Here is a 55088-nt window from a genome sequence, read left to right as displayed (position 1 = left end):
CGGTGGACGGCCACGACATTACCAAAGACTATCGCGCCGCGCGCGGCCTGATCGGGCTGGTGCCGCAGGAACTGACCATCGATGCCTTCGAGAGCGTCTGGGCGACGGTCAACTACAGCCGCGGCCTGTTCGGCAAGCCGGCGAACCATGCCTTTGTCGAGAAGGTGCTGCGGGATCTCTCGCTGTGGGACAAGAAGGACGCCAAGGCGATCACGCTTTCGGGCGGCATGAAGCGGCGGCTGATGATCGCCAAGGCGCTATCGCACGAACCGCGCGTGCTGTTCCTCGACGAGCCGACGGCGGGCGTCGACGTCGAACTGCGCCAGGACATGTGGGCGATGGTGCGGCGGCTGCGCGAGGACGGCGTCACCATCATCCTCACCACTCACTATATCGAGGAAGCCGAGGCGATGGCCGACCGCGTCGGCGTCATCAACCGCGGCGAGATCATCCTGGTCGAGGGCAAGGCCGAACTGATGCGCAAGCTCGGCCGCAAGCGCCTGGTGATGGAACTGCGCAGCCCGCTCGGCGCCATTCCGGATGCCGTCTCGCACTACGCCCTGGACCTGTCGCCGGATGGCGGGCAGATCACCTACACCTATGACAACCAGAGCGACCGGCCGGGCGTGGCATCGCTGATCCGTGATCTCGAGGCCGCCGGCATCCAGTTCCGCGACCTCGACACGCAGAACAGCTCGCTGGAGGAGATCTTCGTCAATCTTCTGAGGCAAGAGCCATGAACCTGCGCGCGGTATGGGCGATCTACCGGGTGGAGATGGCGCGCGCGCTGCGCACCGTTTTGCAGAGCATCGTCTCGCCCGTGCTGTCGACGTCGCTCTATTTCGTCGTTTTCGGCTCGGCCATCGGTTCGCGCATCACCGAGATCGACGGCATCAGCTACGGCGCCTTCATCGTGCCCGGGCTGATCATGCTGTCGCTTTTGACGCAGTCGATCTCCAACGCCTCCTTCGCCATCTACTTCCCGAAATTCGTCGGCTCGATCTACGAGCTGTTGTCGGCCCCGGTCTCCTATCTCGAGATCGTCCTCGCCTATGTCGGGGGCGCCGCCACCAAGTCGATCATCCTCGGCCTGATCATCCTGGCGACGGCCTCGCTGTTCGTGCCGCTCTCCATCCAGCATCCGTTCTGGATGCTGGCCTTCCTGGTGCTTACGGCGGTGACCTTCAGCCTGTTCGGCTTCATCATCGGCATCTGGGCCAGGAGCTTCGAGCAGTTGCAACTGGTGCCGCTGCTGATCATCACGCCGCTGACCTTCCTCGGCGGCAGCTTCTATTCCATCAACATGCTGCCGGGCGCCTGGCGCACGGTGACGCTGTTCAATCCGGTCGTCTACCTGATCAGCGGCTTCCGCTGGAGCTTTTTCGGAACATCGGACGTTTCGGTCGGCATCAGCCTCGGCATGACCGTGGTTTTTCTGCTGATCTGCGTGGCGATCGTCGCCTGGATCTTCAAGACCGGCTATCGGCTAAGGAACTGACGGCGAAGACATGCCGAGCAAAGCGCGTAGCGCTTTCCCTTGGGAATTGCGTCAAAACAAAGAGTTAGAGCGGTTCTCCGTTTCCGCGAACGGTGAACTGCCCTAGATCGCCTTGACCAGCCGCAGCAGGCCCAGCATCTCCATGTAGGTCCCCTTGCGGAAGGCGATATAGACCGGCTCCTCGATGCCGTGGAACCGGCGCTTGAACGCCGCCTGCCCCTGCAGATTGAACCTGCGGCGGTTGACCCAGGGCGAATCATAGGCGCGCTGGAAGGCGTTGCGCCAGAAGTCGCTTTCGGCAAATCCGCTGGGGCCGACGTCGACCAGCGGCGACAGCCCGAGCGTGACGACCGAAATGCCTTCCTCGCGAAAGCGGTCGACGGCGAATTTGGTCAGGCCGACCTCCGCATGCGGCGAGGCGTCGATGTGCTTGCGCTTGAAGGCCGTGGTGTAGCCGATGACCTTGCCGCCGCGAAACAGCGGATCGAAGTCGAGCAGGGCGACCAGTTCGCCATCGGGGCCGTGCAGCACGAAGCGGCGCATGTCGACGCCCACATGCTCGGCGAAGTGGCGGTTGAGGAAGCCCATTTCCCAACGCTTGACGATGCGGTCGCCGCGCCAGTTCGCCGAAAGCCGGGAGATCTCGTCGAGAAAGATCGTCCGCTTGTCCTCGGCGAACGAAAAGCCCTTCTTCAACAGCCAGCGTTCGGAGTAACGCACGGTTTCGTTGCGCTTGCCGGAAAAATCGTGTTCGGGCAGCGGCAGACGGGTGTCGATGCCCAGTCGGTTGACCTTGTAGCCGAGCCCGGCCAGCACCCGCGCCGACTGTTCGCCGATCTGCACGAACCAGGGGCTGCCGGCGGTCTCGACGAAGCGCCTGATGTAGTCGGCCCGATGGGCCGGATCGGCGACCGGGTCGCCGAGCGCGAAATGATGCTTCATCTTGGTGCCGAAGGCGATGTAACCGTCGGCGTCGCCGAAATAGGAGAGCCTGCCTTGCACGGCGGAGGAGTAGGCGAGCGAGAAGTCGCCATGGCGGCGCACCAGCGCCAGCCGTTCGGCATGGGTGAACGCCTGGCGCTCGACCTTGGGCGAGGCACGCTCGAGGATTTTGTCGAGATAGATCCGCAAGGAGGGCATGGGTCGAGATTCCGCGTGCATCTGCGGCGCGCACCCGGGTACGCTATACGCCGTGGCGCCTTGATTTTGCACAGGAAGCCGAAAAAAGTATTTCGAGGACTTCGGATTCCTGTACCGGTAACAGAGATCCGCCAGCCCCCGGATCTCGAATCAATCACATTGCCGCGGCCTGATTATCGCCGATCTCGCGTATATGCCATATAGGACGCAACCGCGGTGCGGCGCATGGCCTCGAAATCCGGGGCCGATCTGCTGTATGGATCATGCGCGGGAGGGCGTCCTGCCGGTGTCGGCGGAAGCGCCACAAGGGTGGAATGGGGTTCGTGATCGAATGGCAGATACGACAATCAGACCGGCAGCGCACCAGACGGTAACCATCGAACCGGCGATCGTCATCGGGGCCGGCGCCGCCGGTCTTGCGGCAGCGCAGGCGCTGATCAAGGCCGGCGTGGCGACGGTGGTCCTGGAAAAGGAGAGCCGGTTGGCCGAGCCATGGCATCGGCGTCACCAGCAGCTGCGCCTCAACACGCACCGCGATCTTTCGGCACTTCCCGGCCTTGCCTATCCGAAGGGCACGCTCGCCTTCCCCCACAGAACCGCCGTCATCCGCTATCTCAACGATTTCAGCGAGGCGAACCGGCTGCCGGTGGAGCTCGGCGTCGCCGTCGAGACGGTCCTGTTCAGGGGCGACCACTGGGCGATCAAGACCAGCGCCGGGATGCGCCTGGCGCGCCACGTCGTGATCGCCACCGGCCGCGACAGACAGCCCTTCATCCCCGAATGGAAAGGAATGCGGGACTTCGCCGGCCGCATCATCCATTCGGCGGATTTCGGCGACGCGAAGGACTATGCCGGCAAGAAGGTGCTGGTCGTCGGCGCCGGCAACTCGGGTATAGACGCGCTCAATCACCTGGCGCAGGCAAGCACCGCCTCGCTGTGGCTGTCGGCCCGCAACGGTCCGTCGGTCCTGCCCAAGCGCATCGGCAAGATTGCCGTGCACCGGCTGTCGCCGCTGATGGCGCGGTTGCCTTTGCGGGTCGCCGATGCGGTGATCGCCTTGACGCAGCGCCTGGTTTTCGGCGACCTGACGAAATTCGGCGTGCCGCCGGCACCGGTGGGCGGCGCCAGCCGCCTGACCACCGACTACACAGCGATCGCCGCCGACGAGGGCGCGATCGACGCCATCCGCTCGGGCAGGATCACCGTCGTGCCGGGGGTGCGGGAATTCACCCGCGACGGCGTCATCCTGGCCAATGGCAGCCTGATCGATCCCGACATCGTCATTGCCGCGACGGGCTACCGCACCGGGCTTGAGCAGATGGTCGGCGATCTCGGCGTGCTCGACGGCAAGGGCGTTCCGCTCTTCAACGGCGGCGATGCCGATCCGAAACTGCCTGGCCTCTGGTTCACCGGCATGCGGCCGAGCATCCGCGGCTGCTTCGCCAATGCCGCCATCCAGGCCAAGGCGATCGCCGGGCGGATTGCCCGGCGGATCGCCAATTCCGGCCCCTGAACCGGGCTGGAGGTTCGTTTTACGCGTCGGACGGAACCCCACTTTCCTGGAATTGCCCTCTAAATCGCGATCTTGCCGCCGCCTTGCCTGGTAATGGCGACGACCGCCGGCCGCACCGGCATGTCCGGTTTGAAATCGGGCCAGCGCGTCGACGGATCCTCATAATAGGACGGGCGGCCGAACGCCTCCCAATCCTCGCCACCGTCGCCGGGATGCTGGACGGCGACGAAGGCGGTCTGATCGTCCGGCGCAAACAGCGGCCCGCACATTTCAGCGCCGATCGGCACGCGGAAAAACAGTTTTGACGTCGCGCGCGCCGGCCCTTCGGTGTCGACCGCCCACAGGCCGTCGGTGCGGCCGGTGGCCTTCGGGCCCTGGCCGTCGGTGGCGACCCACAGGCGCCCGGCCGAATCGACCGCGCAATTGTCGGGCATGCCGAACCAGCCGTTGGCCGTAGTGGCGGTGGAGAAGGTGGCGCCGACATCGGCAACCGCCGGATCGCCGCATTTCAGGAGCACTTCCCATTTGCCCCTGGTGCCGGCGAAATCGCCGCCATCCTCCGATATCTCGATGATGTGGCCGAAGGCGTTGTCGGCGCGCGGGTTGGCGGCGTCGACCTGGTCGGCCTTGCGTTTGGAATTGTTGGTCAGCATGACATAGACCTTGCCGTTGACAGCATTGGGCTGGATGTCCTCGGGACGGTCCATCTTGGTGGCGCCGAGCAGGTCGGCGGCACGCCGCGTCTCGATCAGCACGTCGGCCTGGCCGGCAAAGCCGTTCTCGGCCGTCAGCGGGCCGTTGCCGAAGACGATCGGCAGCCATTCCACCGTACCGTCGGCGGCGAACTTGGCGACATGCAGCGTGCCGTCGTCGAGCAGGTTCATGTTGGCGGCGCGGTCGTCCGGATCGAAACGGCCTGATGTGACGAATTTATAGACATAGTCGAAGCGCTCGTCGTCGCCGAGATAGAAGACGACGCGCCCATCCTTGGCGACGATCGATTCGGCGCCTTCATGCTTGAAGCGGCCCATTGCGGTGCGCTTCCTCGGCGTGGACGTCGGATCGTTGACGTCGACCTCGACGATCCAGCCGAAACGGTTGGGCTCGTTCGGCTCCTTGGCGAGGTCGAAGCGGTCGTAATGCGCGCCCCATTCATAGGCCCCTTCTGGAATGCCGAGGCGCTTGTAGTTGGCGGCTTCCTTATGGCCTTCCGGCAGTTCACCGGAGAAATAGCCGTGGATGTTCTCCTCGGCCATGACATAGGTGCCCCAGGGCGTGACGCCGCCGGCGCAGTTGTTGAATGTGCCGATGACCTTGGTGCCGGATGGGTCGGCATTGGTCTTGACGCGGTCATGACCGGCGACCGGGCCCGACAGCGCCATTTCGGTGTTGGAGGTGATGCGGCGGTTCAACTTGCCGTCGCGCACCACCTGCCACTTGCCGCCTTCCTTGCGGATCTCGACGATGGTGCCGCCATGTGCCGCCATCTCGACGTCTACCTGCTCCTTCGAGAGCGGTGCGAGTTCGGCCGCTTTCTTGCCGTCCTTCTCGACGATCTTGACGATGCCCGGGAACATCAGATGCGGATTGGTGTATTCGTGGTTGACGACCAGCAGGCCGTGCTCGGCGGAGCCATCGATCCCGATATAGCCGACATAGTCATTGTTGTAGCCGAATTGTCTTGCCTGGGCCTCAGCCGACTGCCTGGCCGGGTCGAACTCCGGCGAATCGGCAAACAGCGGATCGCCCCAGCGCAACAGCACGTCGGCGTCGTAGCCCGGCGCGACATGGTGCTTGTCGTCGATACCGGCTTCGAGTTCGTCGAACGAGAAAGCCGAACCCTCGGCGGCACGCGCATCGTCGGCGGCCACGAGCGCCAGCGGGCTGACGGTGGCGGCGATGGCCGAGACGGCCAGCGAACCCTTGAGGAAGGCGCGGCGGGAGAACCGCTCGGCGATGATTTCGCCCATGGTGCTGTTGTCGGTGGGGTTGGTCGCCGGACCGTCGTTTTCCTCAAGCAGGCTGGTGCGGAATCTGGCGTCGGGCGAGCGATGGTCGGTCATGGGTCTGCCTCTGGCTTCCTGGATGGCTGGAGCGTGTCACGCGTTTCGACCCCTTATAGACGATCGGTCACACTTTCGTGACATTCGTGCACCCGCCAGCTTGACCGCAAACCTCGCGCCATATCCGGTTTGAAACTCGGACTAAGGTCCTAAACCGATCGGGTCGAAGGTCTGGATTGCCGCGGCATCGGTCGTGGGCCACTTACACGAACACGCCATGTCGCCGATGGTCGCGTACCTGCACGAGATGGCCTCTGAATTTGCCGGTCCAATCAAGTGAGGGACTGATGCGCAGATCGATCATGGCTCATTGTTGCTGGCTGGCCCTGAGAGCAGTGCCGGCACTGGCGCTGACCATAGCCCCCTATCACCTCGATTTTCACGGTTCCGCCGCAGGCATTGTCGTGTCCAGCGCCCAGGCCAAGAACGGCAATGGCGGCAATGGCGGCGGCAATGGTGGAGGCGGGAATAGTGGCGGCGGCAACAATGGCAACGCCGGAGGCAACAATGGCAACGCTGGCGGCAACGGGAACAATGGCGGCGGCAACAGTGGCAAGGGGAAGGGCGCCAGCAGCTCCGGCAAGCATGTGAACGCAACAACCGGCGATCGTGTCGAAATAGACGACAACAAGATCGTGGTGCAGCACCCTAACGGTTTCGGCGAAGAGATCGAGAAGGGTCGCTTCAAAATGACCGACGCTCTGGGCCGCACGATCGTCGAGCGCCCTGCGACGGCGGCGGATATAAGCCGCCTCAAGGGGTTGTAGAGCGGGCAATAGGCATCGCCCGCTCTACGTGTCACCTCCGCCGCCCCCCGGCGGAGGTGACCTTCTCGCTCCGGCCCCGTGTAGGGGCCGTCTTTTTTTGCCCTGGAGCGTTCCGCTGCACCGCGCTTTCCCAAACTGTGGATCCCTTGCGGGCGACCAGGATTAGCTGCCGGCCCGATCCCGCGCTTCGCGCATCAGCAGCGCCGCCTCGGTGCGATTGCGGACGTTGAGCTTGGACAGCACACCGGTCATGTGATGCTTGACCGTTTTTTCCTGCAGTGCCAGCCGCAGCGCCACTTCCTTGTTGCTCAGCCCTTCCGCCACCAGCTGCAGGATCTCGGCCTCGCGTCCGGTGAGCTGACGCAGGCGGTCCGTCCTGCCGTTGCCCGGCTGCAGCGATTGCAGGTCCGAAAGCAGGCGGGCCGACAGGGTCGGCGACACATAGGTCTCGCCGGCCGCGACACCATGCAGGATTTCGGCCAGCATGCGCGAGCCGACCCCCTTCAGCACATAGCCGCGCACACCGGCGTTCAGCGCCCGCGCCACGTCAGCATTGGCCTCCGAGACCGTCAGCATGACGATCTTCTGTCCGGGATTGGCACCCAGTATGCCGGCCACCGACGCAAGACCGTCACCCGGCATGCTGATGTCGAGCAGCAGTATGTCGGGCTGCAAAGTCGAGGCGATGCGTTCGGCATCCTGCGCCGTGGCGCCCTGGGCCACCATGTCGAAGCCGCCGATCTCCGACAGGCTGCGGGTAACGCCTTCGCGAAACAGCGGATGGTCGTCGACAATGGCGACACGGATGGTACCGATCATGGTTGATCCTCGACAGCTAGCGTAATCATCAATCGTGTTCCCTGCGGCCCGGTCGTGGTCTCGAACTGGCCACCAATGCTTTCGATACGCTCCCTGATGCCGGCGAGCCCCAGGCCTTCTGCCCGCCTCGGGTCGAATCCGGGCCCGCCATCCGATACTTCAACGAAGAACTTGCCGCCTGTCATCCCGGCCTTCACCTCCTGATCCTTGCCCTGCCCATGACGGTAGGCGTTGTTCAGCCCCTCCTGGACGAAGCGATAGATGCTGATCTTCTCCGAAGCGCCCAGTTCGGGCAACTGCCTGGATAAGGTCAGCGCCACGGAACTGCGGGTCCTGCGTTGATGCTCGTCGACGGCAAGACGCAGAATGTCGCCGGCCGCGGCCGTTTCTATCTGCGGCAGGACGAGGCCGTTGCAGATGCCGCGGATTTCACGCATCGCGTCGTCCAGCGCCATGCGGATCATGGCAATCTCGGCGTTGCGGCTGTCGCTGGAGGCACCCTCGCCGGAAATGGCGGGGCTATCCACACGCAGCGCCGCCAGCGCGACGAGCTGAGCCGGCCCGTCATGAAGGTCGGCACCGATACGACGCAAGTATCGTTCGTTGAGCGCCGTGGCACGGCGCGACGCCTGCTGGACGCGCAGGCGCAGCGCCCGGTTTTGCGAGACCAGCGCCTGCAGCTCGGACACCTGGCCCTGCAGAACGCCGCGCTGCTTGTCGATGGTGCGGCTGCCACGTATGACGATCCCCGACAACAGCAGCAGCGCCGCCAGCGTGGCGCCGGCCACGATCAGCCAGCTTGACAGCAAGGCGGAAGCCAGAGCCGCCTGGAAATCGTCGGCGATCTCGTAGAATTCGGTGACGGCGACCACCTCGCCCGACCAGGGTTCGCGGACTGGATTGTAGATTTCCAGCAGCGGCACGCCCGCGGCCCTCTCCTCCTTGTCGTCCTCGTCGCCTAGCTCGTTGAACTCGGCGACGACATTCCCGGCGAAGGCGGCACGCAGATTGGCGCTCGGGCCGAACTGCCGGCCGATCAAGGCCGTGTCCTTCGAATACAGCACCGTGCCGTCCCGACGCCACAACTTGAAGGAAAACAGCCGTTTGCCGAGCGCACCTTGGCCGAGGGTCTCGTCAAGCGCCCGTTTGACGGTGTCATCGAGCTGATGGTTCGTGCGCAGATCGGGGAGCAGCGGAGCGATCACGCTGTCGACATAAAGGGCAGTCGTGGCCGCCGAATTGTGGAGCACGCTTTCGCGGATTTGCGCGGTGACCCAGAAGCCGACCACCAACATCACAGCAAGCAGCCCGAAGCCGCCGGCAATGATGAACTGCAGCGCCAGCGTAAGCCCGTTCCAGCGCCGCGACAAGGTTTCGAGAAATCGCACGACACGCTCCTCGCTCCCACCCGCAGGGGCAGGGTAGTGGCCGCGACTTTGGCGCTTCGGTCCTGCCGACACAAGAGCCTGGTCCCACGGCAGTTGCTTGACGTCCCGACGCGCTTGCGAAACAAGGCATGGACGACCGGCATCAATATCGAGGGGCAGGGTGAGTTTTTCGGGGTTACTTCAGCTCGGTCTTTCGACCGTGATCTTTCTGCTGGCGGCGGCGGCCGCCAAGCAATGGGGGATGGCGCCCAGCCTGGGCAAGATCGTGCTGACGCTTGCGCTCTATTCGCTGGGCAACCTGATCATGCTGCGGCTGATTCGCGAATTCGGCATGTCGGTGTCGTTCAGCCTGTCGGCCGTCATCCAGCTGGTATCGGTCAATCTGGTGGCGCTGATATTCTTCGGCGAGCGCATCAATACGCTGCAGGCGGCCGGCATCGTGCTGGCGATCGCCGCCGTGGCGCTGATCACGCTCGGGCCCTATGTGCAAGGGCGATGACCGGCACACCATGGTTGCGAAACGAGGTCCGATGAAGACTGCGGCAAAGGCTCTGCTGAGCCGGGTCGAATTCCCGGTGCTGCTGGCCGGCCTTGTGGTCGCCGCCGGCCTGTGGGGTTTCGTGGAGTTGATGGAGGTGGCACGGGCCACCACGCCGCACGCCTTCGACACTGAAATCATGCTTGCCTTCCGCCAGGCGGGCCAACCCGGTATCCCGATCGGCCCGCTATGGATGGAAGGGGCGATGCGCGACATCACCAGCCTCGGCAGCACCAGCGTGCTGGTGCTGATCACGGCGGCGACGATCATCTATCTGCTGTTGATCCACCGGCCCGGGACCGCGCTTCTCATCTTCGTCGCCGTGGCGGGCGGCCAGACGCTGTCGAGCCTGCTGAAGCTCGGCGTCGACCGGCCGCGGCCCGAGCTCGTCTCGCATCTGGTCAACGAGACCTCGCTTTCCTTCCCAAGCGGCCACGCGATGCTGTCGGCGGTGACCTATCTCACATTGGGCTCGCTTGCGGCGCGCTTCCTGCATGGCCGGACGACGAAGATCTATGTCCTGGCGCTCGCCGTGCTGACGACGGTGCTTGTCGGCATCAGCCGCATCTATCTCGGCGTCCACTGGCCGTCGGACGTGCTGGCCGGCTGGTGCGCGGGCTTTGCCTGGGCCATGCTGTGCTGGTTGGCTGCAAGGGTCCTGCAGCGGCGCAGGGTGGTGCGTGACGATGCCTGACGACGCCCGACCGGGAAGCGGTCAGATCAGCCGGTTGATCAAGTGTCCGCAGCCCGTTAGCAGAAGGGCCACCGATACCAGCCATGCCGATGTCGTCAATGTCTTGAAATGGTCGACCGCGTTATCCTCTGCCCCACATGGAACACCTTAGCTCTCAATGTTCGGGAAGTATCCGAAAAATGCTCGATAGCGATGATGATCAAGGGTCAAGCGTGCATCCTGATGCTTGAAACATCATTATGATCGTATTATACATCACATCCGCAGACTCAGACGGGGATCCCGGCCGATGATCACTGCCGCGCAGATGCGCGCCGCGAGGGCGCTGGCCGGCATCGATCAGAAGACGCTCGCCGAGCGCGCCGGCGTTTCGCTTCCCACCATCCAGCGCATGGAAGCGAGCGACGGCGTGGTCAGGGGCGTGGTCGATACGCTGATGAAGGTCATCCAGGCCCTCGACGAGGCCGGGGTGGAGCTGATCGGCGAGAATCAACCCAGTGAGCGCGGCGGCCGGGGCGTGCGCCTCAAGCCTGCCGTGCCGCCCAATCCGCAAGCTGAGCCGGCATAAGTCGCGACGGCGACCGCCGACAGTCCTGCCGACGATCCCGCCGCCTTTCAGGTGCGGAAGGCAGTCCATGGACGAGATCGGGCAGACACTCCACGAAACCGCGCGCAAACCGGCCCATGGGCCGGCAAAGCCGACTTTTTCCGAACTGTTCACACCGAAACTGGTGACGGTCTGGCGCGAAGGCTACAGGCTCGAACATCTCAGGGCCGATGCGATTGCCGGGCTGACCGTCGCCATCGTCGCCTTGCCGCTGTCGATGGCAATCGCCATCGCATCAGGGGTGACGCCGGAGCGCGGGCTCTATACATCCATCATCGGCGGCTTCATCATTTCGGCGTTCGGCGGCAGCCGTTTCCAGATCGGCGGCCCCGCGGGCGCCTTCATCGTGCTGGTGGCGGCGACGGTCGCGCGGGTCGGCGTGGACGGGCTGTTGCTGGCGACGATGATGGCCGGCATCTTCCTCATCGCCATCGGGTACCTGCGGCTCGGCACCTACATAAAGTTCATTCCCTATCCGGTGACGGTCGGCTTTACCGCCGGTATCGCCGTCATCATCTTCTCGGGCCAGATCGTCGAATTGTTCGGGCTGAAGCTCGCCGGCAAGGAGCCAGGTCCGCTGGTGCCGAAGTTGACGGCGATCGGCGAGGCGGCCGGCACGATCAATCTCGCGGCGACCGTCGTGGCGGTGCTGACAATCGCAACCATCGCTTTCCTGAAGCGCTGGCGACCGAAATGGCCGGCGATGTTGATCGCCATCGGGCTGGCGTCGCTCGCGGTGGCGCTGTTTGCGCTGCCGGCCGAGACGATCGGCACGCGCTTTGGCGGCATCCCGCGCAGCCTGCAATGGCCGGCGCTTCCCCCTGTCAGCCTCGACAGGATGATCGACGTGCTGCCGGACGCCATCGCCTTCGCGTTGCTGGGCGCCATCGAGTCCTTGCTGTCGGCCGTCGTCGCCGACGGCATGACCGGCCGCCGGCACCGTTCCAACTGCGAACTGGTGGCGCAAGGCTTCGCCAACATCGCCTCGGCCCTGTTCGGCGGCATCTGCACCACCGGCACCATTGCCCGTACCGCCACCAATGTGCGGGCCGGCGCGCACGGGCCGGTTTCGGGCATGATCCACTCCATGATCCTGCTCGTCCTGATGCTGGTGGCAGCGCCGCTCGCCAGCTACATTCCGCTCTCCGCCCTCGCCGGCGTGCTGGCGGTGGTGTGCTGGAACATGTTCGAGAAGCAGGCCTTCGCCACGCTGCTGCGCGCCTCGCGCGGCGATGCCCTGGTGCTGATGGCCACCTTCCTGATCGTGGTCTTCCGCGACTTGACCGAAGGCATCGTCGTCGGCTTCGCGCTGGGCTCGATCCTGTTCATCGACCGCATGGCGAAATCCATCGCTGTCGAGGCCGACCAGACGCTGGTGCCGGAGGACGTCGCCGACCGCGAGAGCGTCTATGATTCCAGGGACGCGACCAACGCCGACACCGTCGTCTACCGCATCTCCGGCGCATTCTTCTTCGGCGCCGCTTCGACCGTCGGCGCGGTGCTCGACCGCATCGCCGACCAGCGCAAGAACTTCATCCTCGACTGCTCGGCGGTGCCGTTCTTCGATTCGACCGCGGCCAATGTCATCGAGGGTGCGGCGCACAAGGCCAGGCGCGCCGGCGTGCGCTTTGTCATATCGGGCGCTTCGCCGCAGACCAGGCGCACGCTGATCAACCACGGCCTCAAGCGCCCGCTGGTGACCTACGCCGCCTCGATCCAGGCCGCGCGGGCGCAGTTGGAAGGGAAGAGGGCAGCGCAGTAGGTTGCATTCTGCTTCCTTCCAACGCGCCGGGAAGCGCCTCTCATGGGTTGAGCGATCGCGAACCGCTGACGAAGGGACTTCCCCGGATATAAAATCGCAACAGGCGGTCGGCATCCTTCGAAATGCCGATCCGAACGCCCTGCCCGATTTCGCCGGGGTCGCGGCCATCGCTTGCGAGCCATAGAGGGCCTTCCCGGCAAAGATCGAGCCCGTCGAGCGAACGGTCGATCCGCAACGCCATGGCGAGCCTTCCCGGTCCTCGCGCCAGGTCACGCAGGCGCTCGATGCCGCGATTGAGCCGCATGATCGGAATGCCGTCGAGCGGCTCGAGTGCCCTGATCAGGACGCCGGTTCCGATTCCGGGCACTTCGCTCGAGACGTTCAGCATGTATGAGATGCCGTAGGCGAGATAGACATAGGCATGCCCGCGCTCGAGGAACAGCGAGCGGTTGCGCGGCGTCATTCCCCGGTAGCCGTGGCCGGCAGCATCGCCGGCGACATACGCCTCGGTCTCGACGATGCGGCCGCTGGCAATGCCTTCGGGCAATTCCCGCACCACGATCTTGCCGATGAGATAGCGCGCGAGAACGGCCGTATCGTGCGGCAGTTCCGAACGGGCGAGCGGGCTGCGGACGACCATCCTCATGGCGGCTGGTTTTAGATCCGCCCGTGTGGCAAAGGCTCTCGTCACCTCGCCGCCAATTCCTCCGCAGGCGGAGCGCCGGCAAGATGGTCGCGCGCCTTTCGGGCCAGCTTCTTCGTCGAGCGCCTGGGACTGTCGCCGAACAGTTCGGCCGCCTCGGCAAGGCAGGATTTCCTCAGGCTCTTTTCGGAATGCTTCAGGAGTTTGCCAAGGAGTTTCGTATCGCCGGGCGGCCCAAGCGGCTCGCCGCCGGCATCCAGCATCGCGCGCATGACGAAGACGTCGTGCAGTTCGCCGAGTTGCTCTGCAAGCTTGTCGACCGCCTTGCGACGAGCCTTGATTGGCGTTGGCCACAGGCGGCCGAGCAGCGACAGATGCATGCTATGGGTCTTGGCCGCCTTGCGCAGATCATGGAAATCCTCGGCCTCGCCGCTCGAGCCCGCCTTGTCCAGCGCTTTGCGTGCGCGCCGCAATATGGTGCGGGCGCCCTCGGCCAGAATGTCGGCGGCCTGCTCCGGCTGGTCCGGCAAGGACAGCCTGTCGACCCGTTCGAGGCCCTCCTGGCAGGCGGCGATGGCAGCTTTTATGGCCGCATCGAGACCGGCGCCGGCATGAAGCGCGTGCTGGCGCATCACCAGGCGATCGCGGGCGGGGCTGAGGCCGTCACCGGCGCTTTGCCCCGGAAAGGCGTCGGCCAGACGGTCGATCGTCTCGATCAAGGCGGTCGCCTCGCGCGGTCCGGCGAGCAATGCCGAGACCTGCCTGTAACACTCATTCTCCGTGCGGCAGAATGTTTCGTCACCGGAACGAACCAGACGCAACAAGGCGCGCACGCTCTTCAGCCGTTTGCGGCATTTGTGCAGTCCCTGTTCCGGCCTGTCACGCGCCGTGTCGAGATGAGTAAGCGCCTTGCCGATTTCCTCGGCCAGGATTCGCCTGACTTCGCCGGTCAGCGGCAGGCGCGGATCGATGCGAAAACTCATGCGGCGATCTCCGGAATCCCCCCGAGGGCGAGCGACGCGTTATAGAATTTCTGTTCGCCAGTCACTTCGCGGCCGAGCCAGTCTGGCAGCATTTCGTCCGGAACATCGTCCGGTGTCTCGAGTTCGGCCATCACAAGCCCCGCCAGCGCGCCGCCAAAGACATCGACTTCATAGAGATAGCCGCCATGCCTAACATGATGACGTGTCTTCTCGATGACACGCCCGATGGCGAAGCCGAGCATCTCCACGGCGTCGGCCAGCGGAATGGGATATTCGAATTCGTCGCGCTCGCGCGCCGTGCTGCCGAATTTGAGCGTCAGCCTGGCCGAGGCGCCGTTGCTGATGCGCACGCGCACCGTGCGTCCCGGCGCGGCGGCGAGATAGAACTGGAGAATGCGGATGTCCGCCTCGACCAGATCCCGCCATGCCGTGCCGGAGACCAGGAACTTGCGCTCGACTTCCTTGCCCATGGCCGCGCACTAAAGCCCGCGCGAGCCGGCATGGCAAGCCATGTCCGGGACGGGATTTGACTTAATCAATCGATTGATTAAAGTATGCCGCATGATCAAGCCGCCCGAAGCCCGAACTCCTCGCCGCGAGCCGCCCGCTGCGGAGATGACGCGTGAAGCCCTGGTCCGCGCGGCGCTCAAGCTGTTCGGAAGACAAGGCTTCGACGGCACCTCCACGCGCGAGATCGCGGCGGAGGCCAAGGCCAATATCGGTTCCATCGCCTACCACTTCGGCAGCAAGGAGGGGCTGCGCCTCGCCGCCGCCGACCATATCGTGGACACCATACAAGCGGTCGCCGGCCAGGCACTCGGCGAGGCGCGGGCGCCGGCAACCCCGAACCCCGATACGGCGCGGGCACAGCTGTTCGCGGCGCTGGAGCGGATGGTGGCATTCGTCGTGGCGCAGCCGCAAGCCGGTGAGATCGTGCAGTTCGTGCTGCGCGAGCTCTCGCATCCGACCGCGGCGCTCGACCGCATCTATGACGGCGTGTTCGAGCCGACGCATCGGCGCCTGTGCCTACTCTGGGAACAGGCGACCGGCGAGGCGGCCGAGAGCGAGGCGACCCGGCTCACCGTGTTCACGCTGATCGGACAGGTCCTCTATTTCCGCATCGGCCGCGAGGCGGTCATGCGCCGCATGGGCTGGCGCGAGATCGGCACCGCCGAGGCCGCCAAGGTGGCGGCCGTCACATCGGACAACCTCGGCGCCATACTGGCCGCCCGGAAGGGATCGAGACGATGAGCTTTCTTTGTTCGCTGCCGCTTGCCGCTCAGCTCTTCGGCGCCTGCGCACCGGCTTCGCCGCTGGCCGTCGGCTATGTCGAAGGCGACTATGTGCTGCTGGCGCCGATCGAGGTGGCGCAGGTCGAGACCGTCGCCGTCAAGCGCGGCGATCGCGTCACATCGGGCACCACGATCGTGACGCTGGAAAACGCCGACGCGAAAATCGCGGTCGCACAGGCCACGGCAAGTCTCGCCCAGGCGCAGGCGCAGCTTGCCGATCTGCAAGTGGGCAAGCGGCCGGAAGAAATCGCCGCCCTCAAGGCCCAGGTCGACATGGCCAAGGCGCAGGCTGACGATGCCAGACGCAAATACGACCGCGCCGCCGACCTTTTCAAGCGCGGCACCGGCACGCAGGCCGACTACGACACCGCATCGGCCACGCTGGAGACGGCCAATGCGCAGGTCGGACAGGCGCAGGCCAATCTCGCCGCCGGCGGCCTGCCGGCGCGTCCCGAGACGATCAAGGCCGCTGAAAGTCAGGTCAAGCAGGCGCAGGCCGCGCTCGACCAAGCGGCGTGGCGGCTGTCCAAGCGCACCCTGGCGGCCCCTTCTCCGGGCCGCGTCAACGACGTCATCCGCAATCCGGGCGACACGGCAGGTCCGACCGCACCCGTCATCTCCGTGCTGCCCGACGGCGCGGTGAAGCTCAGCGTCTATATACCGGAAGCCGCCTTCTCCTCGGTCAAGGTCGGCACCTTGCTTCGCGTCCATTGCGACGGCTGCGGCCCGGATGTGAAGGCGCGCGTCAGCTATGTCTCGCCCGATCCGGAGTTCACCCCGCCGGTGATCTATTCGCTGGAGAACCGGCAGAAGCTGGTCTACCTCGTCGAGGCGCGGCCGGAGGGCAGCGCCGGCGCCTTGCAGCCGGGCCAGATCGTCGACGTCGAGCTGGCGGTTTCAGGGAAATGAACGTCATCGACGTGCACGGCCTGGTCAAGCGCTTCGGCGACAAGACCGTCGTCGACCATGTCACGATGGCGGTGGCGGAAGGCGAGATCGTCGGCTTCCTCGGCCCCAACGGCTCGGGCAAGACCACCACCATCCGCATCATGTGCGGCCTGCTGACCCCGGACGAGGGCGAAGGCACGGTGCTGGGTTTCGACATCCTCACCGACAGCCTGCGCATCAAGCGCGAGGTCGGCTACATGACGCAGAAATTCTCGTTCTACGAGGATCTGACGATCGGCGAGAACCTCGAATTCGTGGCGCGGCTCTACCGGCTGAGGCCGGTCGAGGCGCATGTCGCCAGGACCCTGGAGGAACTCGGCCTGACGACACGCCGCAACCAGCTCGCCGGTACGCTGTCGGGCGGCTGGAAGCAGCGGCTGGCGCTGGCCGCTTGCATCATGCACAAGCCCAAGCTGCTTCTGCTCGACGAGCCGACGGCCGGCGTCGACCCCAAGGCGCGGCGCGAGTTCTGGGACGAGATCCACCGGCTGGCCAACGGCGGGCTGACCGTGCTGGTCTCCACGCACTATATGGACGAGGCCGAGCGCTGCCACCGCATCAGCTATATCTCCTACGGCAAGATGCTGGCGACGGGCACCGTCGCCGAGGTAGTCAGGAATGCCGGCTTGACCACTTTCGTCCTGCAGGGCCCGCGCCTCGACCAGGTGGCGCAAGCGCTTGAGGGTCGGCCGGGCGTTGACCAGGTGGCGCCGTTCGGCGCGACGCTGCATGTCGTGGGGGCCGACAGGAAGAAGCTGGAGGCGGCGCTGGCCGATGTCGAGAAGGAACACAAGGGCGTGACGGTGGCGCCGGGCGAAACCAGCCTCGAGGACGTCTTCATCCAGTTCATGTCCGGCTCGAAGGACAACATGGCATGAACGCGGTCTTCTCCTTCGCCCGGCTCGGCGCGCTGCTGATCAAGGAGTTCATCCAGATGCGCCGCGACCGCATCACCTTCGCCATGATGCTGGGCGTGCCGCTGATCCAGCTGGTGCTGTTCGGCTACGCCATCAACAACGACCCGAAGAGCCTGCCGGCGGCACTCGTGGCAACGAGCAGCGATCCCTATACGCGCGCCATGGTCTCGGCCCTGCAGACCACCGGCTACTACCGTTTCGACCATGTGGCGCAAAGTGCCGAGGAGGCCGAATTCCTGATGGCGCGCGGCGACGTCGCCTTCGTCGTCACCATTCCGGCCGATTTCGCGCGGCGGGTGGAGCGCGGCGACAATCCGCAGATCCTGATCGAGGCCGACGCCACCGACCCGGCGGTGGCCAGCGGCGCCATCTCGACGCTCAGCACCGTCGCCGGCCAGGCGTTGCTCAGAGCGCAAGGCATGCAGGAGGCCGCCGCCGAGGCCGCCCGGGGCCAGCTCGATGTGGTCGTGCACCGGCGCTACAATCCGGAGGGCATCTCGCAATACAACATCGTCCCCGGCCTGCTCGGCGTCATCCTGCAGATGACGATGGTGATGATGACCTCGATCGCGCTGACGCGCGAGACAGAGCGCGGCACGATGGAGAACCTGCTCGCCATGCCGTCGAGCCCGCTCGAGATCATGCTGGGCAAGGTGCTGCCCTATCTGGCGGTCGGCGCGGTTCAGGTCGTGGTGGTGCTGGCGGCGTCGAAGCTTCTGTTCGCCATCCCCTTCACGGGGTCGATGACGCTGCTGTTGTCGGCGGTGCTGGTGTTCGTGCTGTCCCTGGTGCTGCTCGGCTACACGATCTCGACCGTCGCGCGCACGCAGATGCAGGCGTTGCAGCTCACCTTCTTCTTCTTCCTGCCGTCGATCATGCTTTCAGGTTTCATGTTTCCCTATCGCGGCATGCCGGGCTGGGCGCAGATCTTTGGCGAGATCTTTCCCCTCACGCATTTCCTGCGCATTACCCGTGCCGTCATGCTGAAGGGCGCGCAGCTGCCGGCGGTGGCCGTGGAGATCGGCTGGCTGGTGGTGTTCGTGGCGCTGTTTGCCGGCGTCGCCCTTGTCCGCTTCCGCCGCACGCTGGACTGAAAACAGCCCTTGGGGCGGTCCAGGGTTCCATCGAACCCTGGACCCTCCCGTTGGAACCATGCTTCTGCCCCGGCGTTGTCGATCAGCCTCGCCGCTGCCACTTGCGGGCCAAGACGGCCCCCTCAGTGCAAGCGAAGCCTTTGGCATCTCGAAGTCCGGCCGGATCATCCGGCGGCATGCGAAATGCCATCAAAACAACGAGATAGAGCACAGACTTGCAAGTGTATCGCGCTCTATCGACCAGCAATGGAGGCAATGATGAGACTGTATCTTTCCGCCACCGCGGCCGGGCTTCTGCTTGCGGCCGGCATCGGTGCCGCCGCCGCTCAGGACGTGATCATCGAGCCGCAGCAGGAGACCGTTATCCGCGAATATGTGCACAAGAAGCCGATCGCCTCGGTCGACCTGCTGGGCGTCCAGCTGGCCATCGGCTCAACCTTGCCGGACACTGTGGAGCTGCATGCGATCGATGTTCCTGATGTGCAGTACCGCTATGTCGTCGTCAACGGTCAAACCGTCCTCGTCGATCCCGGAACCCGTCGCATCGTGAAGGTCATCGACTGACGGCACTGGGGCAATTCCAGGAAAAGTGCGCAGCGGTTTCCATCCGGAATTGCGAAACAACAAAGACTGCCCGCCCTGCCATGCGGGGCGGGCGTCAGGCGGCAGCAGCCATGATCTTGGCATAGGCGTCGAAATCGACATTGCCGCCAGAGAGCACCACGGCCACGCATTTGCCGGCCAAGTCGATCCTGCCCGACGAGAGCGCCGCCAGCCCGACGCAGCCGCCGGGCTCCACGACCAGCTTGAGATGGGCCATGGCGTCGCGCATGGCCTGCTTCGTCGCCTCCTCCGAGACGGCAATGCCGCCGGCCAGCGTCCTGCGATTGATCTCGAAGGTGAGCGCGCCCGGCTCGGCGACGAGAAGCGCGTCGCAGATCGAGGTGTGGCCGGGCTCGTTCGCTACCCTGGCGCCCTTGGCCAGCGACCGGCTGGTGTCGTCGAAAAATTCCGGCTCTGCCGCCCAGACGGCGGTGGCGGGCGAACCGTCCTTGACCGCGATCGAAATCCCGCTGCTCAGCCCGCCGCCGCCACAGGGAACGATGACGGCGTCGAGGCTCACGCCAAGCGCCTTGGCCTGACGCAGCAATTCGAGGCCGATCGTGCCCTGGCCGGCGATGATGGCGGGATCGTCATAGGGCGGCACCAGGACCATGCCCTTCTCCACGTAAGGCCGAACCACGGCCACGCGGTCTTCGCGGACGCGATCAAAGGCGACCACTTCGGCGCCCATCTTGCGGACATTGCCGATCTTCATGGCCGGCGCATCCGACGGCATGGCGATGACCGCCCTGACGCCGAACATGGCGGCGGAAGCGGCAACGCCTTGCGCATGATTGCCCGAGGAAAAGGCGACCACGCCGCGGCCGCGCTCCTCGGCCGATAGCGAGGACAGCTTGTTGTAGGCGCCGCGGAACTTGAACGAGCCGGTGCGCTGCAGCGTTTCCGGCTTGAACAGGATGCGGCCGCCGAAGCGGCTGTTGAGCCCGGGCGATTCGATCAGTGGCGTCTCGACGATAAGGCCGGAGAGCCGGGCGGCGGCGGCGTGGATATCGGCGATGCCGGGAGGCGTGGTCATGGCGGATCCTGTAGATGTGGTCCGGCCATGGTGCACGCAAAGGGCCGCGCGAGGCCAACAAAAAAATGTAACCGTCACAAGGTTTGGAGTCACGACGGCCGGCAGTGCTGGCCGTCACCTGCCTGCCGGTCCGTCCAGTTCAACCCTCACCCCAACAACGTCCGCTTCCGTTTGTTGCCGCCGGCCTTGCGCCAGGCATTGAAGCGGTGGGTGGCGGCGGCGAAGGAAATCTTCATCTGCTGGGAGACCGAATAGCGCGACTTGCCTTCGTCGAACATGCGATAGCAGCACTCGACGCCTTCCTCGGTCAGCTTGCCGTCGGGGGTCTTGTTGTGAGGGTTGGCGGGGTCGAATTTCTCGACCTGCTGCTCGACCAGGCCCTTCAGGCGCTGCAGGTCGGCCTCGATGCTGGCGATGAGATCGAGCACGGGTTTCGGGTCGAAGTGATGGGCGTGCGGCTTTGCAGTCATCGGCGGCTTCCTCGATTGTTGGCTTGAGTTCGGTCATATAAGTGAACATTTACCGATAATGAAGGGCCTGCGCCGAATGGCCGCTTCAACAAATCTTGACTGCCGCCCAGACGCACGATTGACCGATGCGGCAGCAAACCTTAGTTTAGAACAATTCTAAACTAGGGTGATTTCCTCATGCTTTCCCGTGTTTTCGGCTTCGGCCGCCGTCCCTTCGAATCGCTCTCCGAACAGGAGATCCTGGCATTGGCCATTTCGTCCGAGGAAGATGACGGGCGCATCTACCGCGCCTATGCCGACGGGCTGGCCGAGAGCTTTCCGCAATCGGCGAAAGTGTTCGAGGAGATGGCTGAGGAAGAGGATGGCCATCGCGACTCGCTGATCGAACTTCATCGCAAGCGCTTCGGCGAGCGCATTCCGCTGATCCGGCGCGAACATGTGAAGGGCTATTACGAGCGAAAGCCCGACTGGCTGGTCAGACCGCTTGGCATCGAGCATGTGCGCAGCCAGGCCGAGGCGATGGAGCGGCAGGCTTACCTGTTCTACGTGGAGGCGGCCAAGCGTACCACCGACGCCTCGACACGAAAACTGCTCAACGATCTGGCGGTGGCGGAGCAGGGGCACGAGACGCTGGCGCAGCGCCTGGAGCAGAAGCATGTGCCGGGCGACGTGAAGGACGAGGAAGCGGCGGCCGAGCAGCGCCAGTTCATCCTGACCTATGTTCAGCCGGGACTGGCTGGCTTGATGGACGGATCGGTGTCGACGCTGGCGCCGATTTTCGCCGCGGCGTTTGCCACGCATGATACATCGCAGACCTTTCTTGTCGGGCTTGCCGCCTCGATCGGCGCCGGCATATCGATGGGCTTCACCGAAGTCGCTTCCGATGATGGCAAGCTCTCGGGCCGCGGCTCGCCGGTAAAGCGCGGCATCACCACCGGTGTCATGACAGCGGCCGGTGGCCTTGGCCACGCATTGCCCTACCTGATCCCGCATTTTTGGACGGCGACAGCGGTTGCCGCCGTGGTGGTGTTCTTCGAACTCTGGGCAATCGCTTTCGTCCAGAACCGTTACATGCAGACACCCTTCCTGCGCGCCGCCTTCCAGGTGGTGCTCGGCGGTGCGCTGGTGTTCGCGGCAGGCGTGCTGATCGGCAACGCATAACGCCATTTCCCTTCTCCTCCTCCTGCGGAGAAGGGAAAGGTATTACCCGTTCACGGCCCGGCTATCGACCGGCGCCTGTTGCCTTTCACTCAACCCATAATCACGCACGACGTGCGCGATGCGCAGGCGGTAGCCGGCAAAGATGCCGCCGCGCCCGGCCTGCTGCGCCTGCCGGTGTTCTTGCGTGTTGCGCCAGGCCTTCACCGCTTCCTCGTCGCGCCAGAACGATAGTGACAGGATGCGGTCCGGATTGGCGAGGCTCTGGAAGCGCTCGACCGAGATGAAGCCGTCGATGCCTTCAAGCAGCGGCCGCAACTGGGCGGCGATGCCCAGATAGGCATCGCGCCTGCCTGCGGCCGGCTCGACCTCGAAGATGACGGCGATCACGGCAGCACCAGCTTCGCGTGCGGGCCGGACGCCAGTTTCAGGAACATGCGATCCTCCTTGAGGATGAATTTTTCACGGCGGGCGAATTCGTAGTTTGCCTTGCCAGCCGGGTCGGCGGCAAGCCGGGTCCTATAGGCTTCGTAGGCGGCCAGGCTTTCTATGTTGTAGGCGGCATAGGCGGTCGTGGCCGAGCCTTCATGCGGCGCGTAGTAGCCGATCAGGTCGGCGCCGCAGCGCGGAATGGCCTGGCCCCAGTTACGGGCATATTCCTCGAACGCGGCCTTGCCGAACGGATCGATCTCGTAGCGGATGAAGCAGGTGATGGTCATTTCGGTCTCCCTGAGTTGGCGCACAGATAATTCGATCTCTGTCGAAACGTCGCCTACGCCGTTGTGCTAAGCGGTTTCCTGTCAGGAGCATCGTCAGCGCTCCTTGAGCTGAGCGAAGGATAGTGATTATCTGGCGAGAATGCTTCGATAGGGATGAAACTATGCGTGAAGGACCCGATATTGCCCGCATCGCCAGCCTGATCGGCGACCCGGCCCGCGCCAACATGCTCAACGCACTGATGGGCGGCACGGCGCTGACCGCGAGCGAACTGGCGCTCGAGGCCGGCGTATCGATGCCGACCGCCTCCTCGCATCTGTCGAAACTGATGGAAGGCGGGCTGCTGACCGTGGCAAGCCAGGGCCGGCATCGCTATTACGGGCTCGCCGGGCCGCAGGTGGCTGAAATGATCGAAGCCATCGCCGGCGTCGCCGAAGCCATCGGCCCCAAGCGCGTGCGGCCGGGCCCGCGCGACGGAGCGATGCGCGTGGCGCGCGTCTGCTACGATCATCTTGCCGGCGAGCAGGCGGTGGCGATGCTCGACCGTCTCATCGACCGGCGGCTGCTGCTGCGAGACCGCGGCGAAATCCGGTTGGCGCCTTCGGCCGCCTCGCATTTCGCGGCGATGGGCATCGATGTGGAGGCAAAGGCCCGGCGGCCGGTGTGTCGCGCCTGCCTCGACTGGAGCGTACGGCGCTCGCATCTCGCCGGCACGCTGGGCGCCGCCATCCTCGACAAGATCCTCACCGAGAAATGGGCGCGCCGGGAGAAGGACAGCCGCGCCGTGATTTTTTCGCCGCCCGGCAAACAGGCGTTCGAGAAGGTGTTTTTGGCTTGAGGCGTCGACGCTGTCGCCAGCATCGATTCGCCGGCGGGACAGGCACGAAGGATCGCTGCGCTTCAGAGGCGGCCAGAATTACCCCCGCTTCAACACCTTCCCCTTCTTGAAGAAATCCTTCCACGGATCGGCTTCCGCGAGCTGCTTCAGTGTCGTCTTGTCGCCGATGGGGAATGCGTTCGGCGGCAGGCCGGCCTCGATCTCGGCCCAGGTCACCGGCATCGACACCGTGGCACCCTTCTTGGCCCGCGACGAGTAGGGCGCGACCGTGGTCGCGCCGCTGCCATTGCGCAGATAGTCGACGAATATCTTGCCGGTGCGCGCCTTCTTCGACAGCGTCGCGGTGTAGCGGTCGGGCGCGCCCTGTTCCAGCGCGCGCGCGAAATCATGGGCGAAGCCTTTCACCTCCTCCCAGTTGGCCGACGGTTTCAGCGGCACGACGACATGAAAGCCCTTGCCGCCCGATGTCTTGACGAAATTGGGCAGCGACAGCTCGTCGAGCTTGCCCCTTATGTCGAGCGCCGCCGCCCGCACCGCCTTCACGTCGACCCCTTCATCGGGATCGAGATCGAAGACGATCTGGTCGGGACGTTCCAGATCGTCGATGGTGCAACCCCAGATGTGGATCTCGACCACGCCGAGCTGGACAAGAGCTGCGATGCCGTCGAAGTCACGGATGAACAGGATTTCCTCGCCATCCGTGGGATCCCTCGTCTTCTCGATCTTGTCATGCATGCCGGGCGAGGCATGCTTCTGGAAGAAGCGCTGGCCGCCGACACCATCAGGGGCCCTGACCAAGCTGAGCGGGCGGTTGACCACGAATTGTTTCATGCGCGGCCACACCAGCGCGTAATGGTCCAGCAGCCCCTGCTTGGATATCTTTTCGTCGGGCCACAGGAGCTTGTCCGGATGGGACAGCTTCACCGTGGTGGTTGCCCTTGCCGGCGTTGCGCCGCCTGACGCCGGCTTGGCCCGGGCCGTGCTCTTGCCTGTCGGTGTCTTCGGCTTTTCCTGCACGACTTCCTCCGCCGGCTTGTCTTCGCGCAGCCCCTGGAACGAGGCGTGGCGTACTATACGGTCGGAGGTCCAACTGCGGAACTCCACTTCGCCGACAAGCTCCGGCTTCACCCAGACCAGGCCCTTGCCCCTCGGCACGGCCTTGTCGAAGGGCGACGACTTCGTTTGCAGAGCATCGAGCTTCTTCTTCAGGGCATTGGCGCCGCCGGTCGAGAAGCCGGTGCCGACCCGGCCGGCATAGTGTAGCTTGCCGGCCTCGAAATAGCCGAGCAGCAGCGAACGCAGCCCGCGCCCGGTCTTGTCGGACGGCAGGTAGCCGGCGATGACGAACTCCTGTCGCAGCGTGCATTTCGACTTCACCCAGGACGGCCCGCGACCGCTGCGGTAGACCGCGTCGGCGCGCTTGGAGACGACGCCTTCCAGTCCCATGCGACAGGCATGCTCGAGCATCACCTTGCCGGGCTCGGCGAAATGGTCGCTGAAGCGGACCGCCGACTCCTCCGGCTGGCCGGCCAGCAATTCCTGCAAGGCCTGCTTGCGCTCGACCAGCGGCTCGCGGCGCAGGTCCCGCCCATTCAGCCGCATCAAGTCGAAGACGTAGTAGATGAAGCGGTCCGTGCGCTTCGCCGACAGGTCCGCCTGCAAAAGCGCGAAGGAAGAGACGCCGCTGTCGGCCAGCACCACGATCTCGCCGTCGATGATGGCGTTGGTGCATTTCAATCCGGCGAGTTCGGCGACGATCGCGTCGCCGAACTTCTTCGTCCAGTCGAGGCCGGTGCGGGTGAGCAGCCGCACGTCCGTGCCGGCGATCTGCGCCTGCATGCGATAGCCGTCGAACTTGACCTCGTGCAGCCAGTCCTCGCCCGGCGGCGCTTCCCGCTCGAGCGTGGCCAGTTGCGGCTCGATGAAGTCGAGGCGCTTTGCGTGTCCGGCCGTCGCCTTGGTGGCCGCAGGCTTGTTGGAATGCCAGACTTTCGCCTTTTCCCCTTTCGCGGCCTTGCCCGCCCCGACCTCCTCGATCGTCAGGCCCGACTTCACCGATTTCGGCGCTTCCTCCAGGATATCCTCGCCCGGCCGCGCCGCGCCATCGTCCGATTTGATCAGCAGCCAGTTGTCGCGCTTCTCGCCGGGGCGCGGTCTCAGCCGCACCAGGTGCCAGCGGCCGTGCAGCTTGTGGCCGTTAAGCTCGAAATTGAGATGGCCCTTCTTCATCGCCTTGGCCGGATCGCCCTCGGGCACCCATGTGCCCTCGTCCCAGACGATGACAGAGCCGGCGCCGTATTCGCCCTTGGGAATGGTGCCCTCGAACGGCGCATAATCGATCGGATGGTCCTCGACATGCACGGCCAGCCGTTTCTCGTGCGGATCGAGGCTCGGGCCGCGCGTTACCGCCCAGCTCCACAGCACGCCGGCATGTTCGAGGCGCAGGTCGTAATGCAGCCGGGTCGCGGCGTGCTTGTGGATGACGAAGATGCCGCCGGCGTCGCTCTTCTTGCCGCGGGCGACCTTGCCTGGGGGTTCGGCGGTTTTCCTGAAATCGCGCTTGGCATGATATTGTTCGAGGCTAGCCATCGCTTCGTGTCCTCACGCCGATTTGCGCTTGGGCGCGGCTTCTTTCGGCTTGCCGCGCTTGGCCGCCGGCTTGGCTTTCGCCGAGGCCTTGCCGCGACGTTCGCCCGATCCGCCATCCGACGAAAGGCTCTTCTTCAGCGCATCGAAGAGATTGACGACATTGGACGGCTTGGGCGCCGCCTTGGCCTTCGGCGCCTTGCGGCCCGCCTTCTTGGCGCGGATCAGTTCGAGCAGCGCATCCTCGTATTTGTCCTCGAATTTCGAGGGATCGAACTTCGCTTTCTTCTTGTCGATGATGAGCTCGGCCAGATCGGTCATCTCCTGATCCGTCTTCACCGCTCCGATGTCGTCGAAGACGGTGTCCGGCTGGCGTACCGTGTTGTCGTAGCGCAAGGTCGTCAGCACCATGCCCTTGCCAAGCGGTTCGATGACCACGGGACGTTCGCGCCGATAGAGCACGATGCGCGCCAGACCCGCCATCTTCTTGCCGGCCATCGCGTCGCGGATGACGGCGAAAGCGTCCTGCGAGACCTTGTCGGCCGGCGCGACGTAATAGGGCGTATCGAGATAGATCTGTTCGATGGAGGATTTGTCGACGAAGCCGTCGAGGTTCATCGTGTGCGAGGACTCGATCTGGATGGCCTCGATCTCGTCCTCTTCGATGTGGATGAAATTGCCATCGTCGTCCTCGTAGCCCTTGATCTCGTCGCCATCCTCAAGCGGCTTGCCGGTTTCGGCGTCGACATAGATCCGCTTCACCGTGTTGCCGGTCTCGCGGTTGAGGATGCGAAAAGAGACCTTCTCGGCATGGGTGACGACATTGGTCAGTTCGATGGCGCAGGTGACCAGCGAAAGCTTCAGATAGCCTCTCCAGGCGGGACGCGGCGCCATGATGATTTCCTGTAGAGAAAGATCAGGCTGGAACGGGCGACGACCCCAACGGTTCCAATCAGGTCTGCCAAGGCCGGCGCGATTGCCGCCGGCCCCGGCTTTCAGCCCCTATTCGGCGGCCTGCAGGTTGATCTTGCTTTCCGCTATTTCGGTCAGCTTGCGATCCGTCGCCTGCTCTTCCTTGAGGTTCTTGGCCAGCACGTTGGCGCAGTCGCTGCGGCCAAGCTGCTTGGCCCAGGCGATCAAGGTGCCATAGCGGGTCATCTCATAGTGCTCGACCGCTTGCGCCGAGGCGATCAGCGCCGCGTCCAGCACCTCCTTGTCGTCGACGTCGCCGCTGACGTCGTCGGCTTCCTCGAGGATGCCGTCTATGGCAGGGCAGTTGACCTCCTTGGCCTTGACGCCGTGCAGTTCGAACACCTGCTCGACGCGCTCGACATGGCCCTTGGTCTGCTCGAGATGTTTCTCGAAGCCGGCCTTCAGCTGCGGATCCGTCGCCTTGTCTATCATCTTCGGCAATGCCTTCTCGATCTGCTTTTCGGCATAATAGATGTCGCGCAGCGTGTGCACGAAGAGATCGTCCAGGGTTTTGATGTCCTTCGAAAAGAAGCCCATGATTGCGGCCCTTCCTTTGCTCTTGCGGTTGCGGGTTAGCGTGGGGCCGCAGGTCGGCGGCCCCATGGGCCGGCCATGCCGGCACGAAGAATCAACGTCTCGTTCCGGGCGGGGTTCCGGACTTGCGGCGGCGAGCAAGGAAATTCTCCCGCCAGGGCGAAAGCTGAAACGCAATCGCACCCAGGCGACATTCAAACGAAACATATGTGATGCAAAAGTCACACACGACGAAATGGCGACAAAAGGCGTGGAAAGACCCCGAATCAGCCGCATTCCGGCCATGAAGCGACGGGTTTTCGACCAGAAATTAACATCGCGTTCACCGACTATTCACGCCTCGACGCTATGATTTCCGCAATTCGGAAGGGACACCCGAAAGTCGGGACAGGGACCAAGTAAAATGAACTTCCTCACGCACCTCATCGGCTATGCCGCAGCCATCCGCGAATTCGTCGCGCCGACCTATCGGCCCGAGCGCTACTACATGCGCGGGCCAGGTCCGGCCTGCGCTCGTCGCGGCACCTCGCTGGGCGCGCACTGACCATGACTTTCGAGAGCCGACACAACAGCCGCATCTGCAGGCCGGACGCCGAGTCGCGCGCCACCACCTATCGCGCCGAGCGCCCGGCCTTCGCCGATCGGCGGCGCGCGACATCGTCGCGGCTTTGAGACCGCCTTCGCCGGCTTAATGTCTCAGGACACGAGCCGCCGAGGCCCGCGTGAGCGACCTTCTCCAGTCCAGTCGGGCCCCAGTCCAGTCGGCCAGTCCAAGCCGTCCTTCTGAATACCCTTCGATGTAAGCCATCCGCTGACCGTCTTCGACAGCGTTTGCTCCAGCCGGGATGATCGTGCGCTACCGCGGCAGGCCCGCGCCGTCCGGCGCACACGGCTCCAGCACAATCGTCCCGCCGGCCACCTTGCCGAGTTCTCGGCAACCCTGATCTGTGCACAATGTCCAACCATCACCTGTCGCGCCGGAGGCGGCGAGCGCGAGGTTTCGCTGCGGCCCGACCTTCGGAGCATAGGCCCACCAGCCGTCTCGCAGCACCGCGCCCTCCGGTGGTTCCATGCCGGCGCCCGAGCCCTTTATGCGCGCCTCGGTGACTTGCAGGCCGGAAGGCGTTACCTTCCAGTGCTCCTCCCAGCGCGTGCGCTCCACCGAATGCGTCCAGGACAGGGTGAAGGCGGCGGCCGCCAGCGTCACCGTCTTGCCCGCGGCAAGGATACACAGGCTCATGCCTTGGCCATCACCCGCCGCGCGCGCCAGAAATGCCAGCCGATCCAGGCGAACGACAGTGCCCAGCCCGTCTCGTCGGTGAGCGGGATCGCCGCGACCAGCAGCACGCCGGCACAGAAGGCGAGGAGCCGTTCCCACCACGCCATGCGCCTGGCAAGGAAGCCGACCGCGGCGGCACCCCACAGCACGATGCCCATGCACGCCTTGACGACGATGTAGGCGACCTCGACGGGGTAGCCGAACTGGGCGGCGATCGGGCCGGGATCCTGCAGCATGAGCGCCGGTGTATAGACCGCCATGAACGGCACGACGAAGCCGGCAATGGCAAGCTTGGTCGCCTGGATGCCGATCTTGAGGCCGCTCTCCCTGGCCATTGGTGCGGCAGCGAAGGCGGCCAGCGCCACGGGCGGCGTCAGGTCGGCCATGATGCCGAAATAGAAGACGAACATGTGGCTGACCACCAGCGGTACGCCGAGCGACAACAGCGCCGGCCCGGCCAGCGACGAGGTGATGATGTAATTGGGGATGGTCGGAATGCCCATGCCGAGCACCAGGCAGGTGAGCATGGTCAGCACCAGCGACAGGAACAGATTGTCCTCGCCGATGGAAATGATCCAGCCGATGAAAGTGGAGGCGATGCCGGTCAGCGTCAGCGTGCCGATGACGATGCCGACGATAGCGCAGGCGATGCCGACCGGCAGCGCGTTCTTGGCCCCTTCGGCGAGTGAATCCACGCAGATCCGCAGCGTTTCGCGCCCGCCCTTGAAGGCGAAGCAGGCGACGACGAGCGCGGCGATGACGAGGCCCAGAATGTTGACGCCGAAGCGCATGAACGAGGCGGCAGCGAGCCCGAGCGCCAGCCAGAAGACGACGCGGAAGGCGAGCGGGCCGATCAGGGCCGCCAGCGGCGTGCCGAGGATGAGCACGATGGTCAGCGCCAGGCCCATCGTGCCCGCGAAGATCGGTGTGTAGCCGGCAAACAGGAGATAGATGAGGGCCGCCAGCGGCAGCACCAGCGGCCAGTGCTGGCGCACGGCATCCCAGGGATTGGGCAGTTCGGCCTTGGCCATGCCGTGCAGGCCGGCCTTGCCGGCTTCCAGATGCACCTGCCAGAAACAGGCGCCGAAATAGAGCAGCGCCGGGATGATCGCCGCCTTGACCACTTCGGCATAGGGGATGTTCAGCGTCTCGGCCATGATGAACGCGACCGCGCCCATCACCGGCGGCATGATCTGGCCGCCCATCGAGGAGGTCGCCTCGACGGCGCCGGCGAAGGCCGACCGGAAGCCGAAGCGCTTCATCAGCGGGATGGTGAACTGGCCGCTCGCCACCACATTGGCGACGCCGGAGCCGGAGATGGTGCCCATCAGCGCCGAGGACAGGACGCAGACCTGCGCCGGCCCGCCCCGCCACGAGCCGACCAGGCCAAGCGCGAAATCGTTGAACAGCGCGATCATGCCGGCGCGTTCGAGAAAGGCGGCAAAGACCACGAAGATGAAGATATAGGCGGCCGAAACATAGATCGGCGTGCCGTATATGCCTTCGGTGCCGTAGGCGAAAGTATCGACGAGCTGGGCGAAATCGTAGCCGCGATGGATGAAGGGCGGCGGCAGATGGTTGCCGACGAAGCAATAGGCGAGGAAGATGAATGCGATGATCGCCAGCGGCAATCCCATCAGCCGCCGGGCCGCCTCGAAGACCAGCACCACCAGCACCGCGCCGACGACCAGGTCCGGCGTGGTGAGGAAGCCGGAGCGGCGGATGAGGTCGGTGTAGAACACCCAGTTATAGAGGCCGGTGCCGAAGCCGAGCACGCCGAGCGCCCAGAACAGGGTTTTTGCCGGCACGCTTTTGGCGCGCAGATTGGCGATCAGCGCGAAGCCGAGCAGCAGCAGGAAGCCGACATGCATGGCCCGCACCACCTGGCTCGGAATGCTGCCATAGGCCGCGACGTAGATCTGGAACACCGAAAAGGCGACGGCAATGGCGAAAGCAGCCTTGCCGGCGATGCCGTCGCCAAAGCCCGGCGGCAGTCCTTCCACCTGCTCTTCGGCGGTGGGGAGGTGGAACGCCGCCGGTTTGCTGTCGGTTGTTGTTCCAGGCGTTGCTTCGCTCATCCGACACACTCCAGGATGAGCGAATGGCAGAGGGAGGCGGCTGGCGAAGACATGTCCGATTACCCCCCTATTTCAACAGCCCCTTCTCCTTGTAGTAGCGCTCCGCGCCCGGATGCAGCGGCACCGGCATGCCGTCGAGCGCCTTGGCAGGGTCGATCGCCTTGGCGGCGGCGTGGGCGGCGGCGAGCTGGTCGAGATGTTCGAACATCAGCTTGGTCATCTGATAGGCCGTCTCGTCGGAAACGTCGGCGCGGGTGATGAGGAAATTGCCGACGGCGGCGGTCGCGACGTCCTCGGCCTGGCCCTCATAGGTGCCCTTGGGGATGACCACCGACAGATAGGGCGCGCCGATCTTGGCGACGTCCTCAGCGGGCACGGCGACGACATTGATCGGCACGGAGGTGGCGAGGTCGCGGATCGAGGCGACGCCAAGGCCGGCCGACTGCAGCGTGGCGTCGAGCTGGCGGTTCTTGATCAGCTCGACCGATTCGGCGAAGGGCAGGTATTCGACCCGTCCGAGATCCTCGTATTTCAGCCCGGCGGCGGCAAAGATGGCACGCGCGTTGAGCTCGGTGCCGGAGGCCGGCGCGCCGACCGACAGGCTCTTTCCCTTGAGGTCGACCAGCGTCTTGATGCCGGATTCCTGGCTGGCGACGATCTGGATGTAGTTGGGGTAGATGGCGGCGATGCCGCGCAATTTGTCGAGCTTGCCGGGGAAGCCGGCCTCGGCATTGCCTTCGGCGGCCATCTTGACGGAATCGCCGAGCGCGAAGGCGATCTCGCCCTTGCCCTGCTGCAGCAGATTGAGGTTCTCGACCGAAGCCTTGGTGGCCTGCACCTGGGTGCGGGCGCCTGCGATGCCCTTGCCGTAGATTTCCGACAGCGCCACGCCGAGCGGGTAGTAGACGCCCGACGTGCCACCGGTCAGCACGTTGATGAATTCCTGTGCCCTGGCCGAGGCAATGCCGAGCCCGAGCGAAAGCGCCATTGCGCCGGCTGCAACGAACTTCGTTCTGAAATGGAACATCCGGTTTCCTCCCTGAAAATATTGGCAGCCGCACCACCTCCTCGATGCGAACCGGCCGAGTTTAGACGGCGCGCCGCAAATGCCAACCCGCAATTGCATTCATTAGACGAACGGTTGAATGGATGCGGAAACAGCTCCCGGCTTGCGCGGGACGCGACCGTGGTCGAAAGATTTTTTCCGGCACCTGTCGAAATCGGCCCTTGCCGCGCGACATATGTCCGGCTCGCAAGGACGCGGCCTACGAAACCACGGGAGAAGACCCATGCGATACATGCTTTTGATCAACAACGACGAGGCCGCACTGGCGAACACGCCGATCGAGAAGGCCCAACAGATGAGCGCGGCCTATGGCGCCTATACCGAAGCGTTGAAGAAATCCGGCGCGTGGCTGGCCGGAGAAAGGCTGCGCCCGACCCAGGCAACCACCTCGGTGCGGATCACCGACGGCAAGACCAACGTGATCGACGGCCCCTATGCCGACACCAAGGAGCAGCTTGCCGGCTTCTACATGATCGAGGCGCCCGACATCGATACCGCCATCGAATGGGCGGCGCGCTGCCCGGCGGCCAGCACCGGCACGGTCGAGTTGCGGCCGATTTGGGAAATGGCCGAATACATGCCCAAGAAATGACGATGTGATGGACAGCAGCGCGCAGATTGCCCGGGCAGCCGCCGAGGCCGCCGCCCGGCAAAGCTACGGCAAGCTGGTCGCGTGGCTCGCGGCGCGCACGCGCGACGTGGCCGCCGCCGAGGACGCGCTGGCCGACGCCTTTGCCGCGGCGCTCGAACGCTGGCCGCGAACCGGCGTGCCCGAAAAGCCGGAGGCCTGGCTGCTTGCCGTGGCAAGGCGCCGGCGTGTCGACGCGGTGCGGCGGCGGCTCACCAGCGAAGCCGGCCGCGACCATCTCAAGCTGATTGCCGAGGAGGCGGAGGCGTGCATGACCGACCAGGACCTGCCCGACGAGCGGCTGCGGCTGATGTTCGCCTGCGCGCATCCGGCGATCGAACCTGGCGTGCGCGCGCCATTGATCCTGCAGGCCGTCCTTGGCTTCGACGCAGCGACGATCGCCTCCGCCTTCCTGGTCCCGCCGGCGACAATGGGCCAGCGCCTGGTGCGGGCCAAGGCCCGCATTCGCGAAGCCGGCATTCCGTTCCGCGTACCGGAGCGGGCCGAACTCGGCGAGCGCCTGGATACCGTGCTGGAGGCCATATACGCGACCTTCGCCGAGGGCTGGTCCGACCCGGCGGGCACCGAGACGCGGCGCCGGAACCTGGCCACCGAAGGAATCTGGCTCGGCAGGCTTGTGGCCTCGCTACTGCCGGACGAACCGGAGGCGCTGGGCCTGCTTGCGCTGATGCTGTTCGCCGAGGCGCGCCGCACCGCACGCCGCGATGGGTCCGGAGAGTATGTGCCGCTCGCCGAGCAGGACCATGCGCTGTGGGATCATGCGCTGATCAACGAGGCGGAAGCCCTGCTCGGCCGCGCCGCCACTCTGGACGCCATCGGCCGCTATCAGCTCGAAGCGGCCGTGCAGTCCGTTCACGCGGCGCGGCGGCTGAGCGGCGAGACCGACTGGGTGGCGATCCGCGAATTCTACGACGCCTTGCTTTCGATTGCACGATCGCCCGTGGTGGCGATCAACCGCGCGGTGGCGATCGCCGAAGCTGAGGGCGCCGTGGCGGGGCTGGCGGCCCTTTACGTGCTTGGCGACGACAAGCGGCTCAACAATTACCAGCCATATTGGGCCGCGCGCGCCGGCCTTCTGGCCAGGCTCGGCCAGGTGCCGCAGGCGGTCGAAGCCTATGACCGGGCGATCGGCCTCGAAAGCGATCCGGCGGTACGCCGTTTCCTGCAGGTAAAACGCGCGACGCTCAGGCATTGAAATGCCCGAGCGCGGTGCTTGGCGACGGCCCGTTCAACCCGGCCACATTTCGTGCGATGCGTTGAGCGTCTTCATCAGCGGGTGCTCGCGAAGCTTGGCCCACAGGCGTTCGATGTCGGGCCAGGCGGTGCGTGCCTTGCCGCTGTCGGGATGCCAAGCCACCAGCATGGCCAGATAGATATCGGCCACCGACATCGCCTCGCCCGCCAGCCAGTCGCGGCCGCGCAAGGCGGCATCGACGACGGCGAAGCCGCGGTCCATCTCGGCCACGGCCGCCAGCTTGACCGCCTTGGTGCCCTCGGCATCAGCCGTGTAGCGGTGAGCGTAGTAGAAGCGCAGCACCGCCGGATAGAGAGCCGACGACATGAACGCCATCCAGCGCAGGAAGTCGGCGCGGGCCGGCGCATCGGCCGCCGGCGCCAGCCCGGCCTGCGGATGGCGTTCGGCGAGCAGGATGCAGATGGCCGCCGATTCGGTCAGCGAGCGGCCGTCCGGCAAGGTCAGCACCGGCACCTGGTTCAGGGGGCTGATGTCGAGGAAAGCGGGATCGGGCCGGTCGGATTTCGGTACGTCGATCTGCTCGAACGGCGCCTTGGCCAGCGCCAGGGCCGCCTCGACAACGAAGCCGCCGCTGCCGGGACGGGTGTAGAGCTTGTACATGAGGTCCTCCGCCGGCCCTGCGGGGCCGGGGGCGATATGAACCGGAAGCAGGGCGCTGCTCAAGCCCGCGGTATCCGCCACGGCTGGTTTTTCAGCGGGCCAGGCTTACGATCAACATATTGACGTCGGCGGAACAGCGCCCCCTCTGTCCTGCCGGACATCTCCCCGGAGATCGGCAGCGTCGGCGGTTCGCTCCACCTTGCAGCGTGGGAGATTGGCGGAGGTCGAGGTGACGGCCAATCTCCCCCTTGTGGGGGAGATGCCCGGTAGGGCAGAGGGGGGCGCGACGGATCGGGACGAATTTATGCTGCGTGCTGGTGACTACGCCCCCAGCCCTTCGAACAGGATCGTCGACAAATAACGCTCGGCGAAGGAGGGGATGATCACCACGAGGTTCTTGTCCTTGTTCTCCGGCCGCGAGCCGACGACGATCGCCGCCTGCAGGGCGGCGCCCGAGGAGATGCCGACGGGCACGCCTTCCAGCCGGGCGACGAGGCGGGCATTGGCGACCGAATCCTCGTTCGAGACTTTGACGATCTCGTCATAGATGGTGGTGTCGAGGATTTTTGGCGCGAAGCCGGCGCCGATGCCCTGGATCTTGTGCGGGCCGGGCTGGCCGCCCGAGAGCACCGGCGAGGTTTCCGGCTCGACCGCGACGACATGCAGCGAGGGCTTGCGCTTCTTCAGCACCTGGCCGACGCCGGTGATGGTGCCGCCGGTGCCGATGCCGGAGACGACGATGTCGACCTCGCCCTGGGTGTCGTTCCAGATCTCCTCGGCCGTCGTCGTGCGATGGATCTCGGGATTGGCCGGATTTTCGAACTGCTGCGGGATGATGGCGTTGGGGATGGTCGCCGCCAGTTCGTCGGCCTTGGCGATGGCGCCCTTCATGCCTTTCGGCCCTTCGGTCAGGACCAGTTCGGCGCCGAGCAGCGCCAGCATCTTGCGGCGCTCGACCGACATGGTTTCGGGCATGGTGAGGATCAGCTTGTAGCCCTTGGCGGCGGCGGCGAAGGCAAGCGCTATGCCGGTATTGCCCGAAGTCGGCTCGATCAGCGTCGTCTTGCCGGGAGCGATCTTGCCCGATGCCTCGAGCGCCTCGATCATCGCCACGCCGATCCGGTCCTTGACCGAGGCGATCGGGTTGAAGAATTCGAGCTTGGCGATGAGATGGGCAACGATGCCCTTCTCCTTGGCGAATTTGTCGAGCCGCACCAGTGGCGTGTCGCCGATCGTATCGGTGATGGAATTGTAGATGCGGCCGCGGCCGGGAACACGAGCGGAGGCGACGGACTTGGTCATTGGTTTGGCTCCCAGAATGTCAGGCGGATGGAACTGATCTCAGGCGGATGGCGGCCAGGATAGGGCTTCCACTCACGCAAGATAGACCGTCGCCCGAAAATATCCGAGTGGGGTGCGTGTCTAAAACGCCCCGGCCTCGGAAAAGCGTTTCCCGAACAGCCGGACCGACGGAATGATTTGGCGCAAACGGCCCTATTGACGGGCGGCGATCGCCGCCGCGGCGCCGACCATGAAGCCGGCCGCGGTGCGGTTCAACGCTTTCAGGGCGCGCGGCGAGCGCAGGAACCAGCGCGCCTTGGCCGCCAGCGCCAGATAAGGCACCAGCACCACGAACAGGACGAGGACGGTGAGTGCGGCGAGGATGCCGTAATCGGCCAGCGTGATGGTCTTGAGGTCGACGATGGTCGGCGTGATGGCGAGATAGAAGATCATCGTCTTCGGATTGCCGAGCGTCACCGTCAGGCCGGCGAGGAAGCTCGACGCCAGCCCGCCCTTGCTCTTCCTGGCCTCGACCGTCTCGGGCGTGATGCCGGCGGTCCAGAAGCGCCAGCCGAGGAAGGCGAGATAGGCGACGCCGGCCCATTTGACGGCGAGGAACACCAGGCCGAAGGTCTGCGCGACAAAGGCAAGCCCAAGCACCACGGCGGTGAGATAAAGAAGGTCGCCGAGCATCAGGCCGAAGGACATGGCCAGCGAGGAGCGGAAGCCGGAACCGAGCGCGCGCGCCACAAGCGCGGTGACGCCGGGGCCGGGAATGGCCGCGGCCAAGCCGAGGGCGGCGCTGTAGGCGAGGAAGCCGGTGAGGGTCATGGATCGAGCCTTGCGTCCGCGAACTGCTGGGACGGCGCCTTGTCGCACAGAGTTTCGCGGGCGGGAATTGCCTGGATGCGGATTTGGTTGCACCAGGCATGCCCCGCGCTCGGGACCTCCCAAGCGGATCAGGACCGCCCGTCGCCGTAGGTCACGCGCCAGATGGTGCCGTTGCCGTCCTCGGTGACGATCAGCGCGCCGTCGTTCGCCACCGCCACGCCGACCGGCCGGCCCCAGACCTCGCCGCCGGAGGTGACGAAGCCGGTCATGAAATCCTCATATTCGCCGGTCGGCTTGCCGTCCTTGAACTTGAGCCGCACCACCTTGTAGCCGGTCCTGTTGCCGCGATTCCACGAACCGTGCAGGGCGACGAAGGCGTCGCCCCTGTATTCGGCCGGAAAACCGGATCCCGCGCGGGCATTCCTGCCGTCGTAGAAGGCGATGTTGAGCGGCGCTGAATGCGCCTGCATCAGAATGTCGGGAACGGTGACCTTGCCGGCAAGGTCGGGACGCGCGCCCTTGTGGCGCGGATCCTCATTGTCGCCGATATAGTACCAGGGCCAGCCGTAGAAGGCGCCTTCCCTCACTTCGGTCGCATATTCGAACGGCACGTTGTCGCCGAGCGCGTCGCGCTCGTTGACCACGCACCACAGCGCGCCCGCCGCCGGCTGGACGGCCATGCCCGAACAATTGCGCAGGCCGGTGGCAACGATGCGGCCATTCCTACCGTCCGGGTCGAAAGCCATGACGTCGGCGCGGCCTTCCTCCGCGCCCCAGGTGGCGCCGAGCGGCTTCGACCTGGCCCAGGCGTCGAGCCCGCCGCGCGGTTTTCTTGCCATGTCCTGGGCGGCGTTCGAGCCGGAACCGACCGAGAGATACAGCGTCTTGCCGTCCGCCGAGAAGGCGATGTCGCGGGTCCAGTGATGAGTGGCTGGAATGTCGCGGACAATCGTTTCCGGCTCGCCGGACGCCTTCAGGTCGCCATCGCGGTAGGGAAAGCGCACGATGCTGTCGCTGTTGGCGACATAGATCCATTGCGGGCTGTCCCCTGGCGGATAGAAGGCGATGCCGTAGGGCCGGTTGAGATTGCGGGCGAAGATGCCGTCCTTGACAGGTTTCGCGCTGCCCTCGCCGAGACGGTAGACGCGGATCTGGTTGGCCTCGCTGTCGGCGACGAACAGGTCGCCATTGGGCGCGACACGCACGACGCGCGGATTGTCGATGCCCGAAGCGATCAGTTCCGCCGAAAAACCCGCCGGCAGCCGCGGCTCGGCGCCTTGCGGCCTTTGCACCGGACCGGCGCTGTTCGAGGCGGATCTGGTGACATAGGGCCTGGGCTGGTCTTGCGGGCTGATCAGCCGGCGCACGCCCGGCTCGTCGGCCCGCCAGTCACCGAATGCGGCCGCGCCCTTGAGCACCGGCTCTGTCTGCTGGGCCAATGCCGTCGCGGTGAAAAGCAAGGCTGCAGGGATCGCCACGGCGCCGGCAAGTCTGATCATCCCAGTCTCCAGCTTTTCGCTTCGCTATGCATGTCGTTGTCCCAAGACCGAGGATCACATGCATCAAGGGAACGGGCGGGCTCGGCAGTCGTTCCGGACGACACGGGGAGTTGAAGGAATTCGGGTCAAGTATCCGCGTCGAGATCGGCGTCGAGGTTCTTTTCCAGTTCGACGAGGTCGGCCGGCAGCGGCATGCCCATGGCGCGCATTTCGCGCAGCTTCTCGCGCAATTGCTCCTGCACTTCCCGCACATCCTCAGGCTGGTTGACCATCTCCTCCAGCAGCAGGCTGATCTGGGCCTTGAACGATTCCAGCGCCATTTTTTTCCTCCTCGGCCGTCTGGATCGATCCCAGCTCTCAGCGCAGCATGCGCGATATCAGCTGCGCCGTATAGTCGACCATCGGGACAATGCGGGCATAGTTGAGCCGCGTCGGGCCGATGACGCCGAGCGCGCCGACGACGCGGGCGTCCTTGTCGCGGTAGGGCGCCACGACGAGCGACGAGCCGGAGAGCGAGAAAAGCTTGTTTTCCGAGCCGATGAAGATGCGCACGCCCGGTCCCGCCTCGGCGAGGTCGAGCAGCTGGATCAGCCCGTCCTGCGTCTCCATGTCCTCGAACAGGTGGCGCAAGAGTTCGATGTCGGCCTGGGCGGTGACGTTTTCGAGCAGATTGGCGCGGCCGCGCACGATCAGGCGCGCCGGCAAGCCGCTTTCCGCGCCGGCCCACACCGCCAGCCCCTTCTCCACCAGGTCCTGCGACAGCGTGTCGAGCGCTGCCCTTGTCTCTTCCTTGATACGCGCGACCTCCGCCCGCGCCTCGGCCAGCGTACGGCCGCGAATATGGGCGTTGAGGAAATTCGAGGCCTCGTGCAATTGCGAGACGGTGATGCCGGCCGGCAGATCGATGACCCGGTTCTCGACGTCGCCGTTCTGCGACACCATCACGGTCAGCGCCTTTGTCGGCTCGAGCTGGATGAACTCGATGTGCTTGAGCGCCACCTCGTTCTTGGCGGCCAGCACCAGGCCGGCGCCGCGCGACATGCCAGACAGCATCTGGCTGGCCTCGGTCAGCATGTGTTCCAGCGTGGCGCCCGAGCCGGAGGCGCGCACCTGCGCCTCGATGCTGCGCCGCTCCTCGTCGGAGAGGTCGCCCAGTTCCATGAAGGCGTCGACGAAGAAGCGCAGGCCGGCCTGGGTCGGCAGGCGGCCGGCGGAGACGTGCGGCGCGTAGATCAGGCCGAGATGTTCGAGGTCGCTCATCACGTTGCGGATGGTGGCCGGCGACAGCGAGGACGGCAGGATGCGCGACAGGCTGCGCGATCCCACGGGCTCGCCGTCCCTCAGATAGGAATCAACGATACGCCGGAAGATGTCGCGCGAGCGCATATCGAGCGCCTGAAGTGCCGGCGCGTGAAGAGCGAGCGACTGCGAAGCGGGATCGACTGCCTTGGTCATTGCGGCCATAACCTCCGGTTCAAGGATATAGACTTCGCCGCGCTACGCGCAACCCAGTGTCGCACTTGCGATCACCCGGTGTCGCGTTGGGCGATCACCCGGTGTCGCGTTTGCTGTCGCCGGTCCATTTTCCTTTACGCCGTGCCCCGCATGCGTCTAAAAGTCCGCCAAGATTCAAAAAGCTGACAAGAAAGCAGGCCGAATGCGCCCCTCCAAACGCCAGTTCGACGAAATGCGCGCCATATCCTTCGAGCGCGGCGTCTCCAAACATGCCGAAGGCTCGTGCCTGGTGAAGTTCGGCGACACGCATGTGCTGTGCACGGCAAGCCTGGAGGAAAAGGTGCCGGGCTGGATGCGCAATTCCGGAAAAGGCTGGGTGACGGCCGAATACGGCATGCTGCCGCGCTCGACCGGCGAGCGCATGCGCCGCGAGGCCTCCGCCGGCAAGCAGGGCGGGCGCACGCTGGAGATCCAGCGGCTGATCGGCCGCTCGCTGCGCGCCGTGGTCGACCTGCAAGCGCTGGGCGAGCAGCAGATCACCGTCGACTGCGACGTCATCCAGGCCGATGGCGGCACCCGCACCGCCTCCATCACCGGCGGCTGGGTGGCGCTTTACGATTGCCTGCGCTGGATGGAAGCCCGGCAGATGGTGAGCGTCGCCAAGGTGCTGAAGGATCATGTCGCGGCGATTTCCTGCGGCATCCATGACGGCCAGCCGGTCATCGACCTCGATTATCTCGAAGATTCCTCCGCCGGCACCGACGCCAATTTCGTCATGACCGGCAAGGGCGGCATCGTCGAGATCCAGGGCACAGCCGAGGGCGAGCCCTTTTCGGAAGGGCAGTTCGCCGAGCTGATGGGCCTGGCCAAGAAAGGCATACAACGACTGGTCAGCCTGCAGCAGATGGCGGTGGCGTGAGTTTTAGATGCCGAGCCTCGTGACACCCTCCGCAATCCTGGAATCCGCCCTCTACGTCACCGACCTGGCGGCTGCGGAAAGCTTCTACACCGATGTCCTTGGCCTCACTCCTCTCGGCAAGGTCGAGGGTCGCCATCTCTTCTTCCGCTGCGGAGCCGGCGTGCTGCTGATCTTCAACGCCGAGGCGACCAAGGTCCCGCCCGAGCCCGACGCGAGGCTGAAAGTGCCCCCGCACGGCACATCAGGCGAAGGCCATCTCTGCTTTGCGGCGACCGCCGATGAAATCAGCCGCTGGAGATCCCATCTGGAGGCGAAGAACATCACCATCGAAAGCGAATTCGAATGGCCGCAAGGCGGCCGCTCGCTCTATATCCGCGATCCTTCCGGCAATTCGATCGAATTCGCCGAGCCAAGAATCTGGGGACTTTGATGCATTCTCTCGACGGAAAAAAGATCGTCGTCGCCAGCCACAATGAAGGCAAGCTGCGCGAATTCGCCGATCTGATGGCGCCATTCGGATTCGAGGCGAAATCGGCGAAGGACTATGGCTTGCCCGAACCCGACGAAACCGGCACCACTTTCGAGGAGAACGCATATATCAAGGCGTTCGCCGCGGCCAAGGCGACGGGCCTGCCGGCGCTGTCGGATGATTCGGGCCTGTGCGTCGACGCGCTTGACGGCGCGCCCGGCGTCTACACCGCCAACTGGGCCGAAACGCCTGATGGCAGCAGGGATTTCGGTATCGCCATGCAGCGCACCGAAGTGGCACTGCAGGAAGTCGGCGCGGCCTCGGCCGAGCAGCGCAAGGGCCGCTTCGTCGCCGTCATCTGTCTCGCCTTTCCTGATGGCGAGGCTGAGTATTACCGCGGCGAGGCCGAAGGCAGGCTGGTCTGGCCGCCGCGCGGCGAGCTTGGCTTCGGCTATGACCCGGTGTTCCTGCCGGACGGCTTCGAAAAAACCTTCGGCGAGATGACCGCCGAGGAGAAACATGGCTGGAAGCCCGGCCAGGCCACGGCGCTGTCGCACCGCGCCCGCGCCTTCCAGAAATTCGCCCAGGCTCGATTGGGTCTGGCCAGGTTAGGCTCGGCATGATCAGGCCCGGCGCCACCATGCCGCTCGACCGCAGCCCCGGTTTCGGCGTCTATGTGCATTGGCCGTTCTGCGCGGCCAAGTGCCCCTATTGCGACTTCAACAGCCATGTCCGCCACCAGCCGGTCGACCAGGGGCGCTTTGCCGCCGCCTTCGAGGCGGAACTGGCAACAATGCGCCAGCGCACCGGCCCACGCGAGGTGACCAGCATCTTTCTCGGCGGCGGCACGCCGTCGTTGATGAAGCCGGAAACGGTGGCCAGGGTCCTGGACGCCGTGGCGAAGAACTGGGCGGTGCCCGACGGCATCGAGGTGACGCTGGAGGCCAATCCCTCCTCGGTCGAAGCCGAACGCTTTCGTGGCTATCGCGCGGCGGGCGTCAACAGGGTCTCGCTCGGCGTGCAGGCGCTGGACGACAAGGATTTGCGCTTCCTTGGCCGGCTGCACAATGTGGACGAGGCGCTGCACGCGATCGGGCTCGCGCGGGAGATATTCCCAAGGCTCTCCTTCGACCTGATCTACGCACGGCCAGGCCAGACGCCGGAGGCCTGGGCATCGGAGCTCGAACAGGCGATCGGCCACGCCGCCGACCATCTGTCGCTCTATCAGCTGACCATCGAGGAAGGCACCCCGTTCCACGCGCTGCACGCGGCGAAGAAATTCATCATCCCCGACAACGACCACGCCGCCGACCTTTATGCGCTCACGCAAGAGGTGACATCAGCCCATGGTTTGCCGGCATATGAGATCTCAAACCACGCCCGGCCGGGTGCCGAAAGCCGGCACAATCTGACCTACTGGCGCTATGGCGAATATGTCGGCGTCGGCCCCGGCGCGCATGGCCGCTTCGTCGAGAACGGCCACCGCGTCGTGACCATCGCGGAGAGGATGCCGGAAACCTGGGCCAATCTGGTCGAGGCCAAGGGCCATGGCGTCACCGGCGGCGAAACGCTGACGCGCTCCGAAGAGGCTGACGAGTTCCTGCTGATGGGACTGAGGCTGGCGGAAGGCATCGACCTGTCGCGCTACGAAGCGTTTTCCGGGCGCGGCCTGTCGAGCGCACGGCTGTCGGTGCTGCAGGGCGAAGGGCTGGTGGCGCCGATCGGCAACGCCCGCCTGCGCGCCACGCCCGCCGGCATGATCGTGCTCGACGCCGTGGTGGCCGATCTGGCGCGGTAGGCCCCCCACATCCACTAGCGGAGTAATGCGGAGCGGCGCGCAGATCCGAGGAGGACGAAGGCGAGATACCGCTCTCAATCCCCAAGCCGGAGATTGCGCTTCTGAAGGCGCGGGTTTCACGTTATCTGGACCCAGGACATCGTGAGGCCCGAAATGAACCTGACCGTTTCTTCCTGGCAATTCTGGGCGCTGCTGTCAGCGGCTTTCGCGGCACTGACGGCGATCTTTGCCAAGGTGGGCATCGAGACGATCAATTCCGATTTCGCCACCCTCATCCGGACAGCCATCATCCTGGTCGTGCTTGCGGCCATCCTCGCCGCCAGCGGCCAATTCCAATCATGGGCCTCGATCTCCGGAAAGACCTGGCTTTTCCTCGGCCTGTCGGGACTGGCGACCGGAGCCTCGTGGCTCTGCTATTTCCGCGCGCTGAAAATCGGCAATGCGGCGCAAGTGGCGCCCATCGACAAGCTAAGCGTCGTGCTTGTGGCGGTGTTTGGCGCGGTCTTTCTCGGCGAGCGGCTCACCAGTACGAACTGGCTTGGCGTCGCCCTTATCGCGGCGGGCGCGGTGCTGGTCGCTAATCGAGGGTAGTGCTGCGCCGTGGCGGGCGTTCTTGGTTTCGAGACGGGTGATGAAAATATCGAAGCGATTGGGCATCGTCCGGTCAGTGCTCCGTCGTGCTGTCGGGTTCGTTGTCGGGTAGCTTGATCTCTGGTGGCGGGCGGCGCGCGGGCCCCTGCTTGCCGTCTGTGGTGGCGGGCGGTTTCCCGTCTCCTTGCGCGGCAAAGCGCTTGCGGCCTGCATAGTAGGGCTCGAAAGCGTCCTGTATGGTCAGTCTGTCCATCCTGTCCTCCCGGGGGAATCAGGGGCTAAATCTGCGAAAGACGGTTTCGTTCCCTACTGTGGCGAAGGAATGGCGCTCGCCTTGCATTACAGCGGCTTTTGCAACCCGGCGCGGGCCGTGCCAAACAGGGCGGATGATTTCGGAACGTCCTTCGCGGCTCCATCTGGACGCGGGCGCGCCGCTGACGGAGAAGGCACCGGTGACTGGCGAGACAGGCAAGCGCAGCTATGTGATCGGGCAGACCGAGATTACCGCCCGGCCGCTCGAACCGGCGCTCTACCTGGTGGCGACGCCGATCGGCAATCTCGCCGACATCACGCTGCGCGCGCTTGAGACGCTGGCCGCTGCCGACATGGTCGCCTGCGAGGACACGCGCGTGTCGCGCGTGCTGCTCGACCGCTACGGCATCCGCCGCCGCACCACGGCCTATCACGAGCATAATGCCGGCGAGGCCGGTCCAAAATTGATAGCGGCGCTCCAGTCGGGGCAGAGCGTGGCCCTGATCTCGGATGCCGGCACGCCGCTGGTTTCCGATCCCGGCTACCGGCTGGTCGGCGAGGCGCTCGACCAGGGCATTCGCGTCGTGCCCATCCCCGGTCCGTCCGCGCCGCTTGCCGCGCTCACCGCATCCGGCCTGCCTTCGGATGCCTTCCTGTTCGCCGGCTTCCTGCCGGTCAAGGCGGGGCAGCGACTGGCGCGGCTGGAAGCGCTGAAAGCGGTGCCGGCGACGCTGATCTTCTTCGAATCGCCGCGCCGGCTGGCCGAGTCTCTCGGCGCGATGGTCGAGGCGCTTGGCGGCGAGCGCAAGGCAGCGATCGGCAGGGAATTGACCAAGACCTTCGAGGAAATGCGCACCGGCACGCTGCGGGCGCTGGCCGACCACTATGCGGCGGCCGATACGCCGAAGGGCGAGATCGTGGTGTGCGTCGGTCCGGCCGAAGCCAGGGCGGAGGAGCCGGCCGATATCGACCGGCTGCTGTTGTCGCTCGCCGCCGAAATGCCGGCCTCCAAGGCGGCCGGCGAAGCGGCAAAAATGACCGGCGGCCAGAAGCAGGCGCTTTACCGACGGCTGCTGGAACTCAGGGATGCCTGTGGAGAGGACCGTGGCTAGGCTCCCGAGCGTCAGCCGTCAAAAAGCCTACCGGCGCGGCCATCGCGGCGAATGGCTGGCGGCGGCGGTGCTGGTGCTGAAGGGCTACCGGATCCTGGCGCGCCGTCACCGCACGCGGTTCGGCGAGATCGATCTGATCGCACGGCGGGGCGACCTGGTGCTGTTCGTCGAGGTCAAGGCCCGCCGCACGCTGATGGAGGCAATGGAGGCGATCGCCCACGAATCGGAACGCCGCATCGAAGGCGCCGCCGACATCTGGCTGTCGCGCCAGCCGGATTACGGCAGGCTGTCGATGCGGTTCGACATGATCGCCGTGCTGCCATGGCGCTGGCCGGTGCATGTCCCGAACGCGTTTTACGGACGCAATTGAGGGCTGCTTCGCTGGCGTTCAGCATTCGACGGGCCATTCGCCCGCGCCAAGTGCTGCGATCGCCGCGATTATGCGCCGGAACGCTTCGGCGGCGACCGGCACGGTGGTGCGGGCGCGCAGGAAACTGTGCACGAGGCGCTTCTCCTCGTGCCAGCTCGCTCTGCCGCCGGCGGCCAGGATGCGATCGCGATAGGCCTCGCCATCCGACGACAGCGGGTCGCATTCGGCGGTAATGACGACGGTGGGCGGCAGGCCGGAGAAGTCGGCGGCGCGCAGGGGCGAGAAGGTCGGATCATCCGGCGCCTGTCTCTTGGCCGAGCGGACGTCGCGGTAGAAGGCGATGTCGCCGACCGACAGCAGCGGCGCCTCGGCATGCTCGATATAGGAGCGGGCAGCCTCGTCGCCGCCGAGGCCGGGATAGATCAGCACCTGGCCGGTCGGCCTCTTCGCGTGAGCGCGCGTCGCGTGACTGACCGCCGCCGCCAGATTGCCGCCGGCGCTCTCGCCGCACAGAAGCAGTGGCCCGCTCGCCGTGGCCGCCGCCCATTCGAAGGCGGCCAGAGCGTCGTCGAAGGCGGCGGGATGAAGATGTTCGGGCGCCAGCCGGTAGTCTACCGAGAGCACCGCAAAGCCGGTGCCGGCGCAGATCTCGGCGCAGATGTCGTCATGGCTGTCGAGCCCGCCCAGGATGAAGCCGCCGCCATGGTAATAAAGCACCGTGGCCCGCGCGGCCGTGCCTGCCATCCGGTATTGCCGCACCGCGATGTCGCGGCCGGGGGCGGCGATGAGGCCGTCGCTGGCCGTCACCCCCGGCGGATAGGGCTGGCGAAGCGCCCGGCACATCCTGTCATAGATCGCGCGCTGCTTGGCGATCGGCAGGTCGATCGTCTCGGGCGGATACCAGGCGTTGATGCCGTCTATATAGGCCCACAGCGCGGGGTCGAGCAGCGTCGCGTATTTGCCGCGCCTGGTCGTTTCACTGCTGCCCACGGTTTCGGAAGGCATTGCCTCAAAGCTCGCTGTAAAGCCTGGCCGCGTTTTCAAAGCTGAAGCGCAGCGGCACCGAGCCCTCGACCTGCCAGACGGCGACGCTCTCGCCGGCCAGCAGCCGGCAGGCGCCTTCGGTGTCGGTGACGGCGCCGCCATAGAGCCGGTTGGCGAGATTGAGGATGCCGGTCTGGTGCATGGCGGCACTGCCGCTGCCGCAGGCGTCCTTGACCAGCAGCACGCGAAAACCGCGCGCCACGGCGTCCTTCACGGTGGCATCGATGCAGGCCTCGGTCCACACGCCCGATATGACCAGCCATTCGATGCCGGAAGTCTTGAGCCGATCGGCGGCCGGCCCGGCGCGGAAGGCGCTGGCCTCGGCCTTGATCAGCAGCGTCTCGCCATCGGCCGGCGCCACCTCACGGCAGATCTCGGTCAGCGGATCGCTCTTGTCGGAGAAGGCCGACTTGCCGTCGGCTCCAACGGGATGGAAGGGGCGGTCCTGGCTGTCGAGATCGACGATGTAGGCCCAGTGGTAAAGCGGCACATGGTTCTGCCGCGCCGCCGCCTGCAGGCGCTGGACATTGGCGAGGATTTTTTCAAAACCCTCGACGAGATAGCGAGTATCCTGCCGGTGCTCTTCCTGCAGGTCGATGAAGACAGCGGCCACGCTGCCGCGCCTGATGGAGAGCGGGGCTTTCATGCGGATGGGCCTGGGTTGGGGGCCGACGCTGCTCCGTATCGTACGTTTGCGCAAGCGGTGGTGATTGACCGAAGCGTCCCCACCTTCGTCATCCCAGGGCGAAGCAGCCGCGGAGCGGCGTCGCGGAGACCCTGGGATCCATGCCGTGACCTCGATCGAGGGATGCAGCGGAGCAGAACTTGGACCGTTGCGGCGCTGAGACGTCGCGGCATGGATCCTAGGGTCTGCGCCGCGTCGCTGCGCTCCTTGCTTCGCCCTAGGATGACGAAGCGATGGGCGTCGCGGCTAGTCCAGACGGCTTGCGATGCCCCACTGAGGCGCGCAACCACCATCAAACCCGCCCCTCCAAAAACTCATCCTCATAGGGGAAACGCGACAGAAGCTCCGTCCCCGTCTCGGTGATCAGGATTTCGTCCTCCAGCTTGACGCCCTCGCGGCCGCCCTTCTCGCCGATATAGCTTTCCACGCTCACCACCATGCCTGGCACGATATGGCCGTCGCGGCCATAGGTTTCGTAGTCCATGGCGTGCGCGATGAAGGGTGTTTCGCCATGCATGCCGACGCCGTGCATGACCGAAGTGTAGCGCTGGTCGACGAAGCGGTCGGGGATTTTCCACGCCTTCTCGGCGATCTCGCGGAAGGCCATGCCTGGCTTCACGATGGAGATGTTGTGCTGAACCTGGTCGTGCGCCATGCGGTAGAGCGACTTCTGGTAAGGGGTCGGCTTGCCCGGACCGCAGCGGAAGGTGCGGGAAAAGTCCGAATAATAGCCATAGCAGCCGATCGTGTCGGTATCGAGCGCCAGCAATTCGCCGGGCCTGATCTTGCGGCCGCTGGCCTCGTTGAACCAGGGGTTGGTGCGCTGGCCGGAGGTGAGCAGCCGCGTCTCGATGAACTCGCCGCCCTGGCGGATGACCTCACCATACATGATGGCGAACAGCTCGTTTTCGGAGACACCGGGCTTGATCGCCTCGCGCACCGCATAGACGGCGGCTTCGGCGCCGGCCATGGACGCCTGCAGGCATTTGACTTCCTCCGGCGTCTTGACGGCGCGCACGGCCAGGATCTCGCCCTGGCAATCCCTGACCTCGCAGCCGCGTTTTTCCAGCGCCAGCGCCTGCAGATGGCTGCAGCGGTCGAGGCCGAGCTTCATCGAGCCGCCGCCATGCTTTTTCAGGAGTTCTGCAATCTCATCGGCGAAGGGGCCGGCGGTCTCGTCGTCGCGGCCCGACACCGATGACCAGACCAGCTTGGACGGACGCGCCTCGTCGATCGTGTCGAGCACCATGGAGACATGGTAGCTCTGCGGATATTCGAACAGCACGATCGGCCCTTCGGTCGGGATGAAGAAGTAGCGGGTCGAATTGCGCAGGAAATAGCCGAACATGTTGCGCGAGCCGGTGGCGTAGCGCTGGTTATAGGGATCGAACAGCACGACGCCGCCATATCCGGCCTCACGCATCCAGCCGCGCAGCCTGGCCAGCCGGCCTTTACGAAGCGCGTCGGCATCGATGAAGGACGGCTCGGTGTCGGACAGCCACATGCCGCCCGCCGGATCGGCCGCCGCGGGATGGCGCATACGGTCCTTGAAGTCGACGTCTTCAGTGCTGTCGGGGTCGAATACGACGATGCTCATGGGGCTGACCTTGGGTGGTTTGCAAGATCAGACCATGGCGCAGGCGGTAACGAGGGATTGTGCGGAAAACCGCGCTTGTTGTGCAAGATGCCGCTGGGGTAATAAGAGATGCGGGTGCCAAGCGCCCCCCTCTGCCCTGCCGGGCATCTCCCCCTCAAGTGGGGAGATTGGCAGCTTTTGACCTCGTCGCTTCTTCGCTGAACATTGGCGAAAGCTGTTGTGACGTTCGATTCCCCCTTGAGGGGAGATGTCTGGCAGGACAGAGGGGGGCGCTGCCCGCCAACGTCTCTCAGCGCCAGCAGGACCTCTAATGCCGTCGCGCCAGCTTCGGAGGATGGCCATGCTCCTCCCGAAAGGCGCGCGCAAAGCTCGACATCGAGGCAAAGCCGCAGGCGAGCGCCACGTCGCGCACGGCCAGCGTCGAGTGTGCCAGGAGATCGGCGGCGCGTTTCAGCCTGAGCCGCCGGTAATAGCCGTTGGGCGAGATGGCGAGTTCGGAGCGGAAGGAGCGTTCGAGCTTGTCGGAGGAGACGCCGAGCCTGGCCGTCAGCTCCGCCATGCCGAGCCGCTCCTCCACAGCGTCCTCCATGATGGCGATGGCCGACAGCACCAGCTCGTTCCGCACGCCGGTGCGGAGGCGCAGCGGCATCAGCTTGCGGTCGACGCTGGAGCGCAGCTGGCTGTGCACGAACCATTCGGCGACGCCGGCCGCAAGCTCGGCGCCGTAGTCGCGGGTGATGATCTCCAGCATCATGTCGAGGCTGCCGACGCCGCCGGCCGACGTAAAACGCTTGCGGTCGATGACATAGAGGTCGCGTCTTAGCTCGACGTCGGGAAAGGCCTCGGTGAAGGCGGCCTGACTGGTCCAGTGCAAGGTGCAGGCATGGCCGTCGAGCAGGCCCGCGCGAGCAAGAAAGAACGCCGCGTCCGCCACCGCGCCGATATGGGCGCCACCCCGCAAGCTGCGGCGGATCCAGCTTGCCGCATCCTCGGCGACGAGATGATCGGCGTCGCCGCCCGAGCAGACGACGATGCGGTCGACCTTTGGCGCATCCTCGGCATAGAACCCCGGCTGGATGACGACGCCGTTCGACGCCTCGACCGTGCCTTTCGTGCCGCCCACGATGATCCAGCGATAGCATTCCCGCTTCGCCAGAATGTTGGCGGCGCGCAGCGGCTCGATGACCGAGCTGAACGCCATCATCGGAAAGCCGGGGAACACCAGCACCGCGAAGGTGAGGGGGGTGTCGGCGGATTTTGGGGGTTCGCGCGTGGCCATAGGCGCTACATCTCGGGCAGATGGGATTTGGGGTCAACGGGGTTGTGGCTGGCTTTTCTGCGACGTTGGCGCCGCCCCTCATCCGCCTGCCGGCACCCTCTCCCCGTATAGTGACGGGGAGAAGGGAGATACCGCAACCCCGGCTCCCTCTTGCCGCCGTTGATAGGGGAGAGGATGCCGGCAGGCAGGTGAGGGCAGCGCTGGCTTTGGAGACTGGCTCGTCTCAGCGGGAGCGCCGCCGTTCAGCCCCCCAGCGCCTGCTCCAGATCCGCGATCAGATCGTCGCCATCCTCGATGCCCGCCGACAGCCGCACCAGCGAATCCGATATGCCGATCTCTTCGCGCTTCTCCGCCGGGATCGATCCATGCGTCATCAGCGCCGGATGCTCGATCAGGCTCTCCACGCCGCCGAGGCTTTCGGCCAGCGTGAACAATTGCGTGCGTTCGAGGAAGCGTTTCGTGCCGGCGAGGTCGCGGTCGAGCACGGCTGATATCATGCCGCCGAACGCATGCATCTGCTGGACGGCGACGGCATGCTGCGGATGGCTGGCCAGACCGGGATATATGACCCGGCGCACATCCTTGCGGGCCTCCAGCCACTGCGCGATCTTGAGGCCATTCGACGAGTGCCGCTCCATCCTGAGCGCCAATGTCTTGAGGCCGCGCAGGGCGAGAAAACTGTCGAACGGGCCCGAAATGGCACCGATGGCGTTCTGCAGGAATTTCAGGCGATCGGCCAAATCCTTGTTGTCGCCGACAACAGCCACGCCGCCGACCATGTCGGAATGGCCGTTGAGGTACTTCGTCGTCGAATGCACCACGATGTCGATGCCGAGCTCCAGCGGCCGCTGCAAGTAGGGGCTGCAGAAGGTGTTGTCGGCGACCGAGAGGATGCCCTTGCGCCTTGCAAGGGCCGCGACGCCTTCGAGGTCGACGATGCGCAGCAGCGGGTTGGTCGGCGTCTCGACCCAGAGCATTTTCGTCTCCGGGCGGATCGCCGCCTCTATAACCCCAAGGTCGGTGCAGTCGACGAAGCTCACCTTGAGATCGGCCGAGCGCTTGCGCACCCGCTCCATCAGCCGGAAGGAGCCGCCATAGATGTCGTCGGTGGCGACGATATGGGCCCCGGCATCGAGCAGTTCCAGCACGGTGGCGATCGCCGCCAGCCCCGAGGCGAAGGCGAAGGCAGCCGAGCCGCTTTCGAGATCGGCCACCGCGCGCTCGAAGGCAAAGCGCGTCGGGTTCTGGCTGCGGGCATATTCAAAGCCCTTGTGCACGCCGGGCGACTGCTGGCCATAGGTCGAGGTGGCGTAGATCGGCACCATCACCGCTCCGGTCAGGGGATCGTGGCTCTGGCCGCCATGGATGGTGCGGGTGGAGAAGGCCAGGCGGTTCTTTCCGGATGCGGTCATCGTGCACGGCGCCTCAAATGGTTGATCAGGTCGATGCGGGTTATCAGGCCGACGAACTCGTCGCCGTCGAAGATGATGGCGACCTCGTTGCGGTCGAATACCGGCAGCAGCGCGTCCAGCGTCTGGCTGGCCTGCAAAGTATGCAGATTGGAGGTCATCGCCGTGCGCACCGGCGCGTTGAAGCGCTCCCAGCGGCCCTCATAGGGGCCGTCGACCGTTGCCAGAATGTCGCTCTCGTCGACGATGCCGACCAGCTTGCCGTCGTCGAGCACCGGCAGCTGCGAGACATCGGAGCGGCGCATGCGGCCATAGGCGTTGAGCAGGCTTTCGTCCGGACCGACATAGACGGTGTCGCCGGTGCGGTGCGTGCGCATGACGAGGTCGCGCAGGTCGCCATGCTGCTCGTGCTCGGCCAACCCCTGTTCGGCGAGCCAGAAATCGTCGAACACTTTCGACAGATATTTGTTGCCGCTGTCGCAGACGAAGGTGACGACGCGCTTCGGCGACGTCTGTTCGCGGCAATAGCGCAAGGCGGCCGACAGCAGCGTGCCCGAAGACGAGCCAGCCAGTATGCCTTCCCGGGACAGGAGATCGCGCACCGCCAGCATGCTCTGCTTGTCCGATATGGAATAGGCCTTCTTGACCAGCGACAGCTCGGCATTGGGCGGCACGAAGTCCTCGCCGATGCCTTCCACCGTCCAGCTGCCCGCCTCCACCATCTTGCCGGTCTTGATCAGCGGCGCCAGCACCGAGCCGACCGGATCGGCCAGCACCATTTCCGTCTTCGGCGATGCCTTGGCGAAGAACCGGCCAAGCCCGGTCAGCGTGCCGCCGGAGCCGACGCCGACCACCACCGCGTCGACATCGCCGTCGAGCTGCGAAAAGATTTCCGGACCGGTGGTGGTTTCATGCGCCTCAGGGTTGGCCGGATTGGCGAACTGGTTGGCGTAGAAGGCGCCGGGCAGCTCGGCCGCGATCTTTTCGGCCATGTCCTGGTAATATTCGGGGTGGCCCTTGCCGACATCGGAGCGCGTCATGCGCACTTCCGCGCCCAGTGCGCGCAGGTGCTGGATCTTCTCGCGCGACATCTTGTCGGGCACGACCAGAATGATGCGGTAGCCCTTGGGGATGCCGACCTGCGCGAGGCCCAGGCCGGTATTGCCGGCCGTCGCCTCGACGATCGTGCCGCCCTGCTTCAGCCTGCCCTCCTTCTCGGCCGCCGCGATCATCGACAGCGCGATACGGTCCTTGATCGAGCCGCCGGGATTCTGGCTTTCGAGCTTGATGAACAGCCGGCACTTGCCGGTGTCGAATTGGGTCAGCTCGACCACGGGGGTCTGGCCGATCAGGTCGAGCACCGATCCGTAAGGCGGCCGCAGGCGCGACATTGCATTTTCCGAAGCGGCGCTTTCCAAAGGGGCGCTATCCGAGGGCGCGATCTTGTGCCTGCTCATATCGATGCTCCATGATCAAGCGGCCGCCTCGGGCAGGGCGGCAGCGTATCCTCTTTTCCAGCCCTTTGCAGTGGGAAAGAAGATAGATCGTGCCAATCGACCGGCCAGATGGAGAATGAAATTCCGGGGCGGGCGCGCAGTGGCTGCAGGGCTGTGGGGCACGCCCCCTCTGGCCTGCCGTACAGCGCCGACGTCAACACTTTACCCCAGCAGCTGCTTGCTCAGCCTCGCGCATTGGACGCGAATATCCGGGATGGCGTCGATCTCGAAGAAGGTGCCTCTGGTCAGCGGGCCGACGGCGAGGATTTTCCTGGACACCGTGCCGTCGCCGGCGATGATCTCGCAATTGGCCGTCACGTCGAGGCCGATGCGCAGCGGGTCCGGCCGCGCCAGGGAGCGGTCGACCAGCGAGCGCACGACACTGTTCGACGAGGCCGAGATGTCCCGGACGATGCCGGAGCAATCATAGATGCGGGCGACCTCGAATCTCTCCAGCCGCTTGGTGTGGCGCGACTGGACCTGGACCGTGAACTCGCCGCCCGCCGCGATGTCGACGACACGGCCGGCAACGAGGCGGATGCGGCCGGACTGCACGGCTTGCGTGACGCGGGAGTGGACCTCGGGCGCCATGCGGTGGCGGTGGATGTCCCACCACGCCTTCGTGTGCTCGACGAAACGGCGCTTGGCGGAGGCCGGCCAGTTCTGCCAGATCTTCTGGTTGAACGGGCGCAGGCCGTCGACGACATCGCGCCAGTCGATGCCGGCCTTCTGGTTTTCGCGGATCAGGTCGCGGAACCAGCCGACGAAATAGGAAAGCTGGGTGCCGAGCGGGATGTCGGCGACGTCGAGCTTGATCGGATTGCCCTTGCGGTGCGGCGAGGGCAGCAGGCCGCGCCGCGACACCGCGACGATCTCCGCGCGGTGGCCGCGCTGTTCGAGCGCCAGGAATGCGTCGACCATGCTGAGGCCGGTGCCCAGCACCATGACGCTCCGGTCGGGATCGAGCGCGGTGTCGGCCTCCGATCCCATCCGAACCGCATGGCCTTGCCCCATGGCCGGCACCTCGTCATGGCCGGTGGCGAGCACCGCCAGATGCGCGACGACGCTGGTGCCGTTGGCGAGCGCCACTTCGACCCCCGAGGCCGTGGGCGAGATCGACAGGCTTTCCTCATGGATCAGCCGGAGGCGTCCGGTCTCCCTCTCGCGCGCCTCGAGATCGTCCAGCAATTCGCCGAGATAGCGGGCATAGATGCTGCGCGGCGCGTAGACCGGCGCCTGCTCCGGCGTTGCCAGGCCGCGTTCCAGCAACCAGCGCCAGAAATTGCCGGGATCGTCGGCATAGGCGCTCATGCCGGCGGCGCTGACGTTCAGCACATGCGCGGAGAGCAATGTGGAATAGGCGATGCCCTGGCCGAAATGCGGGCGCTTCTCGACCAGCGTGACGCGAAGGTCGGGATTGGGCTGTCTCAGCAGATGCGCGGCGAGCACGACGCCGCTGGCGCCGCCGCCGACGATGATGATCGAGTTGCCGCGGCCGCTCATGCCAGCCCCGTGCGACGCGCCGGCGTCAGGCCTTCACCGCAACCGGCAGATCGTTGCCCACGACCGAAAGGTCGTCGAGGCCCCTTGCGACCCCAAGGTCGTCGAGGCCGATGTCGCGCATCTCGGCGAGGCTGCGCTGGTCGAGCACCTCGGCGATCGCTTGCCGGACTTCCAGCATCAGATGTCGGACCTGGCATGTCGCCTCGTTACAGTCTTCGCAACGCTGGTACTGGGTACGGCTGGCGCAAGGGATCGGCGCCAGCGGGCCGTCGAGCACACGCACGACATGGCCGACCCTGATTTCCTCCGGCGGCCGCGCCAGGCGATAGCCGCCATCCTTGCCTTTGCGGCTCTGCACGAAACCGGCATTGCGCAGTTCGCCCAGAATGGCGTCGAGAAACTTCTTCGGGATGTTGTTGCCGGTCGCGATGTCGTTGACGAAGGCAAGCTGCCCGGCCGGCATCCGCGCCAGGTGGACGAGCGCCTTGAGGCCGTACTTGCCTTTCTTGGTGAGCATGATCCGAACGTTTCTCTGTCATGCGACGGCTCGCGGCCATCCGTTGCGAAACGCCTGGCGTGCCTCCCGCCGCGCTCAAGCATCCACGAGAGATAAATTCTAGGGACATGATATACAAGCCAATCGCGATTGATCTTGCTTGATTTTCAAGCCATTGCGGCCATTTTGGACCTGACTTGTGACGCCGGGGACACAAAACTTGGCGCGACGGCCTGAGACTGGTGCCACCAGCGATCGCCGCGGTACCTATGGGTATCACCTCTCATCGTCGTCTCCAAGTCTCTATGTCGATAAGTTTACTATACTTAAACGCGAACGAGCGGAACATGTTTTTGAATTCCAATCCATCTGAAGCATGGATTTGCCTTTCAGGCGGCTGCAGCGTGAATTCTCGTTCGCGATCGGAGGCGCCGAGCTTCCCGAACGATGATCTCTCTTGAAGCGCCATCGCCGCCAAATCCGCCTGGGGATCTC

General features: G+C 65.2%; 57 protein-coding genes (1 of these 57 cut by a window edge). 25 read left to right on the top strand and 32 right to left on the bottom strand.

All coding sequences use genetic code 11. The annotated features are described in order from the left end of the window. Window positions 1–740: the 3' portion of an ABC transporter ATP-binding protein gene (locus tag LB532_RS03340; protein ID WP_140639425.1), read on the top strand. 187 nt of this gene lie to the left of the window's left edge; 740 of the gene's 927 nt are visible here — the last part of the coding sequence; its start codon lies off the left edge, out of view; it ends in the stop codon at window positions 738–740. After that, entirely contained in the window at window positions 737–1498 is a 762-nt protein-coding gene (locus tag LB532_RS03335; RefSeq protein WP_140639426.1) for an ABC transporter permease, read from the top strand. The genes LB532_RS03340 and LB532_RS03335 overlap by 4 nt, the downstream gene beginning before the upstream one ends. Before the next feature lie 102 nt (window positions 1499–1600). On the opposite strand, the gene LB532_RS03330 is transcribed toward LB532_RS03335, so the two are convergent. Next, complete coding sequence (locus tag LB532_RS03330) at window positions 1601–2638, bottom strand: phosphatidylglycerol lysyltransferase domain-containing protein (protein ID WP_140639427.1); 1038 nt, start codon at window positions 2636–2638, stop codon at window positions 1601–1603. A 331-nt stretch (window positions 2639–2969) separates the two neighbouring features. Here LB532_RS03330 and LB532_RS03325 point away from each other — a divergent pair, with 331 nt between their 5' ends. Beyond that, the gene (locus LB532_RS03325) at window positions 2970–4151 is read left to right on the top strand and encodes a flavin-containing monooxygenase (RefSeq protein WP_140639428.1); all 1182 of its coding nucleotides are present in this window, start codon (window positions 2970–2972) and stop codon (window positions 4149–4151) included. A 59-nt stretch (window positions 4152–4210) separates the two neighbouring features. Here the strand turns inward: LB532_RS03325 and LB532_RS03320 are convergent, their stop codons facing one another. Continuing rightward, window positions 4211–6214, bottom strand: a complete 2004-nt coding sequence (locus LB532_RS03320) for a PhoX family protein (protein WP_140639429.1) — start codon at window positions 6212–6214, stop codon at window positions 4211–4213. Window positions 6215–6501: 287 nt separating this feature from the next. On the opposite strand from LB532_RS03320, the gene LB532_RS03315 reads away from it, so the two are divergent. Further along, complete coding sequence (locus tag LB532_RS03315; RefSeq protein ID WP_140639430.1) at window positions 6502–6981, top strand: hypothetical protein; 480 nt, start codon at window positions 6502–6504, stop codon at window positions 6979–6981. A 162-nt stretch (window positions 6982–7143) separates the two neighbouring features. Here LB532_RS03315 and LB532_RS03310 read toward each other — a convergent pair whose 3' ends face one another. Both LB532_RS03310 and LB532_RS03305 read right to left on the bottom strand, forming a co-directional pair. Next, complete coding sequence (locus LB532_RS03310) at window positions 7144–7800, bottom strand: response regulator (protein ID WP_140639431.1); 657 nt, start codon at window positions 7798–7800, stop codon at window positions 7144–7146. Next, a complete protein-coding gene (locus LB532_RS03305) occupies window positions 7797–9188 on the bottom strand; it encodes a sensor histidine kinase (protein ID WP_140639432.1) in 1392 nt (463 codons plus the stop codon). The genes LB532_RS03310 and LB532_RS03305 overlap by 4 nt, the downstream gene beginning before the upstream one ends. A gap of 160 nt (window positions 9189–9348) precedes the next feature. On the opposite strand from LB532_RS03305, the gene LB532_RS03300 reads away from it, so the two are divergent. From LB532_RS03300 to LB532_RS03285, 4 genes are all read left to right on the top strand, one after another. After that, window positions 9349–9687, top strand: a complete 339-nt coding sequence (locus LB532_RS03300) for a hypothetical protein (protein WP_140493450.1) — start codon at window positions 9349–9351, stop codon at window positions 9685–9687. A gap of 31 nt (window positions 9688–9718) precedes the next feature. Then, entirely contained in the window at window positions 9719–10420 is a 702-nt protein-coding gene (locus LB532_RS03295; protein ID WP_140639433.1) for a phosphatase PAP2 family protein, read from the top strand. Window positions 10421–10709: 289 nt separating this feature from the next. Then, window positions 10710–10988, top strand: coding sequence for a helix-turn-helix domain-containing protein (locus LB532_RS03290; protein ID WP_140639434.1), 279 nt, complete (start codon window positions 10710–10712; stop codon window positions 10986–10988). Window positions 10989–11055: 67 nt separating this feature from the next. Continuing rightward, entirely contained in the window at window positions 11056–12789 is a 1734-nt protein-coding gene (locus tag LB532_RS03285) for a SulP family inorganic anion transporter (protein WP_140639435.1), read from the top strand. 40 nt (window positions 12790–12829) lie between these two features. Here the strand turns inward: LB532_RS03285 and LB532_RS03280 are convergent, their stop codons facing one another. From LB532_RS03280 to LB532_RS03270, 3 genes are read right to left on the bottom strand one after another with little or no spacing between them, the layout of a single operon-like run. After that, window positions 12830–13429: a DNA-3-methyladenine glycosylase gene (locus tag LB532_RS03280; protein WP_140639577.1), complete on the bottom strand. Its 600-nt coding sequence runs from the start codon at window positions 13427–13429 to the stop codon at window positions 12830–12832. A gap of 47 nt (window positions 13430–13476) precedes the next feature. Next, window positions 13477–14415, bottom strand: a complete 939-nt coding sequence (locus LB532_RS03275; protein WP_140639436.1) for a CHAD domain-containing protein — start codon at window positions 14413–14415, stop codon at window positions 13477–13479. Beyond that, complete coding sequence (locus tag LB532_RS03270; protein ID WP_140491763.1) at window positions 14412–14885, bottom strand: CYTH domain-containing protein; 474 nt, start codon at window positions 14883–14885, stop codon at window positions 14412–14414. The genes LB532_RS03275 and LB532_RS03270 overlap by 4 nt, the downstream gene beginning before the upstream one ends. 91 nt (window positions 14886–14976) lie before the next feature. Between LB532_RS03270 and LB532_RS03265 the strand changes: the two genes are divergently transcribed. The 5 genes from LB532_RS03265 to LB532_RS03245 all read left to right on the top strand — a co-directional run bounded on the left by LB532_RS03265 (window position 14977) and on the right by LB532_RS03245 (window position 19230). Next, on the top strand, window positions 14977–15666 hold the full coding sequence (locus tag LB532_RS03265; RefSeq protein ID WP_140639437.1) for a CerR family C-terminal domain-containing protein: 690 nt from the start codon (window positions 14977–14979) through the stop codon (window positions 15664–15666). After that, window positions 15663–16616 (top strand): HlyD family secretion protein, encoded by a 954-nt coding sequence (locus LB532_RS03260; RefSeq protein ID WP_140639438.1) that lies wholly within the window; start codon window positions 15663–15665, stop codon window positions 16614–16616. Before LB532_RS03265 ends, LB532_RS03260 begins: the two co-directional genes overlap by 4 nt. After that, entirely contained in the window at window positions 16613–17533 is a 921-nt protein-coding gene (locus LB532_RS03255) for an ABC transporter ATP-binding protein (protein ID WP_140639439.1), read from the top strand. Before LB532_RS03260 ends, LB532_RS03255 begins: the two co-directional genes overlap by 4 nt. Further along, window positions 17530–18666: an ABC transporter permease gene (locus LB532_RS03250; protein WP_140559144.1), complete on the top strand. Its 1137-nt coding sequence runs from the start codon at window positions 17530–17532 to the stop codon at window positions 18664–18666. Before LB532_RS03255 ends, LB532_RS03250 begins: the two co-directional genes overlap by 4 nt. A 258-nt stretch (window positions 18667–18924) precedes the next feature. Continuing rightward, window positions 18925–19230, top strand: a complete 306-nt coding sequence (locus LB532_RS03245) for a DUF1236 domain-containing protein (RefSeq protein ID WP_140491773.1) — start codon at window positions 18925–18927, stop codon at window positions 19228–19230. Between the two features lie 94 nt (window positions 19231–19324). Here LB532_RS03245 and LB532_RS03240 read toward each other — a convergent pair whose 3' ends face one another. Together LB532_RS03240 and LB532_RS03235 are read right to left on the bottom strand one after the other, a co-directional pair. Beyond that, window positions 19325–20305 (bottom strand): threonine/serine dehydratase, encoded by a 981-nt coding sequence (locus tag LB532_RS03240; RefSeq protein WP_140639440.1) that lies wholly within the window; start codon window positions 20303–20305, stop codon window positions 19325–19327. A gap of 146 nt (window positions 20306–20451) precedes the next feature. After that, a complete protein-coding gene (locus LB532_RS03235) occupies window positions 20452–20775 on the bottom strand; it encodes a hypothetical protein (RefSeq protein ID WP_140639441.1) in 324 nt (107 codons plus the stop codon). Window positions 20776–20952: 177 nt separating this feature from the next. Here LB532_RS03235 and mbfA point away from each other — a divergent pair, with 177 nt between their 5' ends. Continuing rightward, window positions 20953–21936: an iron exporter MbfA gene (gene mbfA / locus LB532_RS03230; protein WP_140639442.1), complete on the top strand. Its 984-nt coding sequence runs from the start codon at window positions 20953–20955 to the stop codon at window positions 21934–21936. Window positions 21937–21978: 42 nt separating this feature from the next. Here the strand turns inward: mbfA and LB532_RS03225 are convergent, their stop codons facing one another. Both LB532_RS03225 and LB532_RS03220 read right to left on the bottom strand, forming a co-directional pair. Beyond that, window positions 21979–22323 carry an antibiotic biosynthesis monooxygenase family protein gene (locus LB532_RS03225; protein WP_140639443.1) on the bottom strand — a complete coding sequence of 115 codons (345 nt, stop codon included), beginning with the start codon at window positions 22321–22323 and terminating at the stop codon, window positions 21979–21981. Then, entirely contained in the window at window positions 22320–22652 is a 333-nt protein-coding gene (locus tag LB532_RS03220) for an NIPSNAP family protein (RefSeq protein WP_140639444.1), read from the bottom strand. The genes LB532_RS03225 and LB532_RS03220 overlap by 4 nt, the downstream gene beginning before the upstream one ends. A gap of 161 nt (window positions 22653–22813) precedes the next feature. Between LB532_RS03220 and LB532_RS03215 the strand changes: the two genes are divergently transcribed. After that, window positions 22814–23488: an ArsR/SmtB family transcription factor gene (locus LB532_RS03215; protein WP_140639445.1), complete on the top strand. Its 675-nt coding sequence runs from the start codon at window positions 22814–22816 to the stop codon at window positions 23486–23488. Window positions 23489–23566: 78 nt separating this feature from the next. On the opposite strand, the gene ligD is transcribed toward LB532_RS03215, so the two are convergent. From ligD to LB532_RS03200, 3 genes are all read right to left on the bottom strand, one after another. Next, the gene (gene ligD / locus LB532_RS03210) at window positions 23567–26077 is read right to left on the bottom strand and encodes a DNA ligase D (RefSeq protein WP_140639446.1); all 2511 of its coding nucleotides are present in this window, start codon (window positions 26075–26077) and stop codon (window positions 23567–23569) included. A 12-nt stretch (window positions 26078–26089) separates the two neighbouring features. Next, window positions 26090–26968: a Ku protein gene (locus LB532_RS03205; protein ID WP_140639447.1), complete on the bottom strand. Its 879-nt coding sequence runs from the start codon at window positions 26966–26968 to the stop codon at window positions 26090–26092. A gap of 108 nt (window positions 26969–27076) precedes the next feature. Next, window positions 27077–27583 carry a ferritin-like domain-containing protein gene (locus tag LB532_RS03200; protein WP_140639448.1) on the bottom strand — a complete coding sequence of 169 codons (507 nt, stop codon included), beginning with the start codon at window positions 27581–27583 and terminating at the stop codon, window positions 27077–27079. Window positions 27584–27983: 400 nt separating this feature from the next. Here LB532_RS03200 and LB532_RS03195 point away from each other — a divergent pair, with 400 nt between their 5' ends. Next, entirely contained in the window at window positions 27984–28124 is a 141-nt protein-coding gene (locus tag LB532_RS03195; RefSeq protein ID WP_013892047.1) for a hypothetical protein, read from the top strand. Window positions 28125–28436: 312 nt separating this feature from the next. Here LB532_RS03195 and LB532_RS03190 read toward each other — a convergent pair whose 3' ends face one another. The 3 genes from LB532_RS03190 to LB532_RS03180 form a co-directional block, all read right to left on the bottom strand. Beyond that, a complete protein-coding gene (locus tag LB532_RS03190; protein ID WP_140639449.1) occupies window positions 28437–28820 on the bottom strand; it encodes a DUF1850 domain-containing protein in 384 nt (127 codons plus the stop codon). Then, the gene (locus LB532_RS03185) at window positions 28817–30937 is read right to left on the bottom strand and encodes a TRAP transporter permease (RefSeq protein WP_140639450.1); all 2121 of its coding nucleotides are present in this window, start codon (window positions 30935–30937) and stop codon (window positions 28817–28819) included. Before LB532_RS03185 ends, LB532_RS03190 begins: the two co-directional genes overlap by 4 nt. 67 nt (window positions 30938–31004) lie before the next feature. Continuing rightward, complete coding sequence (locus LB532_RS03180) at window positions 31005–31964, bottom strand: TAXI family TRAP transporter solute-binding subunit (RefSeq protein WP_140639451.1); 960 nt, start codon at window positions 31962–31964, stop codon at window positions 31005–31007. Between the two features lie 262 nt (window positions 31965–32226). Here LB532_RS03180 and LB532_RS03175 point away from each other — a divergent pair, with 262 nt between their 5' ends. Further along, window positions 32227–32595, top strand: a complete 369-nt coding sequence (locus tag LB532_RS03175) for a YciI family protein (RefSeq protein ID WP_140554494.1) — start codon at window positions 32227–32229, stop codon at window positions 32593–32595. Window positions 32596–32602: 7 nt separating this feature from the next. Continuing rightward, the gene (locus LB532_RS03170) at window positions 32603–33847 is read left to right on the top strand and encodes an RNA polymerase sigma factor (protein ID WP_140639578.1); all 1245 of its coding nucleotides are present in this window, start codon (window positions 32603–32605) and stop codon (window positions 33845–33847) included. A gap of 33 nt (window positions 33848–33880) precedes the next feature. Here the strand turns inward: LB532_RS03170 and LB532_RS03165 are convergent, their stop codons facing one another. The 6 genes from LB532_RS03165 to hrcA form a co-directional block, all read right to left on the bottom strand. Further along, window positions 33881–34507 (bottom strand): glutathione S-transferase family protein, encoded by a 627-nt coding sequence (locus tag LB532_RS03165; RefSeq protein ID WP_140639452.1) that lies wholly within the window; start codon window positions 34505–34507, stop codon window positions 33881–33883. Between the two features lie 321 nt (window positions 34508–34828). Further along, window positions 34829–35809, bottom strand: coding sequence for a cysteine synthase A (gene cysK / locus LB532_RS03160; RefSeq protein ID WP_140639453.1), 981 nt, complete (start codon window positions 35807–35809; stop codon window positions 34829–34831). A 192-nt stretch (window positions 35810–36001) separates the two neighbouring features. Then, on the bottom strand, window positions 36002–36619 hold the full coding sequence (locus tag LB532_RS03155; protein ID WP_140639454.1) for a LysE family translocator: 618 nt from the start codon (window positions 36617–36619) through the stop codon (window positions 36002–36004). A gap of 128 nt (window positions 36620–36747) precedes the next feature. Next, window positions 36748–38118: a PQQ-dependent sugar dehydrogenase gene (locus tag LB532_RS03150; RefSeq protein WP_140639455.1), complete on the bottom strand. Its 1371-nt coding sequence runs from the start codon at window positions 38116–38118 to the stop codon at window positions 36748–36750. A 125-nt stretch (window positions 38119–38243) separates the two neighbouring features. After that, window positions 38244–38438 carry a hypothetical protein gene (locus LB532_RS03145; RefSeq protein ID WP_140554504.1) on the bottom strand — a complete coding sequence of 65 codons (195 nt, stop codon included), beginning with the start codon at window positions 38436–38438 and terminating at the stop codon, window positions 38244–38246. A 37-nt stretch (window positions 38439–38475) separates the two neighbouring features. Next, a complete protein-coding gene (hrcA, locus tag LB532_RS03140) occupies window positions 38476–39573 on the bottom strand; it encodes a heat-inducible transcriptional repressor HrcA (RefSeq protein WP_140639456.1) in 1098 nt (365 codons plus the stop codon). Between the two features lie 202 nt (window positions 39574–39775). Here hrcA and rph point away from each other — a divergent pair, with 202 nt between their 5' ends. From rph to LB532_RS03115, 5 genes are all read left to right on the top strand, one after another. Further along, entirely contained in the window at window positions 39776–40492 is a 717-nt protein-coding gene (gene rph / locus LB532_RS03135) for a ribonuclease PH (protein WP_140491814.1), read from the top strand. A 19-nt stretch (window positions 40493–40511) separates the two neighbouring features. Further along, on the top strand, window positions 40512–40922 hold the full coding sequence (locus LB532_RS03130) for a VOC family protein (RefSeq protein WP_140639579.1): 411 nt from the start codon (window positions 40512–40514) through the stop codon (window positions 40920–40922). Next, window positions 40922–41584 carry an RdgB/HAM1 family non-canonical purine NTP pyrophosphatase gene (gene rdgB / locus LB532_RS03125; protein ID WP_140639457.1) on the top strand — a complete coding sequence of 221 codons (663 nt, stop codon included), beginning with the start codon at window positions 40922–40924 and terminating at the stop codon, window positions 41582–41584. Before LB532_RS03130 ends, rdgB begins: the two co-directional genes overlap by 1 nt. Beyond that, the gene (gene hemW / locus LB532_RS03120; protein WP_140639458.1) at window positions 41581–42759 is read left to right on the top strand and encodes a radical SAM family heme chaperone HemW; all 1179 of its coding nucleotides are present in this window, start codon (window positions 41581–41583) and stop codon (window positions 42757–42759) included. The genes rdgB and hemW overlap by 4 nt, the downstream gene beginning before the upstream one ends. 153 nt (window positions 42760–42912) lie before the next feature. Continuing rightward, window positions 42913–43350, top strand: a complete 438-nt coding sequence (locus LB532_RS03115) for an EamA family transporter (protein ID WP_140639459.1) — start codon at window positions 42913–42915, stop codon at window positions 43348–43350. Between the two features lie 73 nt (window positions 43351–43423). On the opposite strand, the gene LB532_RS03110 is transcribed toward LB532_RS03115, so the two are convergent. Further along, window positions 43424–43603 (bottom strand): hypothetical protein, encoded by a 180-nt coding sequence (locus LB532_RS03110; protein WP_140491829.1) that lies wholly within the window; start codon window positions 43601–43603, stop codon window positions 43424–43426. A gap of 199 nt (window positions 43604–43802) precedes the next feature. Between LB532_RS03110 and rsmI the strand changes: the two genes are divergently transcribed. Then, the gene (gene rsmI / locus LB532_RS03105; RefSeq protein ID WP_181169340.1) at window positions 43803–44714 is read left to right on the top strand and encodes a 16S rRNA (cytidine(1402)-2'-O)-methyltransferase; all 912 of its coding nucleotides are present in this window, start codon (window positions 43803–43805) and stop codon (window positions 44712–44714) included. Continuing rightward, on the top strand, window positions 44707–45084 hold the full coding sequence (locus LB532_RS03100; RefSeq protein WP_181169341.1) for a YraN family protein: 378 nt from the start codon (window positions 44707–44709) through the stop codon (window positions 45082–45084). The genes rsmI and LB532_RS03100 overlap by 8 nt, the downstream gene beginning before the upstream one ends. Window positions 45085–45102: 18 nt before the next feature. Here LB532_RS03100 and LB532_RS03095 read toward each other — a convergent pair whose 3' ends face one another. From LB532_RS03095 to LB532_RS03060, 8 genes are all read right to left on the bottom strand, one after another. Next, a complete protein-coding gene (locus tag LB532_RS03095; protein WP_140639462.1) occupies window positions 45103–46089 on the bottom strand; it encodes an alpha/beta hydrolase in 987 nt (328 codons plus the stop codon). A 4-nt stretch (window positions 46090–46093) separates the two neighbouring features. Next, window positions 46094–46774, bottom strand: coding sequence for an isochorismatase family protein (locus LB532_RS03090; protein ID WP_140639463.1), 681 nt, complete (start codon window positions 46772–46774; stop codon window positions 46094–46096). A gap of 331 nt (window positions 46775–47105) precedes the next feature. Further along, a complete protein-coding gene (locus LB532_RS03085) occupies window positions 47106–48410 on the bottom strand; it encodes a M24 family metallopeptidase (RefSeq protein ID WP_140639465.1) in 1305 nt (434 codons plus the stop codon). Between the two features lie 307 nt (window positions 48411–48717). Next, on the bottom strand, window positions 48718–49689 hold the full coding sequence (locus LB532_RS03080) for a GlxA family transcriptional regulator (RefSeq protein WP_140639466.1): 972 nt from the start codon (window positions 49687–49689) through the stop codon (window positions 48718–48720). 242 nt (window positions 49690–49931) lie between these two features. Next, window positions 49932–51101, bottom strand: coding sequence for a trans-sulfuration enzyme family protein (locus LB532_RS03075; protein WP_140639467.1), 1170 nt, complete (start codon window positions 51099–51101; stop codon window positions 49932–49934). Further along, entirely contained in the window at window positions 51098–52555 is a 1458-nt protein-coding gene (locus tag LB532_RS03070; RefSeq protein ID WP_140639468.1) for a pyridoxal-phosphate dependent enzyme, read from the bottom strand. The genes LB532_RS03075 and LB532_RS03070 overlap by 4 nt, the downstream gene beginning before the upstream one ends. Window positions 52556–52756: 201 nt before the next feature. Then, window positions 52757–54097 (bottom strand): FAD/NAD(P)-binding protein, encoded by a 1341-nt coding sequence (locus tag LB532_RS03065; protein ID WP_140639469.1) that lies wholly within the window; start codon window positions 54095–54097, stop codon window positions 52757–52759. A gap of 25 nt (window positions 54098–54122) precedes the next feature. Further along, a complete protein-coding gene (locus LB532_RS03060; RefSeq protein ID WP_140639470.1) occupies window positions 54123–54614 on the bottom strand; it encodes an RrF2 family transcriptional regulator in 492 nt (163 codons plus the stop codon). Between the last annotated feature and the right edge of the window lie 474 nt (window positions 54615–55088).

This window comes from Mesorhizobium sp. ESP-6-2 (genome assembly GCF_020164675.1).
Classification (GTDB): Bacteria; Pseudomonadota; Alphaproteobacteria; order Rhizobiales; family Rhizobiaceae; genus Mesorhizobium.
The sequence above is the reverse complement of the archived record's forward strand: the minus strand, read 5'-3'. Positions and strand labels throughout refer to the sequence as shown.

Excerpts from the sequence above, each read along its gene's own strand:
- LB532_RS03335 (WP_140639426.1), top strand. The coding sequence starts at position 737 with ATGAACCTGCGCGCGGTATGGGCGATCTACCGGGTGGAGATGGCGCGC.
- LB532_RS03330 (WP_140639427.1), bottom strand. The coding sequence starts at position 2,638 with ATGCCCTCCTTGCGGATCTATCTCGACAAAATCCTCGAGCGTGCCTCG.
- LB532_RS03325 (WP_140639428.1), top strand. The coding sequence starts at position 2,970 with ATGGCAGATACGACAATCAGACCGGCAGCGCACCAGACGGTAACCATC.
- LB532_RS03320 (WP_140639429.1), bottom strand. The coding sequence starts at position 6,214 with ATGACCGACCATCGCTCGCCCGACGCCAGATTCCGCACCAGCCTGCTT.
- LB532_RS03315 (WP_140639430.1), top strand. The coding sequence starts at position 6,502 with ATGCGCAGATCGATCATGGCTCATTGTTGCTGGCTGGCCCTGAGAGCA.
- LB532_RS03310 (WP_140639431.1), bottom strand. The coding sequence starts at position 7,800 with ATGATCGGTACCATCCGTGTCGCCATTGTCGACGACCATCCGCTGTTT.
- LB532_RS03295 (WP_140639433.1), top strand. The coding sequence starts at position 9,719 with ATGAAGACTGCGGCAAAGGCTCTGCTGAGCCGGGTCGAATTCCCGGTG.
- LB532_RS03290 (WP_140639434.1), top strand. The coding sequence starts at position 10,710 with ATGATCACTGCCGCGCAGATGCGCGCCGCGAGGGCGCTGGCCGGCATC.
- LB532_RS03285 (WP_140639435.1), top strand. The coding sequence starts at position 11,056 with ATGGACGAGATCGGGCAGACACTCCACGAAACCGCGCGCAAACCGGCC.
- LB532_RS03280 (WP_140639577.1), bottom strand. The coding sequence starts at position 13,429 with ATGGTCGTCCGCAGCCCGCTCGCCCGTTCGGAACTGCCGCACGATACG.
- LB532_RS03275 (WP_140639436.1), bottom strand. The coding sequence starts at position 14,415 with ATGAGTTTTCGCATCGATCCGCGCCTGCCGCTGACCGGCGAAGTCAGG.
- LB532_RS03270 (WP_140491763.1), bottom strand. The coding sequence starts at position 14,885 with ATGGGCAAGGAAGTCGAGCGCAAGTTCCTGGTCTCCGGCACGGCATGG.
- LB532_RS03265 (WP_140639437.1), top strand. The coding sequence starts at position 14,977 with ATGATCAAGCCGCCCGAAGCCCGAACTCCTCGCCGCGAGCCGCCCGCT.
- LB532_RS03260 (WP_140639438.1), top strand. The coding sequence starts at position 15,663 with ATGAGCTTTCTTTGTTCGCTGCCGCTTGCCGCTCAGCTCTTCGGCGCC.
- LB532_RS03255 (WP_140639439.1), top strand. The coding sequence starts at position 16,613 with ATGAACGTCATCGACGTGCACGGCCTGGTCAAGCGCTTCGGCGACAAG.
- LB532_RS03250 (WP_140559144.1), top strand. The coding sequence starts at position 17,530 with ATGAACGCGGTCTTCTCCTTCGCCCGGCTCGGCGCGCTGCTGATCAAG.
- LB532_RS03245 (WP_140491773.1), top strand. The coding sequence starts at position 18,925 with ATGAGACTGTATCTTTCCGCCACCGCGGCCGGGCTTCTGCTTGCGGCC.
- LB532_RS03240 (WP_140639440.1), bottom strand. The coding sequence starts at position 20,305 with ATGACCACGCCTCCCGGCATCGCCGATATCCACGCCGCCGCCGCCCGG.
- LB532_RS03235 (WP_140639441.1), bottom strand. The coding sequence starts at position 20,775 with ATGACTGCAAAGCCGCACGCCCATCACTTCGACCCGAAACCCGTGCTC.
- mbfA (WP_140639442.1), top strand. The coding sequence starts at position 20,953 with ATGCTTTCCCGTGTTTTCGGCTTCGGCCGCCGTCCCTTCGAATCGCTC.
- LB532_RS03220 (WP_140639444.1), bottom strand. The coding sequence starts at position 22,652 with ATGACCATCACCTGCTTCATCCGCTACGAGATCGATCCGTTCGGCAAG.
- LB532_RS03215 (WP_140639445.1), top strand. The coding sequence starts at position 22,814 with ATGCGTGAAGGACCCGATATTGCCCGCATCGCCAGCCTGATCGGCGAC.
- ligD (WP_140639446.1), bottom strand. The coding sequence starts at position 26,077 with ATGGCTAGCCTCGAACAATATCATGCCAAGCGCGATTTCAGGAAAACC.
- LB532_RS03205 (WP_140639447.1), bottom strand. The coding sequence starts at position 26,968 with ATGGCGCCGCGTCCCGCCTGGAGAGGCTATCTGAAGCTTTCGCTGGTC.
- LB532_RS03200 (WP_140639448.1), bottom strand. The coding sequence starts at position 27,583 with ATGGGCTTCTTTTCGAAGGACATCAAAACCCTGGACGATCTCTTCGTG.
- LB532_RS03195 (WP_013892047.1), top strand. The coding sequence starts at position 27,984 with ATGAACTTCCTCACGCACCTCATCGGCTATGCCGCAGCCATCCGCGAA.
- LB532_RS03190 (WP_140639449.1), bottom strand. The coding sequence starts at position 28,820 with ATGAGCCTGTGTATCCTTGCCGCGGGCAAGACGGTGACGCTGGCGGCC.
- LB532_RS03185 (WP_140639450.1), bottom strand. The coding sequence starts at position 30,937 with ATGAGCGAAGCAACGCCTGGAACAACAACCGACAGCAAACCGGCGGCG.
- LB532_RS03180 (WP_140639451.1), bottom strand. The coding sequence starts at position 31,964 with ATGTTCCATTTCAGAACGAAGTTCGTTGCAGCCGGCGCAATGGCGCTT.
- LB532_RS03175 (WP_140554494.1), top strand. The coding sequence starts at position 32,227 with ATGCGATACATGCTTTTGATCAACAACGACGAGGCCGCACTGGCGAAC.
- LB532_RS03170 (WP_140639578.1), top strand. The coding sequence starts at position 32,603 with ATGGACAGCAGCGCGCAGATTGCCCGGGCAGCCGCCGAGGCCGCCGCC.
- LB532_RS03165 (WP_140639452.1), bottom strand. The coding sequence starts at position 34,507 with ATGTACAAGCTCTACACCCGTCCCGGCAGCGGCGGCTTCGTTGTCGAG.
- cysK (WP_140639453.1), bottom strand. The coding sequence starts at position 35,809 with ATGACCAAGTCCGTCGCCTCCGCTCGTGTTCCCGGCCGCGGCCGCATC.
- LB532_RS03155 (WP_140639454.1), bottom strand. The coding sequence starts at position 36,619 with ATGACCCTCACCGGCTTCCTCGCCTACAGCGCCGCCCTCGGCTTGGCC.
- LB532_RS03150 (WP_140639455.1), bottom strand. The coding sequence starts at position 38,118 with ATGATCAGACTTGCCGGCGCCGTGGCGATCCCTGCAGCCTTGCTTTTC.
- LB532_RS03145 (WP_140554504.1), bottom strand. The coding sequence starts at position 38,438 with ATGGCGCTGGAATCGTTCAAGGCCCAGATCAGCCTGCTGCTGGAGGAG.
- hrcA (WP_140639456.1), bottom strand. The coding sequence starts at position 39,573 with ATGACCAAGGCAGTCGATCCCGCTTCGCAGTCGCTCGCTCTTCACGCG.
- rph (WP_140491814.1), top strand. The coding sequence starts at position 39,776 with ATGCGCCCCTCCAAACGCCAGTTCGACGAAATGCGCGCCATATCCTTC.
- rdgB (WP_140639457.1), top strand. The coding sequence starts at position 40,922 with ATGCATTCTCTCGACGGAAAAAAGATCGTCGTCGCCAGCCACAATGAA.
- hemW (WP_140639458.1), top strand. The coding sequence starts at position 41,581 with ATGATCAGGCCCGGCGCCACCATGCCGCTCGACCGCAGCCCCGGTTTC.
- LB532_RS03115 (WP_140639459.1), top strand. The coding sequence starts at position 42,913 with ATGAACCTGACCGTTTCTTCCTGGCAATTCTGGGCGCTGCTGTCAGCG.
- LB532_RS03110 (WP_140491829.1), bottom strand. The coding sequence starts at position 43,603 with ATGGACAGACTGACCATACAGGACGCTTTCGAGCCCTACTATGCAGGC.
- LB532_RS03095 (WP_140639462.1), bottom strand. The coding sequence starts at position 46,089 with ATGCCTTCCGAAACCGTGGGCAGCAGTGAAACGACCAGGCGCGGCAAA.
- LB532_RS03090 (WP_140639463.1), bottom strand. The coding sequence starts at position 46,774 with ATGAAAGCCCCGCTCTCCATCAGGCGCGGCAGCGTGGCCGCTGTCTTC.
- LB532_RS03085 (WP_140639465.1), bottom strand. The coding sequence starts at position 48,410 with ATGAGCATCGTCGTATTCGACCCCGACAGCACTGAAGACGTCGACTTC.
- LB532_RS03080 (WP_140639466.1), bottom strand. The coding sequence starts at position 49,689 with ATGGCCACGCGCGAACCCCCAAAATCCGCCGACACCCCCCTCACCTTC.
- LB532_RS03075 (WP_140639467.1), bottom strand. The coding sequence starts at position 51,101 with ATGACCGCATCCGGAAAGAACCGCCTGGCCTTCTCCACCCGCACCATC.
- LB532_RS03070 (WP_140639468.1), bottom strand. The coding sequence starts at position 52,555 with ATGAGCAGGCACAAGATCGCGCCCTCGGATAGCGCCCCTTTGGAAAGC.
- LB532_RS03065 (WP_140639469.1), bottom strand. The coding sequence starts at position 54,097 with ATGAGCGGCCGCGGCAACTCGATCATCATCGTCGGCGGCGGCGCCAGC.
- LB532_RS03060 (WP_140639470.1), bottom strand. The coding sequence starts at position 54,614 with ATGCTCACCAAGAAAGGCAAGTACGGCCTCAAGGCGCTCGTCCACCTG.